Source organism: Actinoallomurus iriomotensis (assembly GCF_030269445.1).
In the GTDB taxonomy this organism is placed as follows: Bacteria; Actinomycetota; Actinomycetes; order Streptosporangiales; family Streptosporangiaceae; genus Actinoallomurus; species Actinoallomurus iriomotensis.
Window position 1 is genome coordinate 228078 of the sequence record NZ_BSTJ01000004.1, and the last position, 56915, is coordinate 284992.

Here is a 56915-nt window from a genome sequence, read left to right on the forward strand (position 1 = left end):
CCGTGTTGTAGACCGGGATGATGACGCTGACCTTCACCGCGTCAGCTCCAGCGCCGCCTGGACGGCCGGGGCGAGCCGGTGACGCTCGTCGGGGCCGACGAACATCCACTCGTCGACCTCCCCCGTCGCGGTGAACTCGCCGTGGTACCCGGCGGTGTAACAGGCCATGCGGACGCGCGTGCCGGCCGGCTGGTCGTGCGCCGGCGCCTCCACCACGCCGATGCCGTGAAAGCTCTCCGGGTCGAGGTGCACACCGAGTTCTTCGCGGACCTCGCGGGACAGCGCGGTCCAGTCGTCCTCACCGGGTTCGCGTTTGCCTCCGGGGAGGTACAGCCGGTCACGCGCGCGTGCCCGTACGGCCAGGAGCCGTCCGTCCGAGACATGCACCCAGCCAACAACGTCAAGCACAAGATCCATCCTGCCAGTGGTTCCATATCGGGCGCCGCCCGGTACGGGCGGCGCGGTGAACTCGGGTCAGTGCAGTGCGCTGCCCTTCAGCCAGTCGGTCCAAGAGAGCTGCCAGTAGCCGAAGCCGTTGGTCGGCTCCAGTTCGCGGTCCGTGCCGCTGACCTTGACGATGTCGCCGCGGCGGGACAGGCCGTAGAACCACTTGGCGAACGCGGGCGGGGCGTTCACACATCCGTGGCTGACGTTCTCGCGCCCCTGTGAACCGACCGACCAGGGCGCGGAGTGGACGTACTCGCCACTGGAGGAGATCTGCACGGCCTGGTAGACGGTGAGGCTGTAGTAGTTGGGGTCGCTCTTGTCCGTGACGCCCTCCCAGCCGGACGTCATGGTGACCGGGCTGTGCTTGCCCATGACGGCGTGGACGCCGTTCGTCGTCGTGTACTTGCGCTGGCCGCCCTTGCCCGCGCTGATCGGCGTGGTCTTCACCGTCTTGCCGTCGACCTGGACGGTCATGCGGTGTGACCGGACGTCGACGTCGCTGATGTGGGAGTCGCCGATCGTGAAGGACCGGGCGTAGTCCTTGGTGCCGTAGGTGTCCTTGGCGCCGCGTATGCCGGCCATGTCGGCAGTCAGGCGCACGGTCTGGTGCGGCTGCCAGTACTCCTTGGTGCGGTAGACGACCTCCTGGCGGCCGAACCACCGCCACGCGCCCTCGGCGGGCTTGTCGGAGGTGACGTGGAGCGCGCGCTCGACGTCCGCCTGGTTGTACACGGGGCGGCTGAACTTGACGATGAGCGGCATGCCGACGCCGATCGTCTCGTTCGGCATCGGGGTGATGTCGGCGACGGAGAACGTCTGTTTCGGGGTGAGCGTCTGGAACGCGCTGGTGGCCGTGGTGGTCTTCCCGCCGGCCTTCGCCGTCGCCCGGACGGTGTACCTGGTGGCGGGGGTGAGGGTACGGCTCGACCTCCACTGCCGGTGTGCGGCGTCGAACGCGCCGGTGATGCGCGCTCCCCCGCCCTGGACGGCGACGTCGCCCAGCCGGCCCGTGGAGGCCGTGACGACGATCGGGAGGTCGGGACGGCTGCCGGACGTGCCGTTCGCAGGGGTGATGGAGACCTTCGCGGCCTGCTCGTGGCCGCCGACGAGACCGCATCCCGCGGTCACCAGGACCGCGGCCGCACTCGTCACTACGCCTTTGAGCACCACAGAAACCCTCATATCCTCTGGATTCGCCCGTAATCGTATGGGGCCCGAGTAAAACCGCCTCGTAACCACAGACGTTCGTGGCCGTCGTTTTGTTCGTTCTTTAGCTTCGGGCCCTACGGAGTGGCCGCCGTGACGCCACGTACGCAGCGCTTGAAGCCCCAGAGCGAGATGACCACCGCGGTCGCGCCGAGAAGCGCCACGGCGGGCGTGCGGATCCACAGGTAGGCGGCGATCGAGTGCCGGAACAACAGCCAGACGCTCAGTGCGGTGTTGAGGGTGAAGACCAGCGACCACAGCAGCGACACGCGCAGGAAGAACCGGTGGACGCGCCGGTGGGCGAGGAAGGCGGCGGGCAGGGGCACCAGGTCGTTCGCGACCTTGGCGGCGAGCGGGCGCCGCAGCGGCACCGAGGTGAGGAACGCCATCGCGACGAGCAGCGTGCCCAGCGTCGGCTGGAGGAAGTAGACGACGGCGCTGCCGGTCAGGGCGGCCATCGCGGCGCGCGCGGTCACGCCGAGCGCCGCGAGCAACAGCGTGCCGGGGACCGGGCGGCGGCGCACCAGCCGTACCAGGATGCCGCCGTAGACCCACGCGACCGCGGTGATCAGAGCCCCACCGAGGCCGAGCAGCACGAGCCCGGCGTAGAACACGACCACCGGTGCGATCATGCCTTCGAGGACCCGGGGCAGCGCGTGCAGCGCGAGGTGGGGCAGGCGCGGGATCTCGAACCGGTGGGACGCTTCCATGGGAGGTGGACGGCTTCCTGGATGATCGGCGGAGCGGGGGACCGGAACCACGCTACGCGAAGATCTCCGCGCTAATCCCCGAATCTCCACATGCGACCTCTAAGGGCGGTTACCACGCGTTTTCTCCTCATAGCTGGCGGCTCGCCGGTACGGGAGTGTGCGATTACGCTCCGTCGGCATGACGATCGACCACGAGGGCAGGGTCCGCGCGCTGCTGGACCGCGCCGAGCATCCGGAGACCCCGGAGGCGGAGGCGCAGGCGTGCGCGGCCAAGGCCGCCGAGCTGATGATGCGGCACGCCATCGACGAGGCGGCACTCCGGGCCCGGCGGGGCGAGGGCCCGGAGCCGGTCGTCTACTGGGAACACGTCGTGGGGGGCGGCGACGGCCACGCCCGCGCCCGCGCGGCGGGCCTCACCGCGGTCGTCCGCGCGTACGGCGGCGCGTGCGCGCTGCGCGGCAACGGCGCCTACCGGCAGGACATCGCGCTGCTGGCGGTCGCCACCGAGTCGGCCCGTGACGCCCTGACGCTGCTCCTGCCGTCGCTGACCCTGCAGATGGACGGTGCGGGGACGCGTGCCGCCGACGCGCACATGAGCGCCTATCCGGAGGAGCTGTTCCGCCGCAAGGCCGACCGCACACGCTGGCGCAACGGCTATCTCAAGGCGTTCCTGGTGGGCTACGGCGACCGGGTGGCCGAGCGCGTCGAGGCGGCCCGGGGCCGGCTGCGCGACGATGACACCGGCTCCGGGTCGGCGGCGCTCGTGCTGGCCCGCGACGACGAACGCGTCCGCGCGGAGTTCACGGACCGGTTCCCGGCCCTGGGCCCGGCCCGGCGGCAGCGCGTGCGAAGCGACGGCTTCACGGCCGGCCGCGACGCCGGCCGTTTCGCCGACCTGGGATCCGGCGTCGGCGGCACCCGCCCCGCGCTCGGGCCTCCGAGCTGAAGGGCCGGCGTCGCGCGCGGGGCCGCCGGGGCCGGTGTGATCTGGGACCTTTGGCCCTGCCCGGCCCGGCGGTCAGCAGCGAGTCTCTAGGTAGGAGACGAATTCGTTCCGGAGGAGTCATGAACACCATCGACCGCTGGTCGGTCGACATCTACCTGGATGAGACGGACGGCGAGACGCACGCCGAGGCGCGGCTGGCCACGCGGGAAGCCGACGGCATGCGGGGGCGGGGCAAGGCCCGGTGCAACCCGGCCGACTGGGACGTACCCGAGATCGGCGCCGAGCTCGCCGCCGCGCGTGCCCTGTCCGACCTGGCGCACCGGCTGCTCGACGCGGCGGCGGCCGACATCGAGGCCGTGACCCACGAGCACGTCAATCTCGCCGACCGGTAGGACGGGCACGCCAGGGGCGACCGCGCCGTGGGCGCGATCGGACCGGCCGAGGGACGCCGGCCGGGTCGTCGCCGTGCTCCGGCGACGCCCGATCGGGCCCAGGAGACGTACGGGAGGCAGCCGGCGGGCGGCAGTCGAGCGGCGAGAGGGGCGAACCGTGGGCATAGCGGCGCGGGACATCCAACAGGTACTGGTCGAGCGGGGCGATCCGGACTATGAGAAGGCCCGGGCGAGCATGGCGGCGAACGAGTGCGCGCCCTCGCGCCGCCCCGACGTGATCGTCCAGGCCGCCTGCGCCGAGGAGGTGCGCGAGGCCGTCGCGCTGGCCCGCGCCCACCGCATGAAGGTCACCGTACGGGCCGGCGAGCACGGCTGGGGCGGCGCGCCCCTGCGGGACGGCGGCATGCTGATCGACCTGTCCCGCCTGCGGGGCTGCGGCGTCGAGAACGGCACGGCGACCGTACAGCCCGGGGTGAGCTGCCAGGATCTGACGCGCGCCCTCGCGGACCGCGACCGCGCCTTCCCCGTGGCGCACCGCGGCTCGGTCGCGCTGAGCGGGTTCGTGCTGGCCGGGGGGATCGGGTGGAACTCCCGCGCCTGGGGGCCCGCGTGCGCGAGCGTGGAGGCGATCGAGGCCGTCACCGCGACCGGCGAGATCGTCCACTGCGACGATCACGAGAATTCCGGCCTCCTCTGGGCGGCGCGCGGAGGCGGGCCCGGATTCTTCGCCGCGGTGACCTCGTTCCGTCTCCGGCTGCGGCACCTGCCGCCGGCGATCATGACGACCCGGTACGTCTTCCCGCTCGCCGACGTGGAGGACGTCGCGTACTGGGCCGATGAGATCACGGGGGCCATACCGGCCAACGTGGAGCTCAGCGTGGCCCTCACCACGACCGACGGCGGCTCCCCGCTGCAGGTCGTGGTCGTCACCGCGACGGCCTTCTCGTGCGCGTGGAACGACGCGATCCGGTGCCTGGAACCGCTGCGCGAGTGCCCGTTCGCCGGGCGGGCGCTGATCCGGCAGGTGGACCAGCCGACGCCGTTCGCGGTGCTGTTCACCGGTTCGGCCGCCCTGTGGCCGGGCGGCCGACGTACCGCCGCGGACTCCCTGTGGCTGAACGGCGGTTTCAGCGGCCTGCTGCCCGGCCTCGCCCGGTACGTGGAGAACGCGCCGTCCCCGGAGTCGATCGTGGTGGCGGAGCCGGCCCCCGGCGGTCCGGCCGTGCCGGAGATGGCGTTCGCCCCGCTGGGGCGGATCCGCCTGGGCTGCTACGCGATGTGGACGGACCGGTCGGCCGACGGAGCCAACCTCGCCTGGCTGCGCGAGCTCACCGCCGCCGCCGAGCCACAGGCCACCGGCCGCTGTGTCGCGGAGACGGACCTGGCCGCCGAACCGCAGCGCGCCCGGCGCTCCTTCACCGCCGCGGCCTGGGAACGCTTCCAGGCCCTGCGGGCGCGCTACGACCCGGACGGCGTCTTCGAGACTTACCCACAGCCCTGAATCAGCATGGACACGGGTTCCGCCGGAGGCCAAAGTTGGAGCTCTGCGAATCTGCACCCCTCGGGCGGCGACGCCCCGGGGCAACCTCGGAGGAGACCCGTTGGCGGAGGAGATCCACTTCCTGAGCGCGCGTGAGCTGGCCCGCCGCGTCCGCGACCGCGAGCTGTCCGCGCGTGAGGTGACCGAGGCGCACCTCACGCGGATCGAGGCGGTCAACCCCCGGATCAACGCGATCGTTACCCTCACCGCCGACCGCGCCCTCCGGGAGGCCGACGAGGCCGACGCGCTCCTCGCGAGCGGCACGGAGCCGCCGCCCCTGCTCGGCCTTCCGGTCGCGCACAAGGACACGCACGAGACCGCCGGCGTCCTCACGACGTCCGGGTCTCCGCTGCTGGCCGACAACGTCCCAGAGCTCGACGAGCTCGTCATCGAGCGCATGCGCGCGGCCGGCACGGTCATGCTCGGCAAGACCAACGTCCCGGAGTTCGCCGCCGGGTCGCACACCTTCAACCCCCTGTTCGGGACGACCCGCAACCCCTATGACCTCTCACGGTCGGCGGGCGGCAGCAGCGGAGGGGCGGCGGCCGCGCTCGCCGCCGGGCTGCACCCGCTGGCCGACGGCAGCGACATGGGCGGTTCGCTGCGCAACCCGGCCTCGTTCTGCAACGTCGTCGGGCTGCGCCCGTCGCCCGGCCGGGTGCCGAGCTGGCCGGACGCCGCCGCCTGGGCGACGATGGGCGTCCAGGGGCCGATGGCGCGCGACGTCGCCGACGTGGCCCTGCTGCTGTCCGTGCTCGCCGGCCCCGACCCTCGCTCCCCGATCGCGCTGGAGACCCCGGGATCGGCGTTCGCGGTGCCACTCGAACGTGACCTGACCGGCCTCCGGGTGGCGTGGGCCCCCCGCCTCGACGGCTCGATGCCGTTCGCCCCCGAGGTGATCTCCGCGCTGGAGGGCACCGCCAAGGTCTTCACCGAGCTGGGCTGCGTCGTCGAGGAGGCGTGCCCCGACCTGAGCGGGGCCGACGAGGTCTTCCGTGTACTGCGGGCGTGGAAGTTCGAGCTCGCGCTCGGCACGGTGATGGACCGCCACCGCGACCAGCTGAAGCCGTCGGTCGTCGCCAACATCGAGGAGGGCCGCCGCCTGACCGGCCCCGAGGTCGGCCGCGCGGAGGTCCTGCACACACGGCTGTACCACAACGTGCGCCGCTTCTTCGAGAGCTACGACGTGCTGCTCGCGCCCGTCAGCCAGGTCCCTCCCTTCGACGCCGACCTGGAGTACCCAACGGAGATCGCCGGCGAGCCGATGACGTCGTACGTCGACTGGATGCGCTCGGCCTACCTCATCTCCGCGACGGGCTGCCCGGCCCTGTCGGTCCCGGGCGGCTTCACCGACGACGGCCTCCCGATCGGCCTCCAGGTAATCGGCCCCCACCGCGCCGACCTGCTCGTCCTCCAAGCCGGCCGCGCCTTCGAACAGGCCACCCACCACGGCGAACGCCGCCCAGCCCTCTGAGTCACAGCGCCGCCTCAGCGGGCTGCCGCCCGCCCCCGGACCCCAAGCCCCCGAACCGGCGCCCCACCACGCCACCTCACCGTCCGACCTCGCCGTCCCCTACCGCCCAAGCTCACGCCTCAAGCTCACCGTCCCCTGCCGACCACCCCTTCCGACAGACCTCGGCCGACCACGCCTTGCGACGGATCCCAGCCGTGGCCACCTCCGCCTGCCCCTCTGAGAGGGCTGCGCTTCCTTAGCCGCAGTCCTGTACCTCGCGAATCGCAACGGTGGCTTGCAGGCCAGCTCCTTTACGTTGTAGATCACCCAGTGGAAGCACCGGCTTCACCGCCGAGCCGTCCCCTACGCGAGACGACGAGCCTCCAACCGCGGCCCCATCGCATCGACCTCACCGTCCGCCAGGCGACCGCGTCTCCGAACGACCTACCGCCCATGGACACCATCCGTTGAGACCGCCCCGCGGCCCGACCGACCGGCCCGCGCTCAACGGGCCTCTCACTGACGCACCCATCGCTGACGCACCCTCACTGCCAGGGCTCTCACTGACGCCCTCTCACTGACGCCCTCACGGACGCCCTCTCACGGACGGCGTCTCACTGACGGCCTCGCTGACGGGGTCCTCAATGACGGGCCGCCGCTGCCGGCATGCCACACGACGAACCCCCGCCGGCCACCCCCACCGCGCCGACCTCGCCGTCCCCAAGCCGACCGCTTCTTCCAACAACCCACCGGCCACGGCCACCGCCGTCACCACGCGAGAAGGCCCCTGCGGTCCTCGCCGCCAGACCTCAGCCTCGCCGGATCACATACGACGATCTTGAGCGCCGTCGTTGTACGTCGCTTTCGCCCTTCCGCCATCGCCATTCCCGTCCCTCATCGGCGACCGGGCCTTCCGCTCCGAGCCAATCAGCCACGAACCGGATCAGCAGCAATTCCATGGCCGACCGGCCAGGCACAGGGTTACGCATAAGCAAAGAATCGCGACTACCCAGACATATCACCGCCGAGTAACGGTCTCGCCTCGAGATGTAGTACAACTACTGCGGTAGTAGATCGCGGAGGGGTACGTAGCCGTCACCGTCGGTGCACGCCGGTGACCGTCTTCGCCTGCTCACGGCATCGCGGCCGACCGGCAGCGAGATCGCCGTACGCCGAAGCGACACCGAAACCCGAAAAAGCCGTCTGGAGATTCAGTGACACGATCGGAACTTCTCACCGAGGCCGACATCGCCGGCGCCGGTAAGTACGTGATGAAGAAACTCCCCGAGGTCACCCTGGCCTTCTGGGTGATGAAAATCGCGGCGACCACGCTCGGCGAGACGGCAGGCGACCTGTTCTCCCAGACCCTCAAGCTCGGCTACTTCGTCACGACCATCGCGCTCTTCCTCATCTTCGTCGCCACGCTTGTGATCCAGCTCGCGTCCAAGCGGTACAACCCGTTCTTCTACTGGACGGTCATCCTGTCCACGAGCATGGCCGGAACGACGATGTCGGACTTCATGAACCGCGAAGCGAGCGCCGAATACCTCCCCAAAGGGGACAAGTCGCTGGGCTGGGGACCACAGGGCCTCGGCCTGGGCTACCCCGCCGGCGCCGCGATTCTGGTCTCGGTGCTGATCGTCATCTTCGTCATCTGGAAGTTCACCGGTCTGACGTTCCAGATCCGCGACATCGACACGTTCCGGGGCGAAGGACTGTTCTGGGCGGCGATCCTGGTGTCCAACACACTGGGCACGTCCATGGGCGACTTTCTGTCCGACAGTTCGGGGCTCGGCTACGGCGGCGGCGCCCTGCTGATCACCGGGCTGCTCGCGGGGCTCCTCGCGCTCAAGTACGTGCCCGCCGTACCGAACGTCCTGCTGTTCTGGCTCGCCTTCGTCCTGACCCGCCCGTTCGGCGCCACTGCGGGTGATCTGCTCACCAAGCCGGCCGCGAAAGGCGGGCTGGACCTCGGGACCGCCGGTTCATCCGCCGTTCTCCTCGCCGTTCTGTTCGGTCTGATGGCCTGGGCACACCTCCAGGAACGGCGCACCGGGCTCCAGCCGGCCTGACGGCACGCGGTCTCGGAGACCGGCGCGGCCCTGTCCATCCCGCGATGTACGTGTACATCGGCCGGTGTAGCTCCGCCACCTGCCGGAATCGTCCGGGCGGGCGACGAATGCGCCCACGGCGACGCCTAGCGTTCTCCCTGAGTACGCCCCTGAACCTTCCAAGGAACCGATGATGATCGAGGCCAAGGGCCTGACCAAGCGCTACGGCGACAAGACAGCGGTGAACGACCTGTCGTTCACCGTCAAACCCGGGGTCGTCACCGGGTTCCTGGGCCCGAACGGGGCCGGCAAGTCCACGACGATGCGTATGATCCTCGGCCTGGACCGGCCGACCTCCGGCTCGGTGACCGTCAACGGCCGGCCGCACGCCGACCACGCGGCGCCCCTGCACGAGGTCGGCGCCCTGCTGGAGGCCAAGGCCATCCACACGGGCCGGACCGCCTACAACCACCTGCTCGCGCTCGCCGCGACCACCGGCATCCCCCGTGGCCGGGTCGATGAGGTCATCGATCTGGTCGGTCTCCGCGACGTCGCCCGCAGGCGCGCCGGCGGCTTCTCTCTCGGCATGGGCCAGCGTCTCGGGATCGCGTCGGCGCTGCTGGGCGATCCCAGGACGCTGATCCTCGACGAGCCGGTCAACGGCCTGGATCCGGAGGGCATCCTGTGGATCCGTAACCTGCTCAAGGATCTGGCCGCCGAGGGACGCGCCGTGTTCGTCTCCTCGCATCTGATGAGCGAGATGGCCCTGACCGCCGAGCACCTCATCGTCATCGGCCGGGGGAAGTTGATCGCCGACACCTCCGTCACCGAGTTCATCGAGCGCGCCTCCGCCGGCCGGGTCAAGGTCCGCTCTCCCCAGGCGGCGCGGCTGCGTGACCTGCTGGCGGGCCCCGACGTCACGGTGGCGGACATCGCGGAGGGCACCCTGCTCGTCAGCGGGCTGACCAGCGACCAGATCGGCACGATCGCCGGAGACAACGGCGTGACGCTGTTCGAGCTGGCGCCGCAGCAGGCCTCGCTGGAAGAGGCGTTCATGGAGCTGACCGGCGAGTCCGTCGAATACCGGGCCCCCGCCCGTACCGCAGAAAGGTCCGCGGCATGACCACCGCCACCACTCCCCTTCGGACCGGCAGGGTCACCCAGCTGCGCGTCCTGAACTCCGAGTGGATCAAGCTCAGGACCTTGCGCTCCACCTTCTGGTCGCTGTTCGCCGCGATCGTCGCGACCGTGGGCCTCGGCATGCTCTTCAGCTGGGGGTTCGCCAGCCGGCTCGGCGACCACCGCCACCCCATCGAGCACGCCGCGACCATCGCGGTGACCGTGCCGCTACGGCCGTACGTCATCGCCCAGCTCGCCGTCGGGGTGCTCGGCGTCATGGTCATCACCGGCGAGTACTCCACCGGGATGATCCGCGCCACCCTGTCCGCGGTCCCCGGCCGGCTCCCCGTGCTGTGGGCCAAGGCCGCGGTGTTCAGCGTGGTCGTCCTGGTCCTGATGGAGATCGTGTCGTTCGTGACCTTCCTCGGCGGTCAGGCGATCCTGTCCACCCACCACGTCCAGGCCACGCTCTCCTCGCCGCAGGCACTCCGGATCGTCGCCGGGGTCGGGCTCTATCTCACGGTCGTCGGGCTGCTGGGCACCGCGCTCGGCGCCATCATCCGCAGTACCGCCGGGGCCATCGCCGCGCTGTTCGGCATCCTGCTGGTGCTCCCGGTCCTCGGTGAGGTGCTCAACCTCACGTCCTGGGGCAAGCACGTCTCGCCGTACCTGCCGAGCAACGCCGGTGGCGACCTGCTCACCAACACCCCCGACCCGGGATCGCTCGGCCCGTGGACGGGGTTCGGGGTCTTCGTTCTCTACACCGCCATCGCGATGGCGGTGGCCGCGTACCTGCTCAAGCGCAGGGACGCCTGACGATCGATGATCGCTTCTTCGCCCGAGGCCGGCCCCGGCGCACTCGTCGTGCGCTGGGGCCTTCGCCTGCGTGCGCTCGCCGGACGGCATCCCGCCGCCGTCGACAGCGCGTTCGCGCTCGTCGTGCTTCTGTTCGGGGTACCTCACCTGTTCCGGGAGCCGCCGAAGCAGCCTCTTCTCGGCTGGGCGCTGCAGATCTCGCTGCTCGTGCCGCTGATCTGGCGGCGACGTACGCCGTTCACGGCCTTCAGCGTGGTCGCGGCGCTGGCGTTCGCCCAGTGGCTCGGCGGAGTACTCCTGTCGACCGGAGACGTCGCCGTGCTCATCGCGCTGTACTCGGTCGCGGCCCACTCGACGCTGCGGCGGCTGCTCGTAGCGGCGGGCATCGTGGAACTCGGCGTCGCGCTGGCCACCGTTCAGTGGGCCCCGCCGGGCCACCTGCAGAAGGTCTTCGTCCTGTTGTCCGGGATGACCACGGCCGCCGCCGTCATCGGGCTGAACATGCGCACCCGCCGCGCCTACCTGGCGTCAGTGGAAGACCGCGCCGCCCGCCTCGAGAAGGAGCGCGACCAGCAGGCGCAGATCGTCGCCGCCGAGGAACGCGCGCGCATCGCCCGCGACGTCCACGACATCGTCACCCACAGCCTGTCGGTCATGGTCGCCCTCACCGACGGCGCCGCGTACGCCCTCCCGGTCGCACCGGAGCGGGCCGCCGAGGCCGTGTCCAAGTCGTCGGAGATCGGGCGTCAGGCCATCGCGGAGATGCAGCGCGTCCTGGACGTACTCCGCCAGGACGCCCCGCCCTCCGCCGGGCTACGGCGCCCGCAGCCGGGGCTGGGCCAGCTCGACGCGTTGCTCACCGAGGTCCGCGCCGCGGGGCTCCCGGTGGAGTTCGTGGTCACCGGGCAACCGCCCGCCATGGCCTCCGGGGCCGAACTCACCATCTACCGTCTCGTCCAGGAGGCGCTCACCAACGTCCGGAAGCACACCCCGCCGGGCACCGGCGCCCGGGTACGGCTCGAGTACACCGCGGCGCACGTGGAGGTCGAGATCACCGATGACGGGCGGCCGGCCGCCGGCGTTCCGGCGGGGCGGCGCACCGGCCACGGCATCGCCGGGATGCGCGAACGCGTCGCGGTGTACGGCGGCCGGTTGCGTGCCGGTCCGCTGCCCGACGGCGGCTGGCGGGTCCACGCGCGCTTCGAACCGTCCCAGCTGAGGAGCACCCGATGATCAACGTTCTCCTCGTCGACGACCAGCCGTTGCTGCGCATGGGCTTCCGGCTGGTGCTGGAGACCCAGCCCGACATCGCCGTCGTCGGTGAGGCCGGCGACGGCGCCGAGGCCCTCGCGCAGGTCGCCTCGGCCGGCCCCGACGTGGTGCTCATGGACGTACGGATGCCGGGCATGGACGGCCTTGAGGCCACCGAGCGGATCACCCGCGACCACGCCGGCTCGCGCGTCCTCATCCTCACGACGTTCGACCTCGACGAGTACGCGTTCGCCGCCCTCCACGCCGGCGCCGCCGGATTCCTGCTCAAGAACGTCCAGCCCGCCGAACTGATCGCGGGCATCCGTACGGTCGCCGCCGGCGACGGCGTCGTCGCGCCCCGGCTCACCCGCGTGCTCATCGAGACGTTCACCCGCCGGAACCCCGCACGGCCCGGCCCGGCCGACGACCCGCGCCTCGGCCGGCTCACCGACCGGGAACGCGAAGTGCTGATCGAGATGGCCAAGGGACTCTCCAACGCCGAGATCGCCACCGAACTCGGGCTGTCGGAGGCGACCGTGAAGACACACGTCAGCCGCATCCTGCCCAAACTCGGCCTCCGCGACCGTGTCCAGGCCGTCGTACTGGCTTATCAGACCGGCCTACTGCGACCGCCGTAGACCAGGGACCTGCCCCGATCCGAGTGATCCGCTTACGTCCGCATTACTATCGAAAGCGTACTACTGCAGTAGTAGGCATTCGTGTCCGTCGCGGTAGTGAATGAGGGTCGCATGTCCATGGTTAACGGCGAGGAAGCGGCGACGCCTTCTCCGGCGGGCCGCGGTTCTGCGCGCGAGGACCTCGGTCGCGGTGTTGTCAGTCCGCCGGCCGGACCGAGTACGCACTCCCGGCGTCTGGTGCTCGCTCTGGGCGTTGTCGCCGTCGGCTACGGACTCGTCCAGCTCCTCGTGACCAGCCGCGTGCCGCTCGGCTGGGACGAGACGGTCTATGTCAGCCAGGTCGCGCGCGGGGTGCCGGCCGCGGTCTTCTCCGCCCCGCGGGCCCGCGGGACCGTGCTGCTCGTCGCACCGGTTTCACTGATCACCGACTCGGTGATCGCGGTCCGGGTGTATCTGAGCCTGGTGTCGGCGGCCTGCCTCGCCGCCGCCTTCTGGCCCTGGCTGAGACTCCGCCGCAGCCTCATCGTGCCGCTGGCCGCGGCACTGTTCGCGGTCCAGTGGCTGACCATCTTCTACGGCAACGAGGCCATGCCCAACCCCTACGTCGCCTTCGGCGCCGTGGCCTCCGTGGGGTGGTTCCTCCGCGCCGTCGCCGAACCCCGGGCGTGGACGCCGCGGGTGGGGTTGATCGCCGCGTTGGCCGTCACCGCGTTGATGCGGCCCTTCGACGCCGTCTGGATCGCCCTGCCGCTGCTGGCCGCCGGCGCGGTCAAACGGCGCCGGGGACCGTCGCTGTCGGCGCTGTGCGGTCTGGCCATCGGATGGGCCGAGTGGATCGTCGAGGCGTACGTCTCGTACGGCGGACCGCTCGCGCGGCTGCACGGCGCCGGGGCCGAGAACGAGACCGGCCTGCACTTCAGCCTCGTCGCCCACCTGCGCGCACTCGACGGGCCGCTGCTGTGCCGCCCACCCGTCGACTGCGGCGCCGTCCCGCGCCTGGACGTTCTGTGGTTCGCCGCGATCCCCGTTCTGGCGATGGCGGGTCTGGCCGTCCTGCGCCACCAGCGATCCCCGTACCTGCCCGCCGCCGCGCTCGCGACGACCACCGCCGCCACCATCGCGGCCTCCTACCTGCTGATCGTCGGCTACGCCGCGCCCCGCTTCCTCCTCCCCGCGTACGCGCTGGCCGCGCTGCCGGTCGCCGAAGGCATCACCGGACTGTGCCGGCTGCCTCCCCGCCGGCTACGCGTCCCAGCCGTCGTCGTCGCCGTCGTGAGCATCGCGGCCTACGCCGGTCTGCAGGCCCGTACCCTGGCGCGCCTGGTGCCGTACGAGGTGCGCGTTCGATCCGCCGACCGTCAGGTCGCCGACCGGGTCGAACGGCTCGGCGTCACCGCACCGTGCCTGTTGTACGGGCACGATGCCGTCCAGATCGCCTACTACGCGCGTTGTTCGTCACGCGGCATCTGGTCCGACTGGGGCGGTGCCCAAACCCCCACCGCCATCACGGCCGCGCTCGCGGCCGGCCGGCACGTCGCCGTCATCAGCCGGACGAAGAAGGCGCCGGCGCCGTTCCTGACCACCTGGCAGCGCCGCAAACTCACCGGCGTCACCGGCACCGGCCACTGGTACGCCTTCCTTCCGCCGGCCGCCTCCGCCCACCCGCCCGCGCGATGACCGAACCGCTGAACCGCCGCCACGGCCGCGCGTGGTCGCGCACGGTCAGAAGTTCAGGTAACGCTCCAGCCGTATGGGCTCGGTGCTGCCCTTCACATAAACGTCGGCCGTCAGGTTGAACATCCCCCAGGCCGCCGTGGTGAGCTCGAAGCCGGTCGAGCGATTCGTGACGACGCGGTCGGGGTCTCGGAAAGTCGGGTGCAAATGGTAGACGACCTTGGTGACACGGTCGAGATCGGAGTCGCTGTCGCCCTCAAGGGCGATGCGGAGCCGGAAGTATCTGTAGCCGTTGCGGTCGAGTGCACTGTCGCGGTGCGCGCTGTGGACCAGATGGACTCTGGGAGCGGCATCGGTTGAGGGCTCGGTGAGTTCGGCCAGTGGCGGCGGCACTTCAAGAACGGGCTGCGCGCCCGGCTGGGGCTCGACCCCGGCCGCGGTCTGCGGGGACGAGGGTCCGAGCTTTATCCCTGATGCCCCCGCCTCGAAGGAGTCGCCGCGCTCGACTCGGCTGTTGATCGCTTCGATGAGTCGCCCCAAGCCGGCGCGGAACTTGAATGCGAAGGTCAGCACCACGACCGGCCAGATCAGAGCCTGCAGAAAAGGTATCCAGTCCTTCATTCTTCTCCCAGGTACTCCGCCAGGTCGGTGCCGACCGCCGACGCATTCTTTCACCGGGCCTGTACGAGTCACAACACAATCCGCGCTGACCGATAGTCCAAGCCATGTGGGGCCTGGGCGTGCGGATTCCCGCTGGTCACCGAGCGCGTGAGTGCCGACACAGACGCTGATTCTCTCTGCGAGTCGCCGGGGCGGCTCACGTCACGGAGCCATTCGATCTCGGCTCGGACATCAGGCCGGCCATAGAGCCGGGAGCGTGAGATGCCGCTATGCCCAGCGAACGCACCTGATTGACATCCGCGAAAACCTCATTGCCCGCATCGAGCTTGCCTGTTCCATTCCCATCGAACTCGAGGCCGCGCACCGCGCAACGAAGCGTCGTTCAGGGCTCTGGAACGCAACAAGGCGATGCGCAGGCGGTGGCAAGGATTCCATCGACACCGGTCAGGCCGCTCTCACGCCAAGCGGCCGGGTCGCGGCGCACCGTACGACCGCATTCCCGGCCTGAAGGAACCCCGCCCCGAGGGAGCATCTGCGACCCGTGCGGGCGCGCGTCATCGGGCCGGGCGGCGGCACGTCGCCGGAGCCGAAGTGGCGCCCGCATGGCCAGAACCGACCGCCGCAAGCATCGTCGACGGCCTCAGTCGACGTCGGGCGGAGCGGTCTCGGCGACATCCTCTTCTTCGAGGTCGGCCATGACTCCGCGCTGGTCGGTACGGCTCCAGGCATGGACGCTCTCGGCGACGAAAAGGACGCCGAGGTAGAACGTGAGCACCGCGTAAGCCGGCCACGCGATGTGCGCGATGGCGGCGATGCCCGCGATGAGCATCCGGCCGTCCCAGCCCAGTCCGGCGTCGAAGACCCAGGCGGCCGGCCACAGCCGTTGCCTGGTCCGGTAGACGGTGTCGTAGTGATGGAAGGCCAGGACGCCGAGGAGCACGTAGACCAGCGGCTTGGGAACCGCGTGAGAGAAGCCCACGGTGGCGAGGTAGCCGTACTCGATGAGCCGGATGATGATGGGCGCCGCCCAGTCCAGCCGCCCGCCGTGCGGGTGCGCCGAGCCCGGGCCGGCCAGCAGCAGCGCCAGCACGGGGGCGAGTAGCACGAGACTGGTCTGGCCGCCGACACCGGCGACCAGCAGGACGAGCGTGACGACGGCGGCCACGATCAGCGGCGGCAGGGGAGGCAACTGCCCGCGGGCCAGCCGACCCAGGACGCCCGCGATCGGCCCGTCGTCGCGATAGGCCGCCAGCCGGCGCGCGTGGAAGGCGGCCTCGTCGTCGGCGAATGGCGCCGCCCGCGCTGCGAGTGGATTGTTCGGCATGGTCACGTGTGTCTCCGAGTCGTATGGGTCCGGCTGCGGGGCGCGTCCGCCGCGACGACCTATCTACTATTGGAGTAGTACTCGGCGGATAGTACTAGCTGATGCGTATGATGCCGACATGGATGGGGAGGCTCGATGAACGCATCGCCGGAAGAAAGCCCGCCCGGCCGGCGCCCGCCGGGCATGCTGGAGGACGAGTTGCTCGCGGTGCTGTGGGCCACCGGCCGGCCGATGACCCCGGGCGACGTGCAGGTCCACCTCGGCCACCGGCTCGCCTACACCACCGTGATGTCGACCCTCACCCGCCTGTATCGCAAAGGCCTGGTCACCCGGGAACCGACCGGACGCGGCTACACCTACACCCCCGCGGTGAACGAGGCCGACCACACCGCCCGGGCGATGACCGAGCTGCTGAGCCGCCGGACCGACCGCGCCGGCGTGCTCACCCGCTTCGTCTCCTCCCTGCCCCCGGAGGACGAGGCGTTGCTGCAACGGCTGCTCCGCGGCGAAGACGGCCCCTGACATGCACGTCATCGTCTACCTGCCGTTCGTGGTCTCCGCGCTCCTCGCGATCGCCGGACCACGACTGGCGCGCCGGATGCCGCCCAGGGCCGGCACGCGCCTCCTGCTCACCGCCGCGCTGGGCTGCGCGGTGACCGTGCCGCTGACGCTGGGCCTGCTGGCGTGGACGCTGATCGCGCGACTGCCGCTGGTGGCCGCCGTCGGCGCCTGGTCCGGCGACCACCTTCACCACCACGACCCGGTCCCGGCACCGGCCGCCAAGGCGGCCTGCGTCACGCTCGCCGCGCTGGCGTGCGCGCTCGCCTTCGCGACGGCACGCCGGCTGCGCGCGCTGCACCACGTACGGCGCGAAGCCCGGCGGCTCGGAGACGGGCATCTCGTCGTCATCGACGAGCCGGGGATCGAGGCGTTCGCCGTTCCGACCCGCGACGAGCGGGGCGGCCGGATCGTGGTCTCCACCGGAATGCTGCGCACCCTCACCGACGACGAACGCCGCGTGCTGCTGGCCCACGAGACCGCACACCTGAACCACCGTCACCACCGCCACCGCACCCTGGCCACCCTCATCGCCGCGGCCAACCCGATCCTGGCCACGCTCCCCGCGGCCATCCACCACCTCACCGAACGCTGGGCCGACGAAGACGCGGCGGCCACCACCGACGACCGGCACCTCGCCGCCCGGGCACTCGCCCGCGCCGCGCTCGCCGCCCACGAAGAGAAACGGCGGACCTCCCCTGGCGACGCGGTGCTGTGCTTCGGCAAGGCAGGCGTCGGCGACCGGGTACGCGCGCTACTCGCCGGCACTCCACGACGCCGCCCCGCCATCGCGGCGCTCCTACTCGCCCTCCTCACCGCGGCCCTGCTCAGCACCGTCGAAGCCGGACACGACAGCGCCCAACAGCTCGACCAGGCCCGCGACCGCTACCACGCCCGGCCGATCGGCGTCTCCGCCGCCGCCCTCCACGAGGTGCGCCACCTCACCGCCGTCGTCGAACACCGCCTCCACCACTGACGCTTTCACCGCAGAACCCGGATGAGCGGTCAGATCCCCGAGATGTGGGCGAGGTGGCCGACGGCCGCGGTGACGGCCATCGCCAGACCTCCCCCGATCACGACGCGGAGCGCGGGGCGCAGGGGATGGCTGCCGGCGACCACGGCGCCGAGGACGCCGGCGACGGCCAGGCCGCAGAGGGTCACCGCGACGATGAGCCACAGCCGCGTCGCGGAACTCGGCGCCAGGAGGCCGAGGAAGGGAATCAGCCCGCCCATCAGGAAGCTGGCCGCCGAGGCGGCGGACGCCTGCAGGGGACGGGCGGCGGTCGTCTCGCTCTGCCCGAGCTCGTCTCGCAGGTGCGCGTGGAGCGGGTCGGTCCGGTGGAGGGCCATGGCGACCTGCCGGGCCAGCTCGTACGGGATCCCGCGCGCCTGGTAGATGCCGGTGAGCTCGTCGAGTTCGCCTTCGGGATCCTGCCGGAGCTCGGTCCGTTCCCTCGCCGCGTCGGCGCGTTCCAGGTCGGCCTGCGAGCTGACCGAGACGTACTCGCCGGCGGCCATGGCCATCGAACCCGCGGCGACACCGGCCAGGCCGGCCGTGACGATGGTTCCGGTACTCGCCTGGCTGGCGGCGACGCCGACCATCAGGCCGGCGGTCGACACCAGCCCGTCATTGGCGCCCAGGACGGCGGCGCGCAGCCAGCCGGAACGCCCGGCGCCATGGCGTTCGACATGTGGGTTGACGACGTGGAAGAAGGACATCTGCCCGCCTTTCAGGATGGACTTCTTCGCCGGTGGAGGCGAGGCGATCCGGTGGTGAGGGCCGGCCCGGATGCAGGATGCGGTCGAGGCGTACGGCGGCGCAGCCGAGGACGGACAGGGCGATCGCGATCGCCAGGTCGGGGCCGGTCAGCGGCCGGGTGCCGAGGAGATCGCGCAGCGGCGGCAGGTAGAGCCCGGCCAGTTGCAACGCGAGGGCGGAGGCGACGGCGACCAGAAGCATCGGATTGGCCCAGGATCGCGGCCGGGAGCGGGAGCCGACGGCGACCCCGAGCTGGGCGGCGCCGAGCGTGAAGAAGGCCATGCTCTGCCAGGGCCGGCCGGTGTGGTGCGCCCAGACGGCCACTCCGACGGTGACAGCGGTGAGGACGACGGCGATCCGGAGGACCCGCTGCCACAGGCCGGCACCCAGAATGCTCTCAGTCGGCCTCCGCGGCGGCCGGTCCATGGCGCCGGGTTCCGCGGGTTCGCCACCGAGTGCCACGCCGGGCAGGCCGTGGGTCATCAGGTTGATCCACAGGATCTGGGCGGGCAGCAGCGGCAGGGCCAGGCCGAAGATCGGCCCGAGGAGCATGACGACGATCTCAGCCGCGCCGCCGGACAGGGCGTAGACGAGGAAGCGGCGGATGTTGGCGTAGACGCGACGGCCCTCGTCCACGGCCGCGACCACCGTGGCGAGTGCGTCGTCGGCCAGCACCAGATCGGCGGCCTGGCGGGCGACCTCGGTGCCCCGCCGTCCCATGGCCACACCGATGTCGGAGCGGCGCAGCGCAGGCCCGTCGTTGACGCCGTCTCCGGTCATCGCGACCAGCTCACCGTCCTCACGCAGGGCCTGGACGATGTCGAGCTTCTGGCCAGGGGTGGCGCGGGCGAACACGCCGGCACGGGTGAGGTCGGCTTCGCGGAGCTCCCGGCAGTCGACCACCGGCTCACCCGGACCGATGACGCCGAGTTCGGTGGCGATGGCGCGGGCGGTACCGGCGTGGTCGCCGGTGATGAGGACCGGCCGTATCCCGGCGCGGCGGCAGGCGGCGATCGTGCCGATCGCCGCCGCACGGGGCGGGTCGAGGATGGCGACCAGACCGAGAAGGCGCAGCCCCTGTTCCAGGTCCTCGCCCGGATCGGGACACGTCGGCCGCTCCGCCTGGGCCACCGCGAGGACGCGAAACCCGTCTCGGGCGAGCTGGTCGGCGCGATCGGCGGCCCTCGCCGACAGACCCGGTTCCTCGGCCAGGACCGAGGCGTCCAGCACCGCCTCGGGAGCGCCTTTGCACACCAGCCGGAAACCTCCGCCCCGAAGCCGGTGCACCGTGGTCATGCGCTTACGGTCGCTGTCGAAGGGCCGTTCGTCGCATCGCGGGAACCGCGCCCGCACGTCGCCACGGTCGATGCCGAGTTTCGCGGCCGCGGTGAGGAGAGCCGCCTCGGTGGGGTCGCCCAGCGCCGTCCAGTCCCCGTCCGTCGCCCCGGGCGGCGCCAGTCCCGCGTCGTTGCACAGCACGACGGCGGTCAGCAGGTCGGTCACGCCGTACGGGTCGGGCCTGCGGAGCATCCGGTCACCGACGTGCACCGAGCCGCCGGGCGCGTATCCGGAGCCGGTGAGGGTGGCCTCCGCGGCCGGAGTCCACACGCGGCGGACGACCATCCGGCCCTCGGTGAGGGTGCCGGTCTTGTCGGTGGCGAGCACCGTCACCGACCCGAGCGTCTCGACCGCCGACAGCCGGCGGATCAACGCGTTGCGGGCGGCCATCCGGCGGGCGCCCAGCGCCAGGGCGAGCGTGACCACGGCGGGAAGCGATTCGGGGACGGCCGCGACCACCAGGCTGATCGCGGTCACGACCATGAGTTCGCCCGGCAGGCCCCGGACGAGCCCGACGGCCAGCACGACCGCGCACAACACCACGGTGACGCCGGCCAGCAGGCGGCCGATGCCGACCAGGCGCCGCTGCAACGGTGTGAGGCCGGGCCCCTCGGTGAGCATCGCCGCGATCCGCCCGGCCGTACTCGCCGCACCGGTCGCGGTGACGACCGCCCGGCCACGGCCCTTGACCACCACGGTGCCCGCCGCCACCGAGACGTCCTCGGCGGCGCCGTTCCCCCGCCCGTGGACGGTCTTGCCCACCGGCACCGCCTCGCCGGTAAGGCTGGACTCGTCCACCAGCAGCGCCGCCGCCTCGACGACCGTCGCGTCCGCGGGGACGATGTCGCCTTCGGCGAGCACCAGCACGTCCCCGCCGACGACCTCCGCGGCGGGGATCTGTCGCTGACCGCCGTCCCGGAGCACCCGCGCGGCCGGCGCGGTCAGGTCGGACAGGGCGCTGATCGCGTGGTCGGCGCGGATCTCCTGGCTCACTCCCACCGTGGTGTTCACGGCGATGACCAGGATGATCACGGCCATGTCGGTCAAGTCGCCGGTGGCGATGGTCAGCGCGGCGGCCGTCAGCAGCACCACGATCAGCGGATCGCGCAGCTGAGAGACGATCCGCCGCCACAACGGGACCCGGATCCGGCGCGGGAGTACGTTGGGCCCGTCCCGTGCCAGTCGGATCGCCGCCTCCGCCGACGAGAGCCCGGTCGAGGCCGTCTGATGGATCATCGGGTCTCCCACCTGTCATCGTGCCGACGCGACGGTCGCCGGGGGCGGCTTCCAGTCTGTGCGGACGTCGATCAGGCGGACAGGGACGAAGGTCCCCCCTCTGCTTCAGCCGGGTCCGGTCAGGATCGCTACTTGGTCCAAACGGCTTTGGCGCCGCTGTGCCCGGAGATCACCACCGTGGCGGTGGCGCCCACGCCGCCGATGAGAGCCAGGCCCACCAGGATCACGGAGACCGCGATCCGCGACCTCGGCCCGGCGGAGGTTCGCCCGGTGAGATGGACCCAGGCGCAGATGCCGGCGACCGCCAGCCACAGCACGATGACGAACGGCAGCACCTGTTCGCCTTCCTTGGCGTGAGCCTCGACGATCGGGCTCTCCCCGACGCGCCCCTCAAGGGCCTCGCCGCTCTCCGTGGTCACCGGCACGGCCGCCAGCGCGATCGTGGCGACGAAGAGCACCGCCGGCCACAAGCGCCGCGCCGCGGCCGGCCAGAACGCCATCAAGATCGCGCCGAGCGCGGCCAGCGGAACGCACACCACGACGGCGTGGGCGACCAGCGGATGCAGCGGCAACCCTAAGACCATGCTCGGGTACTTACCCCTTTCACAGCCGGCCGATATCCGCGGCTCAGATGCGGCCCGGTCCGCCGCGCAGGCCCCCGGCTATGGCGCCCAGCCTGGTGGATCACCGATTTCCATGCCTGCCACCTGGGCATATTCCTCATCAGCCATCCCAGTGAGGAAGGTGCGACACGTGTGATCTGCTCACGCTCGCCCGTACGCCCTGAAGGAGGCATGCCATGCGCAAGGTGGCCGACTGCCGCAGACTCGACGGCGACGACGCGTGCACACTCACGATCGCCGGCGAACCCGATGAAGTGGTCAGAGCGGCCGTCGAACACGTCGTGACCGCCCACGGACACGCCGACACTCCTGAGCTTCGCGCCCAGATCCAGGAGGTGTTGAAGGATGGAGTGGGGGGTCGGTCCGGCACAGCGGACTCCAAAGCCGTGGCCGCCGCCTATCTCGGTGAGCTGGTCGGGACCTTCATCCTGGTCTTCACGATCATCGCTACCGTCACCGCCGCAGGCCTGCGGCACCCCACCGCCGGGTCGCCGTACGGCTCGCTGTCCATCGCCTTGGCCAATGGGGTCGCGCTGGCGGCGCTCGTCGGTGGTCTCGGCCACATCAGCGGTGCTCACCTGAACCCGGCCGTCACCATGGCGCTGGCCGCCATTCGCAGGTTCTCCTGGCGGCATGTTCCCGGCTACGTCACCGCCCAAATGCTCGGCGGTATCCTCGCCGCTCTCGCCACCTGGGCCATCCGCGGCAACGCGGCACGGACCATCACGCACCTCGGCGCCACCAATCCCCAACCCGGCGTGAGCGACGGCCGGGCTCTGCTCGTCGAGATCCTGATCACCTTCGTGCTCGTCCTCGTGGTGACCGCCGCCGTCACCGACGATCGGTTCCCCACCGTCCTGGCCCCGTTGCTGATCGGCCTCGCGCTCGCAGCGGCGGTCTTCATCGGCGGCCCCAGCGACGGCGCCGCGGTCAACCCCGCCCGTGGCCTCGGTCCGATGATCGTGTCCGGTTCGTTCGGGGGCTGGTGGGTGAGTCTCGTGGGCCCGGTGATCGGCGGTGTCCTCGCCGCAGTGCTCTACGACCGGGTCATCCGGAAGGGCGCACCCGCCCCGGTTCAACCCACTCGGGTCGGCGGCCTCCGGCCGGAGCGGCCGTGAGCCTGTTCCTCTGGTCGGCCCTGACGCGTCAGCAGGCGGATGAGGAGCGGGGCGAGCAACACCATGCAGAACAGGCGGAGGCTCTGCACGCTGGAGATCAACGGGATGTTGGCGTTGGAGGCGGCCGCGGTGGCGATGACGGCGTTGATCCCGCCGGGTGTGGTGGCCAGATAGGCGTCCGTCAACGGGATGTGCACCAGCCTGGACAGCGGCCAGGCGAGCATCGCGCAGGCGACGCTGACGACGACGGAGCAGGCCAGGGCGAGGGGCAGCAACCGGCCCATCCGGGTGAGGGCCGAACGGGTGAACCGCAGGCCGACGTCCAGGCCGATGACGGTCAGCAGCGCGCTTCGCAGCGCACCGGACGGGGCGAAGCCGGCGGTCGTTCCGGTCATGGTGAGCGTCGCGGCGAGCAGCATGGGCCCCAGCAGGGCAGCGCTGGGGAGCCGGAGCCGGCCTGCGGCGACGGCTCCGGCGAACGCGATGACCGCGACCAGCACCAGCCCGGCGCCCTGGTGCGGGCCGGTCACCAGGTGCCAAGCCGGGGGGTTGACAGGGTGTGAACCGCCGGACGGCGCGGGTGAGGCGAGAAGCCGGCCCACCAGTACGGGGGCGGTGGCGGCGATCAGAGCCACGCGAAGGTATTGCATGACGGCGACCAGCCGCGCGTCGGCGCGCATGTCCTCCGCGCAGGCGACCGCCGCCGCCGAGCCTCCCGCCATCATGCCGAGGAGGGCGGTGGGGCGGTCGAGCCGGGCGACCACGGCCAGCAGCGCGGCGGCGGCCAGACTGAGCGCGACGGTCAGAGCCGTGACGATGGTCAGGGGAACGGCCGCAGTCACGGTCTGACGCAGCGCCGTCGGGCTCAGCGAGGCGCCGATCATCACGCCGAGGACGGCCTGGGAACCGCGGTTCACGGACGGCGGGACCTTGCCGGCGACGAGCCCGCTGATCGCCGCGGCGAAGCCCACGACGAGTGGCACCAGCAGGTGCGATGCCGGCACGACGGATTCGGCGGCTTCTCCCGCGATGCAGGCGGTCACGACGACGAGCAGCCAGCCCCACCGCCGGCGATCACGCGGCCGACGGAAAAGCCCTGGCCACGGCGGGTGAGCAAGCCGATACGCACTCATGGTCAGCACGCTACGCAGTAAAACAAGAACGAATCAAGAAAATGAACATCTCTCTTTGAGAGCTACGATGCGAGGGCGGGGATGAACCGCGCCATGCGCGGCGTCCACCGCATGCGGGACTCGCGATCCACGACGAGCCCCTCATAGCCGGTCCGCTCGGCGAGGTCGGTGAGCCAGTCGTACGCCTGCGGCCCGAGTGCCATCGCGGCGGTGGCGTACCCGTCGGCCCAGGTGAGGCTCGGTCCGATGACGGAGACCTGGAGCAGGCCGGAGGCGGGGCGGCCGGTGCGGGGGTCCCAGACGTGCGCGCCGCGTTCGGCGGTGCCCGAGGTCGCCACGGCCCCGTCGGCCAGTTCGGCGACGGTGAGCACCCGCCCCGGCCGGCGAGGATCGGCGATGCCCACCCGCCAGGGCCGGTCGCCGGCCCCACCGCGGACCCGGACGTCACCGCCGGCCCCAAGGGTGTGGCCGGTCAGGCCGTGCGCGGTCAGTGCGGCGCTCGCTCGCTCGGCGGCCCAGCCCTTGACCGCGCCGCACGGGTCGAAGGCGGGCGGGTCGCCGACCGCCCACGCGTCGAACGCGCCTCCGCTCTCGGTCTTGAGCGCATGGCAGAGGTCGAGGATCTCCTGGATCCGCGCGCCCTCCGGGTGGTCGCCGAGTCCGGCGACCCGCAGCGCACCGTCCCTGATCAGGCTGACCGGACTGTCCGTCTTGAAGGGAGAGAAGACCTCGTCGGCGTGGCGCAGGCAGGCGAACGCGGCCTCCGCCGCCGCCGCGAAGAGGTCCGGATCCGTGTCGCCCGGCGCCGCGATGGACATGACCGTCCCCATGATCGGGGCGGTCGCCGTGCGCCGGCCGGTCATATGCCTGCCTTGTCCAATGCCGACTGCAACGACCCGGCGTATCCCCGTGAGGTGTAGGTGGCACCGGACACGACATCGATGTCGGCGCCGTGCGCGGACATCGCCTCGGACTTCAGGACCGGGAGCGCGGCGGCGTCGATCTGCGCGCTGCGGCCGCCGACGTCGGTGTGCCGCAGCACCGTGACGCCGGTGAGCCTGCCGTTGGAGACGACCGCCGCCACCTGCATCGTGCCGTACGGGGTGTCGATCGGATCACCGGTGAAGGTGCCGTGCGCTCCCCGGGGACGCTTCGTTCGCCGGGGCGACGGGGAGTGAGTGGCCGCACCGCCCGGTCCGGCGGTCGAGGCGGGCGTGGAGCCGGTGCCGGCGAGCGCGGACTTCGGCGCACCCGCCGTGTGCGACTTGAATGACAGCAACAGCACCAGTCCGACGGCCGTGGACACCAGCGAGACGGCTACCTTGATCATGTCTGTTCACCTTTCCGCCGGGCTCACAGGTCGAAGGCTTCGACGTGGATCCGGCGCCGGGGTACGCCGGCGCGCTTGAGCTGCTCGGTCGTGGCCTTGACCAGTCCTGGAGGCCCGCACAGGTAGACGTCCCGCCGGGCCGCGTCGGGCACGATTCTCAATAGCGCCCTGGCGTCGAGCGGGTTCCGGCCCCGTACCGTGTCCCCGCCGACGATCGGATAGAGGCCGAAGCGCCGGTTGCGGGCGATGGCCTGCAGTTCCGGCCAGAAGACCAGGTCCTCCTGCCGCGCCGCCCGGTACAGCAGGATCACGTCCGCCCCGAACCCCGGCAAGGTCTCATAGAGCGCGCGGATCGGTGTGATGCCCACACCGCCCGCGATCAGCAGGGTCGGGCGCCGCAGACCGGAACGGATCGCGCCGCGGCGGGCCGTGAGCGCTCCGTACGGCCCCTCGATCCACACCCGGGTGCCGCGCCGCAACCGCTCGAGCCGCCCGCTGCCGTCTCCGAGGTTCTTGACGGTGATGCGCATCGTACGGTCGGTCGGAGCCGCCGACAGGGAGTACGGGTGGGACTCCCACCACAGCCCGCGGGACAGGAACCGCCACCGCAGGAACTGCCCGGGCTCGGCGTCGAGCCGGTCCAGGCGGCGGCCGGTCAGGTAGATGGAGATGACGCCGGGCCCCTCGGTCACGACCTCCGCGACGCGCAGCGAGTGCCGGACCGACCGCCACACCGGCAGGACGAGACGGAAGACCAGCACGGCGGCGAGGACCGCGATGTGAGCAGCCGACCAGATGGCCCGGTTGCGCACGGAGTTGGAGAAGTCGGCGCCGTTGGCGAACTCGTGGGCGAACGCCAGCGCCATCGCCAGATAGACGTACAGGTGGGCGAAGTGCCAGGTCTCGTAGGAGAGCCTGCGGCGAACCGTCCGCGCCGACAGGACCCCGACCATGACCAGCAGGCCGAGCGCCGCCGTGGCCATCAGCACGTCCGGGTAGGAGACCTCCACCGTGACGGTCTCCGTGACCGGATCGGTGCCCGACTGCATCCCGTAGCCGACCACGAGCAGGAGAGCGTGGGAGACCAGCAGGATCACCGTGTACTCGCCGAGTGCCCGGTGGTGGCGGGCCGCGACGTCGGAGCCGACCCGGTTGTCCAGGAGGGGGACGCGGGCCATCAACGCCACCAGCACGAGCAACAGATAGGCGCCGAGCATTCCGGCGATCCGCCCCGCCGCGGTCACATAGTCACCGGTGCCGTGCAGCGAGCCCGCCGTCGTGTCCTGCCACCAGACGGCGAGCACCGCTCCCGCCCCGGCGGCGATGACCAGGACGAGCATTCGTTCCCACACGTGCCCAGGCCTCGGAAGCAGGCCCGCCGTCGCCCCCGGAGGGTGCGGGCTCGCCTGCGGTCGTGCGGTACGCGTGGCCGGCACGGCACCTCCAACGATCGACACCGATCTCCCGGAGGGAGCGGACCCGGCTCACTGTGTCAAACCATGTGCATGCCTGTGACCAGGAGAATCTTCATAAATCGTTCAGATTGTCCGGAGTCCGCCCCTGGGTCGATCCGAGCGTGCCGGAAGGTGCCTGTCCGTACTCCCTCGAGCACCGCCGGCTCATCGCGGGGGTTCAGCTGGAGGGAGAGAACCCGCCGAACGACTCGGGGTCGGCGCGGCGTGCCTGTTCCAGCCGCATCAGTGCGCGGTCGCGACGCTCGACGTGGTCGGCCCAGTCCTCGGGCGGCAGGGTCGCGTGCACCTCCGCGGCGACACGGGCGACGAGGTCCGGGGTCCAGGGGTCGTGCTGTCCGCGTTCGGCGCCCATCCGGGCGTACGCCGGACCGAGCACCTCCGCGTGGCGCTCGATCCCGCCCCGGGTGTTCAGCTCCGCGGTCGCGAACGGCCCGAGGACGGACCACCGCCGGCCCAGCCCCGAGTTGACGACGAGGTCGACGTCGGCCGGTGTGGCGACGCCGTCGCGCACCAGGCAGTACGCCTCTCGCAGCAGGGCGCCCTGCAGCCGGTTGAAGATGAAGCCCTCGTTCTCCCTGCCGACCAGGACCGGCACCATGCCGGCCGCGGACAGCAGCTCTCGGGCGCGCTCGACCGTCTCCGGGGCCGTGAACGGCGCCGGGGCGAGCTCGGCGATCGGCAACAGGTACGGCGGGTTGCCGGGGTGCACGACGAGGCACCGCGCCCGGCCGGGCAGCGCGTCCGCGAACCGTGAGCAGGGGATCATCGACGTGGAGCTCGCCAGCACCACCTCGGGCCCGGTGCGCCGGTCGAGCTCGGCGAACAGCTCCCGCTTGACCTCCAGCGACTCGACCACGCACTCCTGGACGTACGCGGTGGCCGCCAGCGCCTCGCCGAGGTCGGCCGTCGCCGTGACGAGGTCGAGCGCCGCCTCGTCGGCGAGACCGAACCCGGCGAGCTCGGCCAGCCGGCGCTCCACCTCCGGCCGCGCCGCCGCGACCCGGCCGGGGTCGAGGTCGTACAGGGCGACGCGATGGCCGGCGCGGGCGAACACGATCGCCCACGCCACCCCGATGCTGCCCGCGCCGACGACCGTGACGGCCGGTGATGACACGTCGCTCACGCCGTGACCTCTCGCTCGTTCTGTCGCTCGTTCTCGCGCTCGTTCTTGCGCCGGTACGCGCGCCACGTCGTCGCCCAACGGGCCGGGTCGTCGAGGGAGGCGGTGTCGATCTGGGCCACGACCTGGTTGTGCGGCGCGGACCTGACCAGCTCCGGGTCGGTGCGTCCCTCCTCCATCACGTGGGCCAGCACGTCGATCCAGTAGTCGATGTCCTCCTTCGACCACCCCTCACCGGCCTCGGGGGTGAACGGCTCCGGCACGATCCAGGGCTCGTGGCTGAGCCAGAACGCGTCCACGCCGTAGTCGGTCATCCGGTTCTGGACGTCCACGGCGGTCACGCCGGTCTCCTCCGTGTACTCGCCGAGGCTGTAGCGCGTCATCTCCAGCCGCCGGGCGGTGAGGTGGTCGAACGACTTGGTGACGCCGGGGATGGCGAGCAGTCGCGTCTCCATGTAGTTGTTGGCCAGCACCGAGATGTCGGCCGCCTCGCGGATGCCGTCGGCGCCCATCGCCAGCGTCCACGAATAGGCCTTCACGACCTGCGGCAGGTTCCCCAGGAACTCGCGGACCCGGCCCACGCCCGCCTCGTTCTCCCGCCGCTCGTACCCGGAGTCCGTGCGGACCACGAGCGGGCCCGGCAGGAAGGGTTCGAGCTCGGGCGTGCAGCCGTACGCACCGACGGCCGGGCCGCCGCCGCCCTTCGGCGCGCCGAAGGTCTTGTGCAGCATGAACATGCACGCGTCGAAGCCCAGCTCCGCCGCCCGGATGCGGCCCATCACCCCGTTGAAGTTGGCGTGGTCGTAGAAGCACAGGCCGCCGGCCTCGTGCACGAGGTCCACCCACTCCTTGATGTGCGGGTTGTAGATGCCCATGTCGTCCGGATTGTTGATCATCAGCGAGGCGGTGCCGTCGCCGACGACGGCGCGCAGCGCGTCCAGGGACGGGTAGCCGTCCCGCTCCACCGGCAGCGTGATCACGTTGAATCCGGCGGCCGCCGCGGTGGCCGGGTTGCACGGGTGGGCCTGGGCGGTGGTGATCACGTCGCGCCGCTGCGCGAGCTCACCGCGCGACTCGTGGTACGCGCGGGTGACGCAGGCGTGGACGTAGGCGGCCGCGGCGCCCCCGCCGGCCTGGAAGATGAACCGTCCCATCCCCGACAGCTCGCGCAGCATCAGGTCGAACTCGTGCACGATCTCGAGCAGCCCCTGAATCGCGGCGTCGTCCTGGTGCGGGTGGATCTCGGCGAGCTGGTCGCGTGCCGCGAGCAGCTCGCCCACGCGGGGGTTGTACTTCATCGTGCACGTGCCGAACAGGCTGATGCCGATCATGCCCATGGTCTGCTGTGACAGCCGCAGGTAGTGACGCAGCACGTCGGGCTCGGCGACCTCCGGCAGCGCAGGCGGCGTCGTACGCCGCATGCCCTCCGGCAGCAGGTCCCCGGCGGCCTCGATCGGGCCGGGCGGCACGGTGCCGCGGCGGCCGGGTGCGCCCTGCTCCATGATCAGAGGTTCGTCCCAGACGGCGGCGTGGTAGCGGCGGGGGAAGCTGTTCATGCGGCGACCACCTCGTGAAGGGCGCTGACCAGCGCGGTGATGTCATCGGCCGTGTGGATCTCGGTGACGCAGTACAGAGCCGCCTGGCCCAGCTCGGGGAAGTCGGCGGACAGGTCCTTGCCGCCGAAGATCCCCCGGGCGCGCAGTGCCGCGTTGACCTGCGCCACGGTCCGGCCCGTGGCGGTGAAGTCCACGACGAACTCCTTGAAGAACCCGGACGGCCACCGCACGCTCACCCCGGGGACCGTGCCGATGCGCCGGGCGGCGTACGCGCTGTTCGCCGCGATGGTCGCGCCGATGTCGGCGAATCCCCGCGGTCCCATCAGGGCCATGTAGACCGCGTTGACGACCGTCCAGAGGTAGACCGAGTTCCCGGTCCAGTCGTTGCCCTCCTCGCGCGATCCGTAGGAGGTCTGGTGGAACAGCGTCATGCCGAACGCGCGCTCGCCCGGGACCCTCGTGTCCGCGAGGCTGACCTGCAACGTCGGGTACTCCCGCGCGTACCGCTCCTCGTCCCGGGTGGCGATGAAGCCCCCGACACCGCCTCCGGCGTTCATGTGGACGCCGAGCGGCTGGGTGGTGCCGACCGTGATGTCGGCGCCGTACTCCGACGGCGGCTTGAGCACGCCGAGGGAGATCGGGTCGACGCCGACGATCGTCTCCGCGCCGTGCCCGCGCGCGAGCCGGGCCACGGCGGCGGCGTCGGCCTCGACCACGCCGAGGTGGTTGGGCGTCTCGAGGTACACCGCCGCGGTCGCGTCGCCGACCTTGGCCTCCAGGTCGGCCAGGTCCAGCCGTCCGGTGTCCGGGTCGTGCCGGGCGACGACCACGGCGATCGCCTCGCCGCCCTCGCCCCCGCAGTAGGTGCGGATCACGGCGAGACGCTCCGGGTCGAGTGTGGCCGGCACGACCACCTCACGGCGGCCGGTCATCCGCGCCGCCATCCGGATCGCGTGCCCGGCCGCGGCGCCCCAGCTGTAGACCGGCAGGCCGACGAAGTCCATGCCGACCAGCTCACCGAGCTGCGAGGCGTACTCGAACCAGGCCTGATTGCGGCCGTGGTCGGAGGACGGCGTGCCCCAGACGGGGGTCAGGAACTCGCTGCGCGAGGCGATCTCGTCGCAGACGGCCGGCACGTAGTGCTGCCAGCAGCCCGCGCCGAGGAAGTTCAGGTTCTCCGCGCAACTGTCGTTGCGGTCGAGCAGCCGCCGTACGTGCCGGCGCACGCTCGCCTCCGCGCGGACGCCGTCGCCGAGGGCGATCGGCTCGGCCGCGAGATGGTCGGCCGGGATCTGCTCGAACAGCTCGTCGACGTCGGTGACGCCGGCCGCCCGCATCATCGCGGCCCTGGCGTCCGGCGTCGAGTTCGGCATGTACGGATGTGCCACGCCCACTCCTTTCTGTGCACGTTGTTCGCCGCTAGGGCCTGTCTCAAAGCCCCGCGTCCTACTGCTACGGACCGGGACTTCGAGACAGGCCCTCGGCGACGATCCGCAGGACGGTGCTCCGGCCGCGCCCGGTGCGTACCTTGCGGTAGCCCGTGATCGGGGCGGTCGCGTGCTCGTCGCCGACGTCGATCCGCAGCACCGGCGGGTCGAGCGCGGCGACCTTGCCGCGGTCGGCGAGTATCTCGATGTGGCCGGCGCCGACCGCGTCGAGCACGGTGGCGCTGAGCTGCTGGTTTCCCCGGCCGAGCAGGAAGCCCTGGCCGCCCACGACGCCGAGCACCAGCGTCGCCGCCGGGTGCTCGGCGAGCAGCGCCAGCAGTTCGGTCTCGCTCGCGTCCTCGGTGACCAGTCGCCCGCCGAGGACGGCGTCGACGCCGAGCAGCGACGCGGGCAGGCCGAGCGCGGCGTTCACGTGCGCGACGGTGGTGCCCGGTCCGAGCAGGTAGAGCCGGTCGTCGCGCATCTCCCCGGCCACCTCGCGGCCGAGCGCGGCGAGGTCGGCGTCGCCGGAGCGCGCGGTGAACGCCTTGGCCCGCTGCAACGCGCTCCCCGCGTCCGGCACGCGCGCGACGCCGAACACGCGCGGCCCGTCGCCGGCCAGGTCGACCACCTCGGCGTCGCGGCAGGCGCCGGGCCGGGCGAGGAACCGGGCCGCGGTCTCCCCGGCCGCCTCCGGTCCGGTCGCGAACACCCCGGAGTGCATCTTGACCCCGGACGGCACGCCGAGCACCGGCACCGAGGTCCCGGCCGCCTCGACGACGTCGCGCGCCGTGCCGTCCCCGCCGGCGAACAGCACCAGCGCGACGCCGGCGTCCGCCATCCGCCGTACGGCCTCGCGGGTGTCCTCCGCCGTGGTCGGGCCGGTTCGCGTCCGCGGCAGGATCTCGGCGACTCCCCCGGTCACGTGGTCACCGCCCAGCGGGCCCTCGGCGGCGAGGACCGGGACGTCCGGCGCCAGAGCGCGCAGGCGCTCCAGCGCGCGGCGCGCGCGGTGCGGTGCGACGGCGACCGCGCCCCGGCGTATCGCCGCCTCCAGCGCCGGCCCGTCGGTACCGTGCAAGCCCACCCGGCCGCCCATGCCGGCGATCGGGTTGACGACGAGACCGAGCCGTGGCGTCACGCGCCCTCCCGCGCCATGGCGGCGAGAGCGAACGCCGTCTCCTCGCTCCGCTCGGTCATGAGTCCTCCTACGTCGGAGGGAGTGACCACTGGGACGCGCCTTCCGATTCCCTCGCTCCGCTCGGTCATGAGCCCTCCTACGTCGGAGGGAGTGACCACTGGGACGCGCCTTCCGATTCCCTCGCTTCGCTCGGTCATGGCAGCAGGCGGAGGTCGCGTGCGACGTCGTCCAGGGCCTGCCGGGCCAGCGCGGCCATCGCGTCGATCTCGTCCTCGGTGACCACGAACGGCGGCGAGAAGGCGATCGAGTCCGAGGCCGGCAGGGCGCGGCTGATGACGCCGAGCTCGCGGGCGCGCTGGACGACCGCGGCCGACATCTTCAGCGCCGGGTCGAACGCCGTGAGCGGAGCCTTGGACTTGACGAACTCGACCGCGCCGAGCAGCCCGTAGCCGCGGACCTCGCCCACCAGCGGGTGGTCGGCGAACTCGGCGCGCAGGCGTTCGGCGAGGTGGTCGCCGCGCGCCTTGGCCTGCCGCATGAGCCCGTCCCGCTCGATGATGTCGAGGTTGGTCATGGCCGCCGCGGCGGCGAGCGGGTGCGCCGAGTAGGTGTAGCCGTGGCTGAAGACGCCGTACTTGTCCGCGCCACTGGCGATCACGTCCCACACGGGCGCGGAGACGATGCACGCCGACAGCGGCACGTACGCCGAGGTGATCCCCTTGGCGACCGTGATGAGGTCCGGCCGGATCCCGAAGACCTCCGAGCCGAAGGTGTCGCCGGTACGGCCGAACCCGCACACCACCTCGTCGGCGATCAGCAGCACGTCGTACCGGCTCAGCACCTCCTGGATCGCCGGGAAGTACGACGCGGGCGGGACGATGACGCCGCCGGCGGCCTGGACGGGCTCGGCGATGAACGCCGCGACCGTCTCGGGTCCCTCGGCGAGGATCAGGCGTTCCAGCTCGTCGGCGAGGTCACGGACGAACTCCTCCTCGCTCTGGCCCTCCTGCTGCTCCCACAGCCGGTGCGGGGCACGGACGAAGTGCACCATCGGCAGCGGCAGGTCGAACCCGGCGTGCATGCCGGGCAGGCCGCACAGGCTGCCGGACATCACCGTCACGCCGTGGTAGCCGCGGCGCCGCGAGATGATCTTCTTCTTCTCCGGCCGGCCGAGGACGTTGTTGTAGTACCAGACGAGCTTGACCTGGGTGTCGTTGGCGTCGGAGCCGCTGTTGCCGAAGAAGACCTTCGACATCTCCCCCGGCGCCATCGCGATGAGCCGCTGGGCGAGCCGCGCGACCGGTTCGTTCCCCATCGACGCGAACGTGTGGTAGTAGGGCAGCCGCTCGGTCTGGGCCCGCAGCGTCTCGGCCATCTCGGTGTTGCCGTAGCCGATGTTGACGCACCACAGGCCGGCCATCGCGTCGAGGTAGGTCCGGCCACGCGTGTCGGTCAGCGTCGACCCGTGCCCCTCGACCATGGTCAGCGGGCCGTGCTGCTGGTGTTCACGCAGCTGGGTGAACGGGTGGAAGAAGAACTCTTTGTCGATGTCCTCGATCGTCATGGGCACCCGCATTCGTGTGAGTCGGTGTCGGAGAGGAGACGGGTCGGGCGCCGGGCCGGCGACCGCGCGGTCAATGTAGCAAGGAATGGCCGCAAAGCGTACACTTGCCCGCAATCCGGCCAAACCGCGAACAAGCTGCTGTTTCGCGGGACATGCCGGGGCTTCGGATTTGGAGGACGAACGCCGTGAACTCGACCTTTGACCGCACTCGTCTGCGCGATCCCGGCCTGTTGCGCGAGGACCTCTTCATCGACGGCGAGTGGACGCCCGGCTCGGCCGGTGAGCGCGCCGACGTCCTCGACCCCGCGACCGGCGCGGTCGTCGCCCGCATGGCCTCCGCCACTGAGGCGGACGTGGTCCGCGCGGTCGAGGCGGCGAAGGCCGCCGCTCCCGGATGGGCGCGCGTCACCGCGCCCGAGCGCGCCCGGATCCTGCGCCGGTGGTACGAGCTGATCGTCGCGAACGCCGACGACCTGGCGACGATCCTCACCGCCGAGCAGGGCAAGCCGCTCGCCGAGGCCCGCGGCGAGATCCTGTACGGCGCCGGCTTCGTCGAGTGGTACGCCGAGGAGGCCAAGCGCACCTACGGCGACGTCATCCCGACCAACGCGGCCGGCCGCCGGCTCCTCGCGGTGCGTCAGCCGGTCGGCGTGAGCGCCTCCATCACGCCGTGGAACTTCCCGTCGGCGATGATCCTGCGCAAGGCCGGGCCCGCGCTCGCGGCCGGCTGCCCGATGATCATCAAGCCCGCCGAAGAGACGCCGCTGTCGGCCACCGCCCTCGCCGAGCTGGGCGTCCGGGCGGGCATCCCGGCCGGTGTGCTCGGCGTCGTGTCGGGCGAGCCGGCGATGATCGGGGAGATCCTCACCTCGCACCCGGCGGTGCGGGCGCTCAGCTTCACCGGCTCCACCGAGGTCGGCAAGCTGCTCATGGCGCAGAGCGCGCGCACCGTCAAGAAGGTCGCGCTCGAACTCGGCGGCAACGCGCCGCTGATCGTGTTCGACGACGCCGACCTGGACGCCGCGGTCGCCGGTGCGATGGCCTCGAAGTTCCGCAACGCCGGGCAGACCTGCGTGTGCGCGAACCGGATCCTCGTGCAGTCCGGCGTGCACGACGCGTTCGTCGAGCGGCTCCGCGTCGCGGTCGAGGCGCTGAAGGTCGGCAACGGCTTCGAGGAGGGATCCGAGCAGGGGCCGCTGATCTCGCCGGCCGCGGTCGCGAAGGTCGAGCGGCACATCGGCGACGCGGTGGGCGCCGGCGCCACCGTCCTGGCCGGCGGCGGACGGCACGAGCTCGGCCGCACGTTCTTCCAGCCCACGCTGCTCACCGGGGTACGGCCGGACATGCTGATCTCCCGGGAGGAGACCTTCGGCCCGGTCGCCCCCGTCATCGCGTTCGACACCGAGGACGAGGCGATCGCGATCGCCAACGACACGCCGTTCGGCCTCGCCGCGTACTTCTTCACCACCGACCTGGGCCGGACGTGGCGGGTGGGCGAGGCGCTGGAGTTCGGCGTCGTCGGCGTCAACACCGGCCTGATCTCCTACGAGGGGGCGCCGTTCGGCGGCGTCAAGGAGTCCGGGCTCGGCCGCGAGGGCTCGCGGCACGGCATCGACGAGTTCACCGAGCTGAAGTACCTCTGCGTGGACGGCGTCGGCTGAGCCGTCCGGTCTCTCAGGCACGGTCCGGGCCGTCGCCGGTCTCACGGCGATCGCCCGGACCGTCCTGCCGGGCGATGTCCATCCCCTCGCGCACCCAGGTCACGCAGGCGCGGGTCCCCGGCACACCGTCGACGATCACCAGGCAGTCGAAGCACACGCCCATGCCGCAGAACAGGCCGCGGCGCTCGCCCCCGCGGGTCGTCCGGGTGTCCAGGCCGCCCGCGGCCATCAGCGCCGCGGCGACGCTCTCCCCCAGGTAGGCGGTCACGGGCCGGCCGTCGACCGTCACGGTCACCGCCGGCCCGCGCTCCAGCCCGTGCCCGGCGGGCAGCCGGGGCCGTTCGATCGTCACTGCTCGGCCGCCTCCGCCAGCAGCCCCTCCTCCACCAGCACGGCGCGCATGGTGCGCAGGCTGCCGGCGTCGGTGATGGGCAGGCGTGGCCGGCGCACGTGCCCGGCGGGCTGGCCGAGCATCGTCATCAGCGCCTTGAGCTGGCTCTGGTAGGCGCCGTACTTGCCCGCCCAGCCGCCCGGCAGCCACAGCTTCGGGAAGAGCCGGTCACTCGCCACCGCGTGCTCCCGCGGCCCCTCGTACTCACCGCGCCAGTACGACTCCCAGAACGCGGGGTCGGGCCGCCCGAACAGCGAGCCGCCGCCGACGGTGCCGTCGCCGCCCTCGGTGCGCAGCACCTCCAGGCCACGGACGCTCATGTACGGGCCGAAGACGCGCACCCGGTCCCGTACGCGCCGCGAGGTCGCGAAGAACTGGTCGGCGTCGGGCGTGCTGTCCTTGATGGCCACGATCTGGTCGATGTCGGCGAGCTTGTCCGCCAGCTCCGTGCCGATGTCGACGCCACTGCCGTGCGGCCAGTTGTAGACGACGATCGGGCCGTCCACCGCCGCGTCGAGGTCGCGGTAGAACGCGATCACCTCGTCCGGGAAGAGCTTGGCGTACGGCGGAGGCGACGCCAGCACGCCGTCGGCGCCGGCCGCGAGCGCGTGGCGCGCGTACTCGGCGGTCTCCCTGGCCGTGTAGGCGGTGCTGCCGACGAGCACGCGCAGCCGCCCGGCGGCCTGCTCGACGGCGGTCTCGGCGACCGCCCGGCGCTCCTCGGGCGTCTGGGAGAACCATTCGCCGCACGTGCCGTTGACCACGATGCCGTGCATGCCCTCGGCGACGTAGTGGTCCACGAGCGCGCGCAGCGTGTCCAGGTCGAGGTCCCCCGCCTCGGTGAACGGCGTGACGAAGGCCGGGTAGTACCCCTGCCAGTCGACGTCGTCGCGATTCATCGATTCTCCCTTCGAAGAGTGCCGGTGGTCGCCCGGTCGAGCGAGTACCGCTCGGGAAAGGGCGAGACCACCGGCGAGGTCATCTGCTCGGCCAGGCGGCGGGCGAAGTACGGGCTGAAGGTGAACCCGGTCGACGACACGCAGGCGTGGAAGCCGGGCACGAGCGCGGACTCCCCGACGACGGGCGAGAAGTCGTTCGTGAACACGATCACTCCGGACCAGGTGCGCACCACCCGTATGTCCGCGAGCGCCGGCAGGACCGACACCGCCACCGCCGTGCTGCCGGCCGCGCTGTGCCAGCTCGTCGGATAACGCCGGGGACGCGGGGCGTCCGGCGTCGGCCATCCCCCGCCGATGATGAAGGTGTTCTGGTCGGTCTGCTTGAGCGTGAGCCGCCGCCCGATGTGCTGGACCATGGGCGTCAGCAGGCGCGGCCGCGGCTCGGTGACGTTCACGTGCAGGCCCTCGTTGCGTACGGGGAGCCGCAGGCCGACCATCGCGGCCACTTCGCCGCACCAGGCGCCCGCGCAGTCGACGACGCGGTGCGCGTCGATCCGCCCGGCGTCGGTGTGCACGGTGAAACGCCGCGCGCCGCTGTCGCCGTTCACGTCGATGCGCCGCACCTCGGTGCCGGTGCGGATGAGCGCGCCGTGCTCCACGGCGCGCAGCGCGTACAGCGGCGCGACGACCAGCGGGTTCGCGTGGCCCTCGATCGGGCAGTACGTCGCACCGATGACGGTCTCGGCCAGGTACGGCGCGCGCCGCCGCAGCTCCGCGCCCGTGACGACCTCGGTCTCGATGCCGGCCAGACGCTCCAGCTCGTACTTGTCCCGCAGTGTCCGCACCTGTTCGGGGGTCTCGGCGACCATCCAGCCGCCGGTCTCGTGCAGGTCGAGAGAGCCGTCGAGCTCGTCGCCGAGCTCCTTCCAGACCGAGTACGCCTCCAGGCTGAGCCGCGCCTCGTCCAGCAGCCGCTCGCGGTCCGCCTCGGCGCCCTGGCCGGAGAGCTGGTGGATGGCGAGCTGGAGGTGGAAGCTGCCGGCGTTGGTGCCGGACGCCTCCCGGTTGAGCTCGCCGCGTTCGACGAGCGTGACCTCGACCCCGCTCCGGGCGAGGTAGTACGCCATCGCGGTGCCCGCGATGCCGCCGCCGATGACGAGCACGTCGGTGCTCGACGGCAGCGGCGCGTGGCTGTGCCCGGCCGGCACCCAGTGCCGGGACTCCAGCGGTCCGGCGGTCACGGCTTCGTCCCGTCATCGGCCGCCGCGTCCTCGGCGAGGAACAGCGTCGGGCCCTGGATCGTGTGGTCGGCCAGCGCGCCGATCGGCACCGGCCGTACCGGCATGCGGGGCGTGGCCAGCGCGACCTCCTCGATGGGACGGCCGTGGTGCCGGGCGATGAGGCCGGCGACCTGCCGCTGGCAGATCCGTCCCTGGCACGGCCCCATCCCGGCACGGGTGTAGCCCTTCACCAGGTTGATGTCGTCGGTGGACGCGATCGCCGGCGCCAGGTCCCGCCGGCGGACCGCCTCGCACCGGCAGATCACCGTGTCGTCGTCGCTCAGCTCGTAGACGCCGGGTCCGACGCGGTACAGCCGTGCGGTGGCGGCGCTCAGCGCGCGGCGCCGGTCGAGACGGCGGCGCGCGGGCGCGGCCGCCGCGGCGGCGTCGGCCGCGCTCAGCGCGCCCGCGTCCATCGCCGCGGCGAGCCCGGCGACGCGACCCTCGTCGATGGCGACGAAGGACCCCTCGACTCCGGCGCCGTCACCCGCGGCGTAGACGCCGTCGACGGTCGTACGGAGCCACTCGTCGCGGTGCACGACGTGGCCGCCCAGGTCCTCCCGATGGTCGAACTCGCAGCCCACCAGGCGCATGAGCTCCAGCGAGGCCACGAACCCGTAGCCGACGCACAGCACGTCGGCCCGGACGGTCTCCTCGGTGCCGGGCAGCACGCGCCAGTCCGGGTCGACGGCCGCGTGCACGACCCGCTCGACCCGGCCGTCGCCCTCGGCCCGCACCACGATCCGCCGGTAGCGCAGGGGGATCCGGTGCCGGAGCAGCATGCCGCGGTAGCGGGCGGCGTCGCGCAGGAGCGCGCCGTTGCCGCGCGCCGCGCGGGCGAGCCTCATCAGATCCCCGGCCCGAGGCGCCGGTCCGGCCTCCAGCGCGGTCACGATGTGCGCGCCGTAGTGGGCGAGCTGCGCCGGGAAGGCCAGCGCGACCGGGCCGGAGCCGGCGAACAGGATCCGCTCCCCCGGCAGGACGCGCTGGGTCTTGGCCAGCGTCTGCAGCCCGCCCGCGGTGATCACACCGGGCAGCGTCCACCCGGGGAAGGCGACCGGCCGGTCGTGCGCCCCGGGTGCGAGCACCATCCGCCGCGCCGTCACGGTCCGCGCCGCGGATCCCTCCGTGACCAGTACGACCCGCCGATCCTCGACGGCGACGACGCTCGTGCGCAGGAGCACCTCGACGCCGGTGCCGTCGAGGGAGTCGATGAGCGCCCTGCCCTGGCGGAACTGGCGGTCCATCGCGGCCGGGTCGGTGACCGTGAAACCCGGGCCGGGCTGCTTGTAGATCTGACCGCCGAGCGTCGGGCGCTCGTCGGCGAGCAGAACGTTCAGGCCCGCCTCGGCGGCGGACCGGGCGGCCGAGATGCCCGCCGGTCCGCCGCCGACGACGAGGAGGTCGATGCTCTGATCGCTCACCGGCATCGTTCAGCAGCCCGCCGGCATGGCCGGAGCGTCCGTCACCCCGAAGTCCTTCTTGTACAGCCCGGCGAGCGACCCGTCGTTCTGCGCCTTGCACAGGAAGGCGTTCAGCTTCCCCGCCAGTGTCGAGTTGCCCTTCTGCACGGCCCACGCCCCGTACGACAGGTCGAGCGGCTTGGGCAGGGCCGCCTTCTTCAGCTGGTTCGGGTTGCTCTTCTGGTACTGGGCGAGGATGTAGTCCTCCAGGACGCTGCCGTTCGCGCGTCCCGTCGCGACCTGGAGCAGGGCGGAGTTCTGGTCGTTGTAGGTCTGCAGTTTGGCGCTGGGGAAGGACTTCTTGGCGAGCTGCTCGCCCGTGGAGCCCTGGAGCGCCGTGATGATCTTGCCGGAGGCGTTGTAGGTGGCGATCTGCGCGGGCGAGTCGTCGTTCTGCCGGACCGCGAGCACACTGGTGTAGGGCACGTACGGCCGGGTGAAGTCGATGACCTTCTTGCGCGCGTCGGTCGCGGTCAGGCCGACCGAGACGAGGTCGAACTTCTTGCTCTGCAGGCCGGGGATGAGGCCGTTGAAGTCCAGGTTCTTGATGACGAGCTTGACGTTCAGCTCCTTGGCGAGCTTGTTGAGCAGGTCGACGTCGTAGCCGGCCGGCTTGTTCGCAGAGTCGAGGTACATCTCCGGCTTGAACTGCAGGTTCATGCCGACCGTGAGCGTGCCGGACTGGTTGAGGCCGCTGCCTCCGTCACCGCCGGACTTGCCGCACGCCGCCAGGGAGAGGGCCGACACGACGGCGACGCACGCGATCGCGCCACGCCTCGCCACCGACCACGGCTTCATGCTTCTGACCATGGGTTTCCTCTTTCAGTGCTCAGTGCTGAGTTGCTCAGTGCTCGATGGCGAGAGGGATGGAAGGGTCCGGCGGATGCCGGGCTCACGAACCGAGTTCGGCCATGAGGCTCTGGATGCGCCGCTGCCGCCGGGACCGCAGCAGCCGGGAGACGGCGCCGCGCGGCGGGCTGGCGTACGCGCCTTCGATGAGGCGGAACACCAGGTCGATGAGGAACGCCGCGATGACGTAGATCGCCGCGGCCGCCGTGTAGAGCACGAACGGCTGGAACGTCTGGGAGACGAGGTTCTGGGTGACCCGGACGACCTCGAGCAGGCCGATGACGGTGAAGGTCGAGGTGTCCTTCAGCATGCCGATGAACATGCTGCCGATGTTCGGCAGCGCGATCTTGACGGCCTGGGGCAGGATGACCGAGAAGAACACGCGGATCGGGCGCATGCCCAGGGCGTGTCCCGCCTCACGGTGACCGTTCGGGATGGCGCTGAGCGCCGACCGGAAGATCTCGGCCATGAACGCGCTGTACAGCAGCGACAGGGCGATGACGCCCGCCTCGAAGACGCTGAAGTCGACGCCGAGCAGCAGCGAGACGCCGAAGTACACCCAGATCACGCTGACCAGCGCCGGCACGCCGCGGAAGATGTTGATGTAGGCGACCGCGATCCAGGAGACGGGCGGCCGCGACATCCGCATCATGGCGAGCGCGAGGCCGCCGACGACGGATATGACCAGCGCGAACAGTGACACCTTGAACGCGACCAGGAGGCCGTTCACCAAGATGCCGTGGTGCTGCCAGATGAGTCCCCAGTCGTACATCAGCGCACCGCCATGATGAACTCACGGGCCCGGGGGCTGGTGGTCTCCTCGAAGAAGCCGCGCGGGCCGCTGTCGACGACGACGCCGTCCTCCATGAACACGTTCAGGTCCCCGATCTCTCTGGCGAAGCTGAGCTCGTGGGTGACCACGACCATCGTCATCCCGGTCTCGGCCACCTCCCGCATCGTCTTGAGCACCTCGCCCACGAGCTCCGGGTCCAGCGCCGAGGTCGGCTCGTCGAAGAGCATCACCTTCGGGTCGAGGGCGAGGGCGCGGGCGATCGCGACGCGTTGCTGCTGGCCGCCGGACAACTGCTGCGGATAGTGGGCGGCGCGCTGGAGCAGCCCGACCCGGCGCAGGGCCTCCGCCGAGCGCACCTGCGCGTCGGCCCGGCGTACCCCGCGGACCGACCGCAGCGGCAGCGCCACGTTGTCCAGCGCGGTGAGGTGCGGGAAGAGGTTGAACTGCTGGAAGACCATGCCGACGGTGCGGCGTAGCTCCAACGGCTTGCCGCGGCGTCCGGCCTTCTCGCCGGGCACGCCCGGTCCGTACTCGACGCCCGCGACCTTCAGCGATCCGGAGGTGGGCGGTTCGAGCAGGTTGATGCTGCGCAGCACGGTGGACTTGCCGGACCCGGACGGGCCGAAGATCACGACGTGCTCGCCGGCGAAGATCTCCAGGTCGATGCCGCGCAGCACCTCGAGCTCGCCGAACGACTTGCGGATGCCGCGCAGCTCGACGATCGGCGCGGTCCGGTCGGTGGCGCTCATCGGCCGGCTCGCTCTCCGCGCGTGCGCCGCCCGCCGGTCACGCCCGGACCTCCGTGACGCAGACGTACAGGTCGTCGGGATCCCGGAAGTAGGCGTAGCGCCAGGTCGCCCCGTCGCCCAGGTCGATGGTGACCGGGTCTCCGACGAGCGCGATGTCGCCGTCCGCGAGGTGCCGGATGGCGGTGTCGATGCACCGCGCGCCCACCGCGAACTCGAAGGTGCCCAGGTGTCCCCACTCGCCGCGCATGTCCGGCGACGGGGGGAAGTGCTGGACGGGTTCGAGCGCTCCGCCGAACGGGCTGGTCAGCAGCATCATCCGCTGCCGCGGCGGCGTGCGCGGGTGGAACCACGGGTGCATCGGCTCGAAGTAGCCGTCGGACTCGAACAACTGCCCGGTGAACCCGAGCCGGCGGTAGAAGTCCCGCGTGCGCTCGATGTCGGCCACGCCGAACGCCACGTGGTTGACGCCCTGCGGGCCGGGCTCGACCGGCCACCCGGCCTCGAGCGTCGACCACTCGATCAGCTCGATCTTGGCGCCGTCCGGGTCGGCGACGTAGGACAGGCCGCAGTGGGTCTCGTAGGGCGGCAGGTCGGACTCGTTCGGCTCCATCAGGCCGGTGTGCCCTCGTGACACCAGGTCGCGGTAGAACGCCTCCTGCCCGTGGACGTGGACGCACACCTCGCAGATGCCGGGTTCGCCCCACGCCTGTCCCTCCGGGGCGGGCGGCTGCGTCCGGTTCGTGATCTGCACGAGCTTGATCGACGCCCGGCCGAGGACCGTGGGGTTGCCGGTGCGGAGGAAGACCACCCGCGCCTCGGTCTCGTCGTACCCGGTGACCGCGCTCAGGCCCGGCAGCGGGCCCGTGTAGTCGAACGCGACGTCGGTGAATCCCAGCTCTGCGTAGAACTCCAGCGACGCCGTCATGTCCGACACACCGATGCCGATGTGGTCCAGACCGACCAGCGTCCCATGTCTGCGAAGGGTGGTGACCATACTGTTTCCGCTACCTCCTGGCGGTCGGACCAGCGCAAACGTCGCTACAGCACCGTCTGGCCCTACATGTCCGGCGATGTTCGCAGATCGTTTGATTGCACGCAAGACGCACAGCGGTATTCATAGCGAACATTTGCGCGCTTGACGCACATCACGCCCCGTAACTAGCATCACGGGCCATCAGGCCGCCCGGCATCGCATCGGCGGCGACATCGGCGCAGCTCACGCACACCACGCGAGGACGCCGCCGTCCCCGCGCCGGACACGGGCGCGGAGAGAAAGGTCGTGGTCAGTGACCATGCGGATCGGCGTCAAGCTTCCCCACACGGGCACCGCGGTGCCGGCGGCCTCGGTGGCCGAGCGCGCGCGAGAGCTGGAACGGGCCGGGTTCGACTCCCTCTGGGTCAGCGACCACGTCGTGCAGCCCGAGGTCATCGAGTCGCGGTACCCGTTCGCCGCCGACGGCAGGGCGACCTGGCCGACGGACACCCCGTACGTGGAGGCGCTCGTCGCGCTGGCCGCCGCGGCCGCGGTGACCGAACGGGTCCGGCTCGGCACCGCCGCGCTGGTCCTCCCGCAGCGCAACCCGGTGCTGCTCGCCAAGCAGGTTGCGAGCGTCGACGCGCTGTCCGGCGGCCGGGTCGCACTCGGCGTCGGCGCGGGCTGGATGCGCGAGGAGTTCGCCGCACTGGGCATGCCGTTCGACGGGCGCGGCGCGCGGATGGAGGAGTGGATCACGCTGCTGCGCGAGTGCTGGACGGGCCGCCCGGCCGGCCGCTCGACCCCTCACTACGACCTTCCGCCGGGCACGATCGTGCTGCCCACGCCCGCCCACGCCGTTCCGCTCTACGTCGGGGGCCACTCTCCGGCCGCGCTGCGGCGCGCGGCACGCCTGGGCGACGGCTGGCTCGCCCAGCAGGCGGTACCCGAACTGGACCCGGATCGGCTCGCGAGTGAGATCGCGACCATCCGCACCACCGCCGCCGGCGCGGGGCGCGACCCGTCGTCGCTGTACGTCGCGCTGCGGCTCGTCGCCTCCACCGGCCGCTCAGCGGAGGTCGCCCGCCGGATCGCCGACCTCGGCCGGGCCGGGGTCGACGAGATCATCGTCGACGTCGACCCGGTGGACGGCGACGCGCGAGCGGACCACGACCTCCTGCGCGACGCGGCGGGCGCCCGATGACCGCCGCGGCGCTGCTCACGGGCCGCCGGGTGGTCGTCACCGGAGGCGCCAACGGCATCGGCGCCGTCGTCGTCCGGCGCTTCGCCGCGATGGGCGCGCGCGGCACGGTGCTCGACCTGCCGTCCGCGCCGCCGTCCGACCTGCCTCCGGGCTGGCACGCGGCAGCGGTCGACGTTCGCGACGAGGACTCGGTGCGCGCGGCGCTGGCCGAGTCGGCGGCGCTGCTGGAGGGGATCGACGGGGTCGTCGCGGCGGCCGGCGTCGTCCCGTCGTGGCAACGCCTCGCGGACCTGGACCTCGCGGACTTCGACCGGGTGCTCGCGATCAACGCGCGCGGCGTCGCCGCCACGATCAAGCATGCGGCTCCCCTGCTCGGCACGGGCTCGACCGTCACGGCGGTGGCGTCGCTGAACGCCTGGCGGGGAGACCCGAACATCGCCTCGTACGCGGCCGGAAAGCACGCGGTGCTCGGCATCGTGCGGTCGGCGGCGCTCGCGCTCGGGCCGGACGGGGTACGGGTCAACGCCGTGGCACCGGGTCCGATCGCCACCGACGCCCTGCGATCCCGCATGGCGAGCCGCCGGGAGACCACCGGCCTGGACGTGGCCGAGGCGCTCGACCAGGCCGCGCGGGCGACCGCCCTCCGGAGGATCGCCACGGCGGAGGAGGTCGCCGACACGATCGCGTTCCTCACCAGCGACCTGTCGTCGGGCGTCACCGGACAGATGATCAACGTCGACGGCGGAATCCAGTAGGAGACACGTGTACCTCGCCCAGAATGCGCTCGCCGGCCGCACCGTCCTGCTGACCGGCGCCTCCCGTGGCATCGGCGCGGTGACCGCACGCGCGCTCGCCGCCGCCGACGCCAACGTCATCGCGCAGTACCGCACGCAGCGGGACGGCGCCGAACAGGCGGTCGACGCGCTGCCGGACGACCGCAAGCTGCTGCTCCAGGCCGATCTCGGCACGCCGGCCGGCGCACGCGGCCTCTGGCGCTCGGCGCTCGCCTGGCACCACGACGTCGACGTCGTGGTGCTCAACGCGGCGGTGATCCCCGACACCCCGTTCGACGGGCCGGACGAGCTGTGGGACGCCGGCTGGCAGGACGCCCTCCAGGTGAACGTCATCGGCGCGGGCGCCCTGATGCGCGAGGCGGCCCGGCACTTCGTCGCGCGCGGGTCCGGCACCATCATCGTGCTGTCGAGCTGGGCCGCCGAACAGGGCTCCCGCATACTCGACGTCTCCTCCTACGCGGCGTCCAAGGCGGCGATCCGCAACCTCGCCCAGACGTTCGCGCGCAACTTCGCGCGGCAGGGCCTCCGGGTGCACATCGTGGCGCCGGGAGTCGTCGACACCGGGATGTCCGTCGCCGGAAAGGACGAGCCGGCCCGGCGCGCGACCGCCGGCGGACTGGCGATGGGACGGCTCGTCGAGGCCGGCGAGGTCGCCTCTCTCGTCGCTTTTCTCGCGACCGGCGAATGCCCTAGTCTCACGGGGGCCACATTGGACATCAACGGTGCCTCCTACATCAGATGACCACTCTGTGGTCCGCCGCCTGGCCCTTTCCCACTCCGGAGGTCATCTCGTGGTTCGTGGCGCACCGTCCGACGACCTGGACAACGGTGGTGAGGACGAACGCTCGCGCGACTTCGTCCGCTCTCTCGAACGCGGCCTGGCGATCATCCGCGTGTTCAACGCCGACCGGCCGTCGATGACCGTCTCGGAGATCGCCCATGAGGCGGGCCTGACCCGCGCCGCCGTACGCCGCTTCCTGCTGACGCTGTCCGAGCTGGGCTACGTCCACACGAGGAACAACCGCTACGAGCTGACGCCCCAGGTCCTCGAGCTCGGCTACTCCTATCTGTCCGCGCTGTCCTTCCCCGACATCGCGCTGCCGACCCTGGAGAAGCTGGTCGCGCAGACGTCGGAGGCGAGCGAGGGGTCGATCCTCGACCGCGGCGACGTCGTCTACGTCGTGCGCGTGCCCGGGCCGGCGCTGATGACGATCTCGGTGAACGTCGGGGCGCGCCGGCCCGCGCACTCGACCGCGATGGGCCGCGTGCTGCTGGCCAACCTGCCGGCGCCCGAGCTGGAGCACTACCTCAGCACGTACGAGCTGACGCCCTCCACGCCCCGGACCATCACCGACCACAAGGAGTTCCGCGCCGAGCTCCGCAAGGTCCGTGAGGAGGGGTACGCCCTGGTCAACCAGGAGCTCGAAGAGGGCCTCGTCGCCGTCGCCGTGCCCGTACGGGACCGGATGGGGCGGGCCCGCGCGGCGATCAACCTGTCCACCCACATCGGACGCAAGTCGGTGGAGGAGATGCGGGCGCTGGTCCCGGTCGTCCAGGAGGCCGCCGCCGAGATCGAACTCGGCCTCAGCCACTCGCTCAACTGGGCCGACTGACCCTGACGACACCACGGCATCCATCCGGACAGCTCATAGGGCGTTACTTCGCGCTATTGACACCTCACGCATCCATTTTCAGGAATTCCAGCAGTTCACCGATGATCTGTTCGTGAGCGTCCTCCTGAAGGTAATGGCCGGCGTTTTCAAGACGCAGAACGCCGGCGTCCGGGAAGGTGTCCAGCCACATCGACTGGAGAACCTCTGGGCCGAAGGACGGATCGCGCATCGCCCACACGATCCGTATGGGCCGGTCCCGGAAGTGTCGTTTCAGGTCCGCCTCCAGTTCTCCGGCGAACGCCGCCCACGGCTGCTCTGCCGGGGTGATCGGAATGGCGCGCGGAAAAGCCAGCACGCCGGTCCGGCTGGACCATGTCGGATGGGGTGCCAGATAGGCCCTTCTGACCGCGGGCGTCAGCCGCGAATGGTCGACCACCCCGGCCCTGAAGAGGAAGGCCCGGTGGAACATGTTCAACCCCTTGACCATCACCGCACCGATGCCGGGAAGTCGGAAGAGATGGAGCGCGGCGGGCACTTTGAATCTCTCCCTCGGGACGTGCGCCGCCGTGTTGAGGATGAACAGTCCGCGTACGCGGTCCGGGTGGGCGACCGCCCAGGCCAGCCCGATGGGACCGCCCCAGTCGTGAGGAACGATGGTGGTCCGGCACAGATCGAGCGACTCCAGCAGAGCGTCCATGCGGCGTACGTGCTCGGCGATCCGGTAACTCTCGCGCCGGGACGGCTTGTCCGAGCGCCCGAACCCGAGATGATCGGGCACGATGACGCGATGGCCGGCGGAGGCCAGCGGACCGATGAAGTCGCGGTAGAGGAAGCCCCAGGTCGGGTTGCCGTGCAACAGCACCACCGGCCGCCCGTCGCGCGGGCCCTCGTCCACGTAGTGCATACGCCCATCGGCCGTGTCGAACCAGCGCGGCTCGTACGGCCACAGACCACCGAAGGTCCAGTCCGTGCTCATCTCGCGTTCTCCCGGTATCTCGGCCGGCTTTTCTCCGTACGAGCGAGTTCGAGCAGCTCGTCGACCGACCACTGGTCATAGCCGTGCTCGCCGTACTTGCATGCCACAACGTGACCGTCGGCGGCGATGAGGAAATCAGCCGGAAGGCCGATACTGCCCCCTTCCGGATTCAGGGAGGGGGCCGCCTGCCGTCTGCGGATGATCTTCCACAGGTCGTGTGAGAATCCGCGAACAAGCGGCATCCAGGCCCGCGGGTCGAGCAGCGCCCGAGGCGCCGACTCCACGCCGAATTCGACGTACAACCGCTTGTCCGGGTCGGCGATGACGGCGAACGGCAGCTCGGCAGCGTGAACGAGGAGGTCCTCGGCGGTCGAGTGGAACACCACGATCTCGCTGATCTCCGCCGCGGCGATCTCGTCGTGCCGCTGCGCTATGGACCGCATGTGCAGGTTGCAAACGGGACAGCCGGCGAAACGCCGGAACTGCAGGTGAACGAGCCGTCCGGCGTCGGGAACGCCGATTCTCTCACCCGTTATGGTGACGAGCTCGTGTGCGGCGATGAGACTGCCGGTCGTGATTCTTCCTTCTCCAGCGCGTTCAGACATCCCGCGCTCCTTTCTGATGTGGGAGTCGACGCCGCCCGGTCACTGGGAGGGTCTCGTAGCCACGGAGGACGAGCCGGTCGCGGCGGGTGCGTGCCGGGGCGGGTGCCGCGGACAGTGTCGGAAAGCGGGCCAGGAGCCGGTGGAAGGCGACGGATGCTTCAAGCCGGGCCAGGCTGTTGCCGATGCAGATGTGCGGGCCGGCGCCGAAACTGAGGGGTTTGATGTCGGAGCGGGCGGGATCGAAGCGGTCGGGATCGCGGTAGCGGTGGGGATCGCGGTTGGCGGCACCGATCAGGAGGATCACGTCGCTGCCTTCGGGAATGGGGATGCCTTCGACGACCAGCCCACTGGCGCGTGCCAGGCGGGTGGTCACCTGCACCGGGGAGTCGTAGCGCAGTACTTCCTCCACGAACGCGGATATCGCGATCTCCTCGGAGCGCAGTGCCGCGGAGACGCCGGGGTGGTCGAACAGGATCGCCAGACCGTTGCCGAGGAGATTGGTGGTGGTCTCGAAGCCTGCGACGAGGAGCAGGATGAGGTTGGCGAGCAGTTCCTCATCGGACAGACGGCCGTCATCCGCGTCTCGGACCGCGACCAGGACGCTGACGAGGTCGTCGCCTGGCGCCGCGCGGCGTTCATCGATCAGGTGGGTGAAGTACCCGCCCAGCTCACGTGCGGCGGCATCGGCCGGCCCCGGGGCCACGGTGGTGCCCGACAGTTCCAACGCCTCGGTCAGATCGGTGGCCAGCGGACGAAAACGGTGCCGGTCGGCTCGGGGGACGCCGAGCAGTTCACAGATCACCGTGACCGGCAGCGGGAAGGCGAACTCGTTCATGAAGTCGGCCGGCCGACCGTCTGCTCCGGCCTCGCCGAGCCGGTCGAGCAGATCGTCCACCGCGTCCTCGATCGCCGGTCGCATGGAGATGATCCGGCGGGGGGTGAACACCTGGGAGATCAAGGAACGCATACGCTCATGGTCGGGCGGATTGGCCCGCAGGATCGACCGGCTCATCGAGCGCAACGCGTCATCACCCGCGGTATCGGTCTCTTCCCGCCGGCGCGGTGCCGTGTCGGGCAACCCGAACCCTGGATCGCGCAGCACCTGGTTGACCGCCGCGTAACCGCAGACCAGGAACAGGCCGTCGGCGATGGCCGAGACCGGTCCCATCCGGTGCGCCTCCGCGTAGAGCGGGAAAGGATCGGTACGTCCCGCGGGCGCCAGGAGGGCCTCCATGATCGTCCCCGCGTCCTTGTCCCCTATTCCGTGGCACGGCGTGACAGGCATCAGGCGGGCAGATTCCGGACTCGTCCGAAGGCGCGGCCGAGCAGCACGTATCCGTACGCGTAGGGTGCGGCGCCGGCGATCTCGAAGACCGACGTGACCATCGAATGCGGTCCGAAGCCGAACAGCGCCGCGGTGCCGCCGATCGCGTACACCACGCCACCGAATCCCAGCAGTAGGCCGGCCCACCGCCGTCCGTACCGGTTGAGCAGCAGGGCGAGCATCACGTATCCCACCGGGAAGAGGACGTTCGCCGCCACCACGATGATGCCGCCCTCGATGTCCAGGTCCTTGGAGGTGTGCACGAGATCGGGCGCGTACCTGGCGGTCACCGGATTGTGGCCGCCGTCGAAGACGATGAGGCCGAACCAGAGGATGGTGCCGATCAGAGCCGTGTACAGCGCCGGAAGCCCGCGCGGACCGAACCCGCGAAGGCCCAGAGCCAGGACACCGGCCAGGCAGATCGCCTGCACCAGCAGGCTGATGGCCTCCATGGAATGGGTGAACGCGTACCACTCGGCATGTGCCGCGATGTCGTGGCCGTCGCGCGCCGGGTGCAGGATGACGGTGAGCAGGAACAGCGGCCCCCCGATCATCGCGGTGAGCTTCACCATCATCCGTACATACCGGGTGTCGTCCTCGGCGTCGCGTCGGTCAACGGGGCCGTGGGGAGTCATCATTCCGGCTTCGCGTTGCGCCGGGTGGTGGGCATCCATCGGTGTTCTCCTCATCGGTTGTTCGAGTGGTGCGGTGCGGGCCCGACGCGCGGCATCAGTGGGCGTGTGGTGTCGCGCTGGCGGGCGCGACGCCTGGGGGCATGACGAATACGCTCAGCGCGGCGGCGACCAGGGCCGCGACGGCGCCGACCGCGAAGGCCAGGGTGACGCCGGTCGCGCTGACCTCGCCGGCCACGCCGCCGGCGGCGACGGTGGACAGGACGGCGACCCCGAGCGTGCCGCCGAGTTCGTGGGAGGTGTTCACGATCCCCGAGCGCGTTCCCGCCTCGCCCGGGGCGACGGCGGTCAGCGCCGCGGTGACCGCCGTGACCAGTGCGGCGCCGACACCGATCGCCGCCACGCTGAGCCCCGCGACGAGCCAGGCGGGACCGCCGGCGCCGGCCGCCAGCCCGTAACCCGCCGCGGTGACGGTCAACGAGCCGGTGGCGAGTACGCGTCCGTCGAATCTCGTGACGGCCCGGCTACCGGCGTGGGCCCCGATGACGGTGCCGAGCGCGATCGGCAGGAAGGCCAGGCCGGTCCCCGCGGCGCTGTGGCCATGAAGACGCTGGAGGTAGAACGACCCGAGGAAGAACGCGCTCACCATCAGGCCGGTGGCGACCGACATCAGCAACGTCCCGGCCACGACCGGGCGACGGGTCAGCACCCGCAACGGGATCAGCGGTGCGGCGGCCACGCGCTCGACCACCACGAACACTCCGCAGAGCAGGACCGCCGCGGCCAACGGCGCGAGCGTCGACACCACGAGCCAGCCGTGTCCGCCGGCGTTGATCAGCCCGTACATGGCGGCGCCGGTGGCGAGCGTGACCGAGAGCGCACCGGCGACATCCGCCGGAGCGGTTCCGGATCCGTGTCGCCGCCCGGCGGGAATCGCCATGGGCAGCAGCACCAGGACGATCAGCCCGGCCGGTACGTTGATGAAGAACACCCACCGCCAGCCCGGACCAGAGGTCAGCAGGCCACCGAGGATCACACCCAGGGCCGAACCGGCGCCGCCGATCCCCGCCCACACGCCCAGCGCTCGGGCCCGGTCCTTGCCGGCGAAGGTCGTCGTGACCACCGACAGCGCCGCCGGCGACATCGACGCCGCGCCGACGCCCTGCGCCGCACGACCGGCCAGCAGCATCGCCGCGTCCACTGCCAGTCCGCTGACCAGCGACGCCGTGACGAAGATCGCCAGACCGCCGAGCAGCAGCCGGCGAGCACCGAACAGGTCGGCGGCCCGGCCGCCGAGCAGCATGAGGCCACCGAACGCCAGCGTGTAGGCCGTCAGCACCCATGGCACGGCTCCCCGGTGCAGCGGCAGGTCGGCGCTGATGTCGGGCAACGCGACGTTCACGACGGTCACGTCGAGAACGAGCATGAACTGCGCGGCGCCCAACAGCCCCAGCAGACCCCACCGGTGCGGGCCGGTCGACCCGTGCTCCCGGTCAGCGGTGACCGGCGACGGTGACGTAGGCGCCATGACCTGCTCCTTCTGATGTCAACAGCCCGATGCACGATCGACTCGGACCGATCAACCTGAACATGCGTGTTCGAGTTGCAAGCTAACACACTAAGCTGAACACTGATGTTCAAGTTATTGGGCGGAGCTCACCGACGCCGTCGCCGGGAAGGACGCGCGACAACCTGAACTACACTGTTCGAGTTACTCGGAGACATCAGCTCATGCGGCACAGGAGTAGGGATGGCAGCCACACCGCGCGGCGCCGGCGGCAGGTCGTCCGCGCAACGCGCGGCGACGCCGCTCACGGAACGACGGGCCGACGCCCGGCGCAACATCATGGCCATCCTGGACGCGGCCCAGTCGTGCCTGGCCCGGGACACCGACGCCAGCGTCGCCGACATCGCCAAGGCGGCCGGTGTCGGCCGGGTCACGCTCTACGGGCACTTCAGCACCCGGGCGGACCTCGTCGACGCCGTACTCACGCGCACCGTCGAACAGGCCGACGTGGCGCTCGACGCCACCGACACCACCGGTGACCCACGCCAGGCGCTGACGCGACTCGTCGGCGCCTCGTGGCAGATCGTCCATCAGTTCCGGTCCGTGCTTCAGGCCGCCCAACGCGAACTGCCCGCGGAACGGATCCGTGCCGTCCACGACCGGATCCTGCGACGGGTCCAGACGATCGTCGACCGCGGCCGACGCGTCGGCGTCTTTCGCGACGACCTGCCCGAGAGATGGCTCGTCACCACGGTGTTCAGCCTGATGCACGCGGCAGCCGAAGACACCGCCGCGGGCAGGCTGGACGCCGAGGACGCCGCGCGGATCATCTCGGCGACGCTGCTCGCGGCCCTCGCCCCGCCCGTCGCCGACGTACCCACGGCGACTCCGTGATCGCCGGCCTCGTCGCGCACCGCCACGGCGCCGTCACCGTTGAGGAGGTTGGGCCCGATGCCCGATCCGCGCCGGCTGGCCGACCACTGGCTTCAGCGCTGCTACGGCTTTCCACTGCGGCTGGCCGGCTCCGGCCCGGTGGCCGAGACGTCCCAGGCGTGGTTGTTCAGCGTCGCCCAGTTGCCGGTGCCCGGAGCCCCGCCGGTGACCTCACCGGCGCCGATGCTGACGGCCCTGGTCTGTGTGCCGAAGAACGGCGCGCCGCCCTTCCACCCGGCCACCGACGACCCGTGGGCGGACCTGGCCGACTTCGACCGCGATCCGCGTCCCCGCGACCCCGTCGTACAGGCGCGCCGCACCAACGCCCGCGGCTGCGTCCTCGCGGCGCACGCGGCGATCTCCGGCGCCCCGGCTCCGGCACCGGCGCCGCCCTGGCGGCCGGAGCACGAATCGGCCGGCTGGTGGAATGAGTTCATCCGGGCTCACTTCCCGACCGCCGAAGTGGGACCGTGCGCGGACTGGGACACGGTCATCAGAGCGGTCGGCGAGCCCGGCCCGGACACCAGGGGCGTGGTGTGGCTCCGCCGGGAGCTGAACGGAGCCGAGGCGACCGGCCACCTGCTCTACGCGCACAACGACAACGGCCGGGTGGTGCTGCTCGACCCGCAGGCCCGGCGGCTCGCCCGGCTGGAGACCACGAACGTACGGCAGCTGGTGCTGGCCCGGATCGGTCCCTGAGAGGGCCGGGTCACCGCGGCGCCGGAGACGCGCGCGGGTAGGTCCAGTGCAGTCCGTCCGACGTGCTGACCAGGCCGTCCGGTAACAGGGGCGTCGCCTCCGCGCCCAGCAGGATCTCCGCCTGCAGGTTCGCGCTCTCGGCCATCGCGTTCGCCACCACGGGCTTGGCGTGCAGCTCGCCGGATGACGTGCCGCTTCTGTCGGCGGCCTCCGCCAGGGCCTCGGCCCCGCCGACGAGCTCGTCGGCGACCGACTCGGGAGTGCCCCCGATCACGTCGCCGGAGGCCAGTCCCCCGACGAGCTCGACGAACGCCTCCACTTCCGGCAGCGGAGTGAGGTGATCTCACCAAGATCATGTTGGCAGCCCGTTCCGGGAGAACGGTCGAGTAGGCGACCCGAAGAGTTACGTCATTCTGGACGGCAAGCTGTTCGCCAGCGACCGGCCGGGCGAGCAGACCACCAGCGTCAAAGGCAGGCTGATCGACGCGTGGTACTCCACCGCCGTCCGTGGCCGGCGTCGCCCTGCATCTGGAACTGAGCGGAACCGGATCGCGCGCCGGGCTCATGGACGCGTTGCGGGAGGCACGTGCGCACCGGGCGGCTCGTGTCGGGCATCCGGCCGCCCTCGGCCCGATCCCTTGCCGCTGATCTAGGCATAGCCCGTAACACCGTGGCCGACACCTACGCAGAACCGGTCGCCGAGGGCGACTCACCGCACAGCAGGGGTCCGGGAGCCGGGTGGCCAGGCGGGCCGATCCGCGCAGAGCTGCGCCCGCTCCTCCTCGCACAATAGACGTGAACGAAGCCCCACGCCCGCCGGCGCGGACCCGGCGAGCGGGTCAACGTCGAGCTGAAGAACTGGAAGATCCTGCGCAAGATCCGCTCCAGCCCCGACAACGCCGACAAGCTCATCGCCGCAGTCCAGACCCTCATGATCGCCAGCGCATGATCAGGTTGGCAAAGGCTCACTGAGATCACCTCAACTACTGGCGAGTATGACGCGCCGCACCTTCCCGCGTTGCCGCCCCGCCGTCACGACACCAGTCGTTCGAGCTCCCCGACCAACGCCGCCGGGGACAGTTGGCCGTGGGCCTCCTCCCGCAGCTTGGCCGCCGCGTCGCGGTAGGCCGGTTCGGCCAGGAGCCGCGTGACACTCTCCCGAAGCAGGTCCGCGCGCAGGTCGGTCAGGACCTCGCCCGCTCCGGTCCCCGCGTACGCCCGGCCGCACAGCACCTCGTCGGGCAGCTGGGGCACCACGAGCTGGGGCACGCCCCGGTCGATGGCCGTGAGCACGGACCCGGAGCCCCCCTGGTTCACGATCGCGTCGCAGCTCGGCAGGAGAAGGTGCAGCGGCAGCGAGGTGACCAGCCGGACGCCGGGCGGCGCCGGTTCGATGCGCCGGATGTCCTGCTCTGTCATCAGCATGACGATCTCCGCGTCCACGGCGGACAGGGCCTCGGCGACGTCGCCGGCGAGGAGGTTCGCCCCGCGGGTGACCGCGGCCGTACCCCAGGTGACGCAGACGCGACGCCCGCCGGCCGGCTCCAGCAGCCACGGGCTCACGATCTCCGGCCCGCCGTTGTACGGGACGAACCGGGCGGCCAGGCGCCGGTCGGAGGAGGGCAGCCGCATCGAGACCGGCGTGTTGTCCACCGTCACGGTGCCGTGCGTGTCCACGGACGGCAGGCCGAGGCGGCCGGCGACGGAGGCCAGCAGCGCCGGGGTGTACTCATCCAGCAGGCCCGGGCTGTCGAGGCCGAGGGGCACCCGGACCGACGGCACGCCGAGCACCGCGGCCGCCAGCGGCCCGGCGTAGCTCGTGGCCTCGTGGACGACCAGGTCCGGACGCCAGGCCCGGCCGAAGGCGATGACGTCGTCGACCATGTCATCGGCCCTGATGGCGAAGCCGTTCAACGCGTCCAGCGTCTTCGCGCGCCAGCCACCGCGCCAGTCGTCGTCGGCCAGGTCGCGCGACGGCGTCGCCGGCAACTCGTCGAGGAACGGCTTCTCCGTCCGCCGCCGTCGCAGCTCGTCACGGTCCAGGTCCGCGCCCGCGGCCACGAAGACACCGCCGGCCGCGGTGACCACGTCACGCAGGGACGGCTGTGTGGCGACCCGCACCTCGTGGCCGGCCGCACGGAGCGCCCAGCAGAGCGGGGCGAGGTGGTAGTAGTGCGTCCGGTAGGCCCACAGCACGAAGAGCACTCGCATGGTTCGCCTCTCTCTGAGGACGTCTCACCCTGGACTGGCGTTCTGGCGGTTCGTCAGCCGATCCATTCCCGCAGGTGGTCGGGGAGTTGATCGGCGTCGAGCGTTCGCAGCGCGCGGCGGAGGTACCGCTGGGCCGTCTCGAACGTGCGGGGATGCACCACCCGGAGGGGGAAGCCCGGCCGGGCCGCCGAGCGCAGCCGGGCGAGGAGCGACGGGTCCGCCGACCGGTCCGCGAAGACCAGGGCGTTCTGGGCGTACCAGGGCTCGACCCGCTCGTCCTCCCAGACGCGGGGCCGGACGACGTCGAACAGCTCGAAGCCGTGCGCGTCGAAGGCCGCGCGCCAGTGGTCCGGCCAGCGCTCGTTCACGTGACCGATCCCGCCCTGACCGGGAATCGCCGCCGAGAACACCACGACGGGGGCGGAGGAGGTGAGAGCGGCGACGACCTCCTGACCCGCCCGTTCGGGCAGGTGCTCGGCGACCTCCAGGCAGACGGCGAGGTCGTGACGGCCCTCCAGCGGGCCGAGGGCCGTCAGGTCCACCCTCTCGAAGTCCCCGGCCGGGATCTCGAGCTGGTCGGGAGCCACCCAGGGCCCGTCGATCCCGCGCACGTGAGCGGCTCCGGCACGCCGGAACTCCGCGAGCCAGGTGCCCGTGCCGCAGCCGATGTCGAGCACGGACGCCGGTGACAGCAGGTCCATGAGAAAGGGGACCACCGCCTGCGCGGAACTCCGGGTGCCCTCCCCCAGCCCCTCGAAGAACCCGTGGTCGTACGCCTCCGTGGCGGGGGAATCGGTCCTGGTCTTCTCGGTCGGCACGTTCGTCTCCTTCATGACCCGCCGCTGACGTGGATCACGCTGCCGGTGATGTTCCCGTTCGCGGCGGACGCGAGGAACACGATGGCGGCCGCGACCTCCCGCGGCGTCGAGATGCGCACGTGCGGGGAGAGTCCCGCCATCTGCTCGCGGATCTCCTCCGGCGGCATCCCCTCGATCCGGCGGCGCAGGTCCTCCGGCGCCCAGCGCAGGTAGCCCTCGGTCACCGTCGGCCCCGGAGCGACGACGTTGCTGAGGATCCCGTGGCCCAGGGCCTCCGTGGCCAGGGTCCGGCTGAGGCCGTGCAGAGCCATCTTGCTCGCGACGTAGGCCTCGTCCCCGGTACGCCCGCGGCCGACGATGGCCGCCGACAGGAACACGAACCGGCCCCAGCCGCGCTCCTTCATCGACGGCAGCACCGCCTGCGCGGTGGCGAACGCGCCTTCCACCTCGGCGCGGACCTGCGGCCGCCACGTCTCGATGGAGAGTTCCTCGAACGGGACGGGGGCCAGGCTCGGACCGCCGGCCGGCGACGCGCTGTGGACGAGCACGTCGACTCCGCCCCACTCCTGAGTGATCGTCTCGACCGCGGCCCGGATCGCGGCCGGATCGGTGAGCTCGTACGGCACGACCAGCGCCTTGCCGCCGTTCTGCTCGACCTGATCGGCCACCTTCCGGGCAGCGTCCGGATTGCGGCGATAGGCGATCGCCACACGGGCGTTCTCCTCGGCGAAGACGTGGGCCACCGGCCCGCCGATGCCGCCGCTGCCGCCGGTGATCAGAACGACTCTGTCGGCCAGCCCCAGATCCATGCGGTTCCTCCCCTCGACGGCAGCACTCTGCCCGCAGGCGCTGGTGATCCGCTGGAGCCGCCGGTCGGCGCCCCTCCAGCCTGGTTCGAGAGCCGTACGAGGCGGTGCGGTCACGCTGCTCGCGGCGCGGGACACGCGGGCGAACTCATCGCCGTTTCGCCCGACA

At 71.5% G+C, this 56915-nt stretch carries 56 protein-coding genes (1 of these 56 only partly in view); 20 read left to right on the plus strand and 36 right to left on the minus strand.

The features are described 5' to 3' along the window. From QSK37_RS18360 to QSK37_RS18375, 4 genes are all read right to left on the minus strand, one after another. Window positions 1-37, minus strand: the beginning of a protein-coding gene (locus QSK37_RS18360) for a glycosyltransferase family 2 protein (protein WP_285622456.1). It extends 1466 nt beyond the left edge of the window; the window shows 37 of its 1503 coding nt (coding positions 1-37); the start codon lies at window positions 35-37; its stop codon lies beyond the left edge, outside the window. Then, window positions 34-408, minus strand: a complete 375-nt coding sequence (locus QSK37_RS18365) for an NUDIX hydrolase (protein WP_432705575.1) — start codon at window positions 406-408, stop codon at window positions 34-36. The genes QSK37_RS18360 and QSK37_RS18365 overlap by 4 nt, the downstream gene beginning before the upstream one ends. 66 nt (window positions 409-474) lie before the next feature. Further along, window positions 475-1614, minus strand: a complete 1140-nt coding sequence (locus tag QSK37_RS18370) for a L,D-transpeptidase (RefSeq protein WP_285622461.1) — start codon at window positions 1612-1614, stop codon at window positions 475-477. A 116-nt stretch (window positions 1615-1730) separates the two neighbouring features. Next, window positions 1731-2363 (minus strand): VC0807 family protein, encoded by a 633-nt coding sequence (locus tag QSK37_RS18375; protein WP_285622463.1) that lies wholly within the window; start codon window positions 2361-2363, stop codon window positions 1731-1733. 178 nt (window positions 2364-2541) lie between these two features. Between QSK37_RS18375 and QSK37_RS18380 the strand changes: the two genes are divergently transcribed. The 10 genes from QSK37_RS18380 (at window position 2542) to QSK37_RS18425 (ending at window position 14246) form a co-directional block, all read left to right on the plus strand. After that, the gene (locus tag QSK37_RS18380; protein ID WP_285622465.1) at window positions 2542-3309 is read left to right on the plus strand and encodes a DUF2786 domain-containing protein; all 768 of its coding nucleotides are present in this window, start codon (window positions 2542-2544) and stop codon (window positions 3307-3309) included. Window positions 3310-3428: 119 nt separating this feature from the next. Then, window positions 3429-3701: a DUF1876 domain-containing protein gene (locus QSK37_RS18385; RefSeq protein WP_285622467.1), complete on the plus strand. Its 273-nt coding sequence runs from the start codon at window positions 3429-3431 to the stop codon at window positions 3699-3701. A 157-nt stretch (window positions 3702-3858) separates the two neighbouring features. Beyond that, a complete protein-coding gene (locus QSK37_RS18390) occupies window positions 3859-5202 on the plus strand; it encodes an FAD-binding oxidoreductase (RefSeq protein WP_285622469.1) in 1344 nt (447 codons plus the stop codon). Window positions 5203-5302: 100 nt separating this feature from the next. Next, window positions 5303-6715 (plus strand): amidase, encoded by a 1413-nt coding sequence (locus QSK37_RS18395; RefSeq protein ID WP_285622471.1) that lies wholly within the window; start codon window positions 5303-5305, stop codon window positions 6713-6715. Between the two features lie 1193 nt (window positions 6716-7908). Beyond that, window positions 7909-8766, plus strand: a complete 858-nt coding sequence (locus QSK37_RS18400) for a COG4705 family protein (protein WP_285622474.1) — start codon at window positions 7909-7911, stop codon at window positions 8764-8766. A 172-nt stretch (window positions 8767-8938) separates the two neighbouring features. Next, complete coding sequence (locus QSK37_RS18405) at window positions 8939-9868, plus strand: ABC transporter ATP-binding protein (RefSeq protein ID WP_285622478.1); 930 nt, start codon at window positions 8939-8941, stop codon at window positions 9866-9868. Continuing rightward, window positions 9865-10680 (plus strand): ABC transporter permease subunit, encoded by an 816-nt coding sequence (locus QSK37_RS18410; protein WP_285622480.1) that lies wholly within the window; start codon window positions 9865-9867, stop codon window positions 10678-10680. The genes QSK37_RS18405 and QSK37_RS18410 overlap by 4 nt, the downstream gene beginning before the upstream one ends. Before the next feature lie 6 nt (window positions 10681-10686). After that, the gene (locus QSK37_RS18415) at window positions 10687-11913 is read left to right on the plus strand and encodes a sensor histidine kinase (protein WP_285622482.1); all 1227 of its coding nucleotides are present in this window, start codon (window positions 10687-10689) and stop codon (window positions 11911-11913) included. Further along, on the plus strand, window positions 11910-12569 hold the full coding sequence (locus QSK37_RS18420; protein ID WP_285622484.1) for a response regulator: 660 nt from the start codon (window positions 11910-11912) through the stop codon (window positions 12567-12569). The genes QSK37_RS18415 and QSK37_RS18420 overlap by 4 nt, the downstream gene beginning before the upstream one ends. Before the next feature lie 237 nt (window positions 12570-12806). Next, window positions 12807-14246 carry a hypothetical protein gene (locus tag QSK37_RS18425; protein WP_285622486.1) on the plus strand — a complete coding sequence of 480 codons (1440 nt, stop codon included), beginning with the start codon at window positions 12807-12809 and terminating at the stop codon, window positions 14244-14246. 45 nt (window positions 14247-14291) lie between these two features. Here the strand turns inward: QSK37_RS18425 and QSK37_RS18430 are convergent, their stop codons facing one another. Both QSK37_RS18430 and QSK37_RS18435 read right to left on the minus strand, forming a co-directional pair. Further along, window positions 14292-14864, minus strand: a complete 573-nt coding sequence (locus tag QSK37_RS18430; protein WP_285622488.1) for a pYEATS domain-containing protein — start codon at window positions 14862-14864, stop codon at window positions 14292-14294. A 640-nt stretch (window positions 14865-15504) separates the two neighbouring features. Beyond that, window positions 15505-16188 (minus strand): DUF5941 domain-containing protein, encoded by a 684-nt coding sequence (locus tag QSK37_RS18435; protein ID WP_285622491.1) that lies wholly within the window; start codon window positions 16186-16188, stop codon window positions 15505-15507. Window positions 16189-16323: 135 nt separating this feature from the next. Here QSK37_RS18435 and QSK37_RS18440 point away from each other — a divergent pair, with 135 nt between their 5' ends. Further along, entirely contained in the window at window positions 16324-16710 is a 387-nt protein-coding gene (locus QSK37_RS18440; protein WP_285622493.1) for a BlaI/MecI/CopY family transcriptional regulator, read from the plus strand. Between the two features lies 1 nt (window position 16711). Continuing rightward, window positions 16712-17722, plus strand: a complete 1011-nt coding sequence (locus QSK37_RS18445) for a M48 family metalloprotease (protein ID WP_285622495.1) — start codon at window positions 16712-16714, stop codon at window positions 17720-17722. Window positions 17723-17751: 29 nt separating this feature from the next. On the opposite strand, the gene QSK37_RS18450 is transcribed toward QSK37_RS18445, so the two are convergent. From QSK37_RS18450 to QSK37_RS18460, 3 genes are all read right to left on the minus strand, one after another. Beyond that, window positions 17752-18465 carry a VIT1/CCC1 transporter family protein gene (locus QSK37_RS18450; protein WP_285622498.1) on the minus strand — a complete coding sequence of 238 codons (714 nt, stop codon included), beginning with the start codon at window positions 18463-18465 and terminating at the stop codon, window positions 17752-17754. Beyond that, the gene (locus tag QSK37_RS18455) at window positions 18374-21079 is read right to left on the minus strand and encodes a cation-translocating P-type ATPase (RefSeq protein WP_285622501.1); all 2706 of its coding nucleotides are present in this window, start codon (window positions 21077-21079) and stop codon (window positions 18374-18376) included. The genes QSK37_RS18450 and QSK37_RS18455 overlap by 92 nt, the downstream gene beginning before the upstream one ends. A gap of 128 nt (window positions 21080-21207) precedes the next feature. After that, window positions 21208-21651, minus strand: a complete 444-nt coding sequence (locus QSK37_RS18460; protein ID WP_285622503.1) for a DUF2231 domain-containing protein — start codon at window positions 21649-21651, stop codon at window positions 21208-21210. A gap of 227 nt (window positions 21652-21878) precedes the next feature. Here QSK37_RS18460 and QSK37_RS18465 point away from each other — a divergent pair, with 227 nt between their 5' ends. After that, a complete protein-coding gene (locus QSK37_RS18465; RefSeq protein WP_285622506.1) occupies window positions 21879-22820 on the plus strand; it encodes an aquaporin in 942 nt (313 codons plus the stop codon). Here QSK37_RS18465 and QSK37_RS18470 read toward each other — a convergent pair. The 10 genes from QSK37_RS18470 to QSK37_RS18515 all read right to left on the minus strand — a co-directional run bounded on the left by QSK37_RS18470 (window position 22778) and on the right by QSK37_RS18515 (window position 33566). After that, window positions 22778-23863: an AbrB family transcriptional regulator gene (locus tag QSK37_RS18470; protein WP_285622508.1), complete on the minus strand. Its 1086-nt coding sequence runs from the start codon at window positions 23861-23863 to the stop codon at window positions 22778-22780. The genes QSK37_RS18465 and QSK37_RS18470 overlap by 43 nt on opposite strands. Before the next feature lie 152 nt (window positions 23864-24015). Then, window positions 24016-24816 (minus strand): FAD:protein FMN transferase, encoded by an 801-nt coding sequence (locus QSK37_RS18475; protein ID WP_285622510.1) that lies wholly within the window; start codon window positions 24814-24816, stop codon window positions 24016-24018. Continuing rightward, window positions 24813-25283 carry an FMN-binding protein gene (locus QSK37_RS18480; RefSeq protein ID WP_285622512.1) on the minus strand — a complete coding sequence of 157 codons (471 nt, stop codon included), beginning with the start codon at window positions 25281-25283 and terminating at the stop codon, window positions 24813-24815. Before QSK37_RS18480 ends, QSK37_RS18475 begins: the two co-directional genes overlap by 4 nt. A 23-nt stretch (window positions 25284-25306) precedes the next feature. After that, window positions 25307-26635 (minus strand): ferredoxin reductase family protein, encoded by a 1329-nt coding sequence (locus QSK37_RS18485; protein WP_285622515.1) that lies wholly within the window; start codon window positions 26633-26635, stop codon window positions 25307-25309. 280 nt (window positions 26636-26915) lie between these two features. Further along, window positions 26916-27881 (minus strand): 3-hydroxyacyl-CoA dehydrogenase, encoded by a 966-nt coding sequence (locus QSK37_RS18490; RefSeq protein ID WP_285622518.1) that lies wholly within the window; start codon window positions 27879-27881, stop codon window positions 26916-26918. Further along, window positions 27878-29434, minus strand: coding sequence for an aminomethyl-transferring glycine dehydrogenase subunit GcvPB (gene gcvPB, locus QSK37_RS18495; protein ID WP_285622520.1), 1557 nt, complete (start codon window positions 29432-29434; stop codon window positions 27878-27880). Before gcvPB ends, QSK37_RS18490 begins: the two co-directional genes overlap by 4 nt. Beyond that, the gene (gene gcvPA, locus QSK37_RS18500) at window positions 29431-30822 is read right to left on the minus strand and encodes an aminomethyl-transferring glycine dehydrogenase subunit GcvPA (protein ID WP_285622523.1); all 1392 of its coding nucleotides are present in this window, start codon (window positions 30820-30822) and stop codon (window positions 29431-29433) included. The genes gcvPB and gcvPA overlap by 4 nt, the downstream gene beginning before the upstream one ends. Window positions 30823-30886: 64 nt before the next feature. Beyond that, complete coding sequence (locus QSK37_RS18505; RefSeq protein WP_285622525.1) at window positions 30887-32002, minus strand: ATP-NAD kinase family protein; 1116 nt, start codon at window positions 32000-32002, stop codon at window positions 30887-30889. Beyond that, entirely contained in the window at window positions 31999-32130 is a 132-nt protein-coding gene (locus QSK37_RS18510; protein ID WP_285622527.1) for a hypothetical protein, read from the minus strand. Before QSK37_RS18510 ends, QSK37_RS18505 begins: the two co-directional genes overlap by 4 nt. A 65-nt stretch (window positions 32131-32195) precedes the next feature. Then, a complete protein-coding gene (locus QSK37_RS18515) occupies window positions 32196-33566 on the minus strand; it encodes an aminotransferase (protein WP_285622529.1) in 1371 nt (456 codons plus the stop codon). Between the two features lie 185 nt (window positions 33567-33751). Here QSK37_RS18515 and QSK37_RS18520 point away from each other — a divergent pair, with 185 nt between their 5' ends. Next, a complete protein-coding gene (locus QSK37_RS18520; protein WP_285622532.1) occupies window positions 33752-35227 on the plus strand; it encodes an NAD-dependent succinate-semialdehyde dehydrogenase in 1476 nt (491 codons plus the stop codon). Between the two features lie 13 nt (window positions 35228-35240). Here the strand turns inward: QSK37_RS18520 and QSK37_RS18525 are convergent, their stop codons facing one another. The 8 genes from QSK37_RS18525 to QSK37_RS18560 form a co-directional block, all read right to left on the minus strand. Further along, complete coding sequence (locus QSK37_RS18525) at window positions 35241-35579, minus strand: (2Fe-2S)-binding protein (RefSeq protein WP_285571576.1); 339 nt, start codon at window positions 35577-35579, stop codon at window positions 35241-35243. After that, window positions 35576-36517 (minus strand): dihydrodipicolinate synthase family protein, encoded by a 942-nt coding sequence (locus tag QSK37_RS18530; RefSeq protein ID WP_285622535.1) that lies wholly within the window; start codon window positions 36515-36517, stop codon window positions 35576-35578. Before QSK37_RS18530 ends, QSK37_RS18525 begins: the two co-directional genes overlap by 4 nt. Next, entirely contained in the window at window positions 36514-37758 is a 1245-nt protein-coding gene (locus QSK37_RS18535) for an NAD(P)/FAD-dependent oxidoreductase (protein WP_285622537.1), read from the minus strand. Before QSK37_RS18535 ends, QSK37_RS18530 begins: the two co-directional genes overlap by 4 nt. Beyond that, entirely contained in the window at window positions 37755-39221 is a 1467-nt protein-coding gene (locus QSK37_RS18540) for an FAD-dependent oxidoreductase (RefSeq protein ID WP_285622539.1), read from the minus strand. Before QSK37_RS18540 ends, QSK37_RS18535 begins: the two co-directional genes overlap by 4 nt. Window positions 39222-39230: 9 nt before the next feature. Next, window positions 39231-40070 carry an ABC transporter substrate-binding protein gene (locus tag QSK37_RS18545; protein ID WP_285622541.1) on the minus strand — a complete coding sequence of 280 codons (840 nt, stop codon included), beginning with the start codon at window positions 40068-40070 and terminating at the stop codon, window positions 39231-39233. An 82-nt stretch (window positions 40071-40152) separates the two neighbouring features. Further along, a complete protein-coding gene (locus QSK37_RS18550) occupies window positions 40153-40881 on the minus strand; it encodes an amino acid ABC transporter permease (protein WP_285622544.1) in 729 nt (242 codons plus the stop codon). Then, window positions 40881-41651 carry an amino acid ABC transporter ATP-binding protein gene (locus QSK37_RS18555; protein ID WP_285622546.1) on the minus strand — a complete coding sequence of 257 codons (771 nt, stop codon included), beginning with the start codon at window positions 41649-41651 and terminating at the stop codon, window positions 40881-40883. The genes QSK37_RS18550 and QSK37_RS18555 overlap by 1 nt, the downstream gene beginning before the upstream one ends. A gap of 37 nt (window positions 41652-41688) precedes the next feature. Further along, window positions 41689-42645, minus strand: coding sequence for a VOC family protein (locus tag QSK37_RS18560; RefSeq protein ID WP_285622549.1), 957 nt, complete (start codon window positions 42643-42645; stop codon window positions 41689-41691). A 298-nt stretch (window positions 42646-42943) separates the two neighbouring features. Here QSK37_RS18560 and QSK37_RS18565 point away from each other — a divergent pair, with 298 nt between their 5' ends. From QSK37_RS18565 to QSK37_RS18580, 4 genes are read left to right on the plus strand one after another with little or no spacing between them, the layout of a single operon-like run. Continuing rightward, window positions 42944-43828: a TIGR03619 family F420-dependent LLM class oxidoreductase gene (locus QSK37_RS18565; protein ID WP_285623528.1), complete on the plus strand. Its 885-nt coding sequence runs from the start codon at window positions 42944-42946 to the stop codon at window positions 43826-43828. Beyond that, window positions 43825-44583 (plus strand): SDR family NAD(P)-dependent oxidoreductase, encoded by a 759-nt coding sequence (locus QSK37_RS18570; protein WP_285622551.1) that lies wholly within the window; start codon window positions 43825-43827, stop codon window positions 44581-44583. The genes QSK37_RS18565 and QSK37_RS18570 overlap by 4 nt, the downstream gene beginning before the upstream one ends. A 7-nt stretch (window positions 44584-44590) precedes the next feature. Next, window positions 44591-45364 carry an SDR family NAD(P)-dependent oxidoreductase gene (locus QSK37_RS18575; RefSeq protein ID WP_285622554.1) on the plus strand — a complete coding sequence of 258 codons (774 nt, stop codon included), beginning with the start codon at window positions 44591-44593 and terminating at the stop codon, window positions 45362-45364. A gap of 49 nt (window positions 45365-45413) precedes the next feature. Continuing rightward, on the plus strand, window positions 45414-46235 hold the full coding sequence (locus tag QSK37_RS18580; RefSeq protein WP_349497971.1) for an IclR family transcriptional regulator domain-containing protein: 822 nt from the start codon (window positions 45414-45416) through the stop codon (window positions 46233-46235). A 64-nt stretch (window positions 46236-46299) separates the two neighbouring features. Here the strand turns inward: QSK37_RS18580 and QSK37_RS18585 are convergent, their stop codons facing one another. From QSK37_RS18585 to QSK37_RS18605, 5 genes are read right to left on the minus strand one after another with little or no spacing between them, the layout of a single operon-like run. Next, on the minus strand, window positions 46300-47211 hold the full coding sequence (locus QSK37_RS18585; RefSeq protein WP_285622557.1) for an alpha/beta fold hydrolase: 912 nt from the start codon (window positions 47209-47211) through the stop codon (window positions 46300-46302). Then, window positions 47208-47816 (minus strand): peroxiredoxin-like family protein, encoded by a 609-nt coding sequence (locus QSK37_RS18590; protein ID WP_285622560.1) that lies wholly within the window; start codon window positions 47814-47816, stop codon window positions 47208-47210. The genes QSK37_RS18585 and QSK37_RS18590 overlap by 4 nt, the downstream gene beginning before the upstream one ends. Further along, window positions 47809-49050 carry a cytochrome P450 gene (locus QSK37_RS18595; RefSeq protein ID WP_285622563.1) on the minus strand — a complete coding sequence of 414 codons (1242 nt, stop codon included), beginning with the start codon at window positions 49048-49050 and terminating at the stop codon, window positions 47809-47811. Before QSK37_RS18595 ends, QSK37_RS18590 begins: the two co-directional genes overlap by 8 nt. Window positions 49051-49100: 50 nt before the next feature. Further along, a complete protein-coding gene (locus QSK37_RS18600; RefSeq protein ID WP_285622565.1) occupies window positions 49101-49814 on the minus strand; it encodes a hypothetical protein in 714 nt (237 codons plus the stop codon). 55 nt (window positions 49815-49869) lie between these two features. Beyond that, on the minus strand, window positions 49870-51300 hold the full coding sequence (locus QSK37_RS18605) for an MFS transporter (protein ID WP_285622568.1): 1431 nt from the start codon (window positions 51298-51300) through the stop codon (window positions 49870-49872). 222 nt (window positions 51301-51522) lie between these two features. Between QSK37_RS18605 and QSK37_RS18610 the strand changes: the two genes are divergently transcribed. Both QSK37_RS18610 and QSK37_RS18615 read left to right on the plus strand, forming a co-directional pair. Beyond that, entirely contained in the window at window positions 51523-52173 is a 651-nt protein-coding gene (locus tag QSK37_RS18610) for a TetR/AcrR family transcriptional regulator (RefSeq protein ID WP_285622570.1), read from the plus strand. Window positions 52174-52230: 57 nt separating this feature from the next. Beyond that, on the plus strand, window positions 52231-52911 hold the full coding sequence (locus QSK37_RS18615) for a toxin glutamine deamidase domain-containing protein (RefSeq protein ID WP_285622574.1): 681 nt from the start codon (window positions 52231-52233) through the stop codon (window positions 52909-52911). Window positions 52912-52921: 10 nt separating this feature from the next. Here the strand turns inward: QSK37_RS18615 and QSK37_RS18620 are convergent, their stop codons facing one another. The 4 genes from QSK37_RS18620 to QSK37_RS18635 all read right to left on the minus strand — a co-directional run bounded on the left by QSK37_RS18620 (window position 52922) and on the right by QSK37_RS18635 (window position 56749). Then, on the minus strand, window positions 52922-53230 hold the full coding sequence (locus QSK37_RS18620) for a hypothetical protein (protein WP_285622576.1): 309 nt from the start codon (window positions 53228-53230) through the stop codon (window positions 52922-52924). A 713-nt stretch (window positions 53231-53943) separates the two neighbouring features. Then, window positions 53944-55122 carry a nucleotide disphospho-sugar-binding domain-containing protein gene (locus tag QSK37_RS18625; protein WP_285622579.1) on the minus strand — a complete coding sequence of 393 codons (1179 nt, stop codon included), beginning with the start codon at window positions 55120-55122 and terminating at the stop codon, window positions 53944-53946. A 53-nt stretch (window positions 55123-55175) separates the two neighbouring features. Continuing rightward, window positions 55176-55940 carry a class I SAM-dependent methyltransferase gene (locus QSK37_RS18630; protein ID WP_285622582.1) on the minus strand — a complete coding sequence of 255 codons (765 nt, stop codon included), beginning with the start codon at window positions 55938-55940 and terminating at the stop codon, window positions 55176-55178. An 11-nt stretch (window positions 55941-55951) separates the two neighbouring features. Further along, window positions 55952-56749 (minus strand): SDR family NAD(P)-dependent oxidoreductase, encoded by a 798-nt coding sequence (locus tag QSK37_RS18635; RefSeq protein ID WP_285622587.1) that lies wholly within the window; start codon window positions 56747-56749, stop codon window positions 55952-55954. Window positions 56750-56915 lie beyond the last annotated feature (166 nt).

Bases quoted from the DNA above. Each gene is read 5' to 3' on its own strand.
- QSK37_RS18595 (WP_285622563.1), bottom strand. From the start codon at position 49,050: ATGGAGGCCCTCCTGGCGCCCGCGGGACGTACCGATCCTTTCCCGCTC.
- QSK37_RS18605 (WP_285622568.1), bottom strand. From the start codon at position 51,300: ATGGCGCCTACGTCACCGTCGCCGGTCACCGCTGACCGGGAGCACGGG.
- QSK37_RS18570 (WP_285622551.1), top strand. From the start codon at position 43,825: ATGACCGCCGCGGCGCTGCTCACGGGCCGCCGGGTGGTCGTCACCGGA.
- QSK37_RS18635 (WP_285622587.1), bottom strand. From the start codon at position 56,749: ATGGATCTGGGGCTGGCCGACAGAGTCGTTCTGATCACCGGCGGCAGC.
- QSK37_RS18380 (WP_285622465.1), top strand. From the start codon at position 2,542: ATGACGATCGACCACGAGGGCAGGGTCCGCGCGCTGCTGGACCGCGCC.
- QSK37_RS18475 (WP_285622510.1), bottom strand. From the start codon at position 24,816: ATGACCGGCCGGCGCACGGCGACCGCCCCGATCATGGGGACGGTCATG.
- QSK37_RS18385 (WP_285622467.1), top strand. From the start codon at position 3,429: ATGAACACCATCGACCGCTGGTCGGTCGACATCTACCTGGATGAGACG.
- QSK37_RS18615 (WP_285622574.1), top strand. From the start codon at position 52,231: ATGCCCGATCCGCGCCGGCTGGCCGACCACTGGCTTCAGCGCTGCTAC.
- QSK37_RS18375 (WP_285622463.1), bottom strand. From the start codon at position 2,363: ATGGAAGCGTCCCACCGGTTCGAGATCCCGCGCCTGCCCCACCTCGCG.
- QSK37_RS18405 (WP_285622478.1), top strand. From the start codon at position 8,939: ATGATCGAGGCCAAGGGCCTGACCAAGCGCTACGGCGACAAGACAGCG.
- QSK37_RS18565 (WP_285623528.1), top strand. From the start codon at position 42,944: ATGCGGATCGGCGTCAAGCTTCCCCACACGGGCACCGCGGTGCCGGCG.
- QSK37_RS18515 (WP_285622529.1), bottom strand. From the start codon at position 33,566: ATGACGATCGAGGACATCGACAAAGAGTTCTTCTTCCACCCGTTCACC.
- QSK37_RS18590 (WP_285622560.1), bottom strand. From the start codon at position 47,816: ATGTCTGAACGCGCTGGAGAAGGAAGAATCACGACCGGCAGTCTCATC.
- QSK37_RS18435 (WP_285622491.1), bottom strand. From the start codon at position 16,188: ATGCCGAACAATCCACTCGCAGCGCGGGCGGCGCCATTCGCCGACGAC.
- QSK37_RS18480 (WP_285622512.1), bottom strand. From the start codon at position 25,283: ATGATCAAGGTAGCCGTCTCGCTGGTGTCCACGGCCGTCGGACTGGTG.
- QSK37_RS18550 (WP_285622544.1), bottom strand. From the start codon at position 40,881: ATGTACGACTGGGGACTCATCTGGCAGCACCACGGCATCTTGGTGAAC.
- QSK37_RS18465 (WP_285622506.1), top strand. From the start codon at position 21,879: ATGCGCAAGGTGGCCGACTGCCGCAGACTCGACGGCGACGACGCGTGC.
- QSK37_RS18585 (WP_285622557.1), bottom strand. From the start codon at position 47,211: ATGAGCACGGACTGGACCTTCGGTGGTCTGTGGCCGTACGAGCCGCGC.
- QSK37_RS18420 (WP_285622484.1), top strand. From the start codon at position 11,910: ATGATCAACGTTCTCCTCGTCGACGACCAGCCGTTGCTGCGCATGGGC.
- QSK37_RS18555 (WP_285622546.1), bottom strand. From the start codon at position 41,651: ATGAGCGCCACCGACCGGACCGCGCCGATCGTCGAGCTGCGCGGCATC.
- QSK37_RS18610 (WP_285622570.1), top strand. From the start codon at position 51,523: ATGGCAGCCACACCGCGCGGCGCCGGCGGCAGGTCGTCCGCGCAACGC.
- QSK37_RS18430 (WP_285622488.1), bottom strand. From the start codon at position 14,864: ATGAAGGACTGGATACCTTTTCTGCAGGCTCTGATCTGGCCGGTCGTG.
- QSK37_RS18415 (WP_285622482.1), top strand. From the start codon at position 10,687: ATGATCGCTTCTTCGCCCGAGGCCGGCCCCGGCGCACTCGTCGTGCGC.
- gcvPB (WP_285622520.1), bottom strand. From the start codon at position 29,434: ATGAACAGCTTCCCCCGCCGCTACCACGCCGCCGTCTGGGACGAACCT.
- QSK37_RS18440 (WP_285622493.1), top strand. From the start codon at position 16,324: ATGAACGCATCGCCGGAAGAAAGCCCGCCCGGCCGGCGCCCGCCGGGC.
- QSK37_RS18545 (WP_285622541.1), bottom strand. From the start codon at position 40,070: ATGGTCAGAAGCATGAAGCCGTGGTCGGTGGCGAGGCGTGGCGCGATC.
- QSK37_RS18530 (WP_285622535.1), bottom strand. From the start codon at position 36,517: ATGAATCGCGACGACGTCGACTGGCAGGGGTACTACCCGGCCTTCGTC.
- QSK37_RS18600 (WP_285622565.1), bottom strand. From the start codon at position 49,814: ATGGATGCCCACCACCCGGCGCAACGCGAAGCCGGAATGATGACTCCC.
- QSK37_RS18450 (WP_285622498.1), bottom strand. From the start codon at position 18,465: ATGTCCTTCTTCCACGTCGTCAACCCACATGTCGAACGCCATGGCGCC.
- QSK37_RS18410 (WP_285622480.1), top strand. From the start codon at position 9,865: ATGACCACCGCCACCACTCCCCTTCGGACCGGCAGGGTCACCCAGCTG.
- QSK37_RS18455 (WP_285622501.1), bottom strand. From the start codon at position 21,079: ATGATCCATCAGACGGCCTCGACCGGGCTCTCGTCGGCGGAGGCGGCG.
- QSK37_RS18560 (WP_285622549.1), bottom strand. From the start codon at position 42,645: ATGGTCACCACCCTTCGCAGACATGGGACGCTGGTCGGTCTGGACCAC.
- QSK37_RS18445 (WP_285622495.1), top strand. From the start codon at position 16,712: ATGCACGTCATCGTCTACCTGCCGTTCGTGGTCTCCGCGCTCCTCGCG.
- QSK37_RS18510 (WP_285622527.1), bottom strand. From the start codon at position 32,130: ATGACCGAGCGGAGCGAGGGAATCGGAAGGCGCGTCCCAGTGGTCACT.
- QSK37_RS18625 (WP_285622579.1), bottom strand. From the start codon at position 55,122: ATGCGAGTGCTCTTCGTGCTGTGGGCCTACCGGACGCACTACTACCAC.